Below are 57,671 nucleotides of genomic sequence, written 5' to 3'. Positions count from 1 at the left end.
ATCTTCTCCAACAAAGATAAACCGATTAAACCGATCGATATCGCCTTTTTTACGCGTCAAATGGCGACCATGATGCGTTCGGGCGTTCCACTATTGCAGGGCTTAGATATCGTCGGTCAGGGTGCTGAGAAGGCGAAACTGAAAAAACTGATTTACGATATTCGTGCGGATGTGAATGGTGGCTCGGATCTATCGACTGCGTTGTCACGCTTTCCACAATATTTTGATGATCTCTACGTCTCGTTGGTCGCTGCCGGTGAGCAGTCGGGTTCCCTAGAGGCGATGCTGGATCGCTTGGCACTCTACAAAGAGAAGAGTGAAGCGCTTAAAGCGAAAATTAAAAAAGCACTGACCTATCCAACAGCGGTTATTGTGGTCGGTCTTCTGGTTACCGCGATTCTGTTGGTAAAAGTGGTACCGGTATTCGAGGATGTCTTCGGCAGCTTCGGTGCCGACCTGCCCGCCTTTACTAAGTTCGTGGTTAATCTCTCAGAGATCGCGCAAAGCTATTGGCTCTATGTGCTGGGCCTGCTGTTTGTCGGTGGCTACTTCTTCCGGCGCGGCATGATCCATTCGAAGAAGTTTAGAGACTCCGTCGAACGAGCCAGTCTTAAAATCCCAGTGATTGGTGGCATCCTCTATAACGCAGCGGTTGCTCGATTTGCCCGGACACTGGCGACCACCTTTTCGGCCGGTGTCCCTTTGGTGCAGGCTCTGGAGTCCTGTGCGGGTGCCGCCGGTAACGTGGTGTTCCACGATGCCATCATGCAGATCCGCAACGGTATTGCGGCCGGCCAATCCCTGAAAAATGCGATCAATATGACCGGTGTATTCCCTGTGATGACCGTTCAGATGGTCGCCATCGGTGAAGAGGCCGGTTCACTCGACTCCATGCTTGATAAAGTCGCCGAGTTCTTCGAAGCGTCTGTCGACAACGCCGTCGATAACCTATCCAGCCTGTTAGAACCGCTGATCATGGTGGTGCTAGGTACCTTGGTCGGTGGTTTGGTTGTTGCCATGTACCTACCGATCTTCCAGCTTGGACAGGTTGTAGGAGGATAGTTTTCTATCCTCCAGTGACAGGCTTCAGCCTGTCATCTGCTGGTAGATTTTAACCGGCGATCTGGAAAACGTTGAAAGAGTGGATGTCAGGCTAAAGCCAGACACCGCTGCTGTTGGTTAGATCCCCATTAATTCCAATCGAGGTCTTGAAAAGGCCGCGATAGATTGGTGTTTATTTGAAGAGTGGTGTCAGACCAGAGGTCAGACACCGGTGTATTTAACTCGCTACGCAGCTGCGGGTCTGACCTCTGGTCTGACCCAACTTTCTCAGCGTTTTCCAGATTGTCTGAGAGTCTACCAGCGGATGGCAGTGTGCAGGCCAGTCACAGGCACGATTGCTGACCAAAAAGTACCAATGGCCAGCCTTTAGGCTGGGTATTCGTTTTTGACCTTTAAAACCACCCAAACAAAAATAGTTAGCTGGCTTAGATCAAACCCATTAAAATAACGGCCTATTATTTTTAACTCCGAGGAACTCTCCATGGCTGTCGGTCCTGACACTCTTCCTACGCTTCACCCTGTTGCAGGTTTCAAAATTGGTATTGCCAGTGCGGGCATTAAGAAGCCTGGGCGTCGCGATGTTGTGGTGATGGAGTTTCCTGAGAGTGCATCAGTAGCGGGTGTTTTTACTAAGAACGCTTTCTGTGCGGCGCCTGTTCATTTAGCGAAAGCCAATATGGCGACGGGTCAGGTGCGTTACTTGGTGACTAATACAGGTAATGCGAATGCCGGTACCGGTGAGCAAGGCATGGCAGATGCTAAAGCGGTCTGTGCTGAGCTTGCACAGCGCGCGGGTATTGCTGCAACTCAGGTGATGCCATACTCAACGGGCGTCATTGGTGAGCCTCTGCCTGTCGATAAGATCGTCGGTGCTTTAGATGCTGCATTGGCAGATCTTAAAGAGGACAACTGGTTGGATGCTGCTTGGGGCATTATGACGACCGATACTCGCGCCAAAGCAGCCTCTGAGCAGATCGACGTGGATGGTAAAACCATTACGATTACCGGCATCTCCAAAGGTGCAGGGATGATCATGCCAAACATGGCGACAATGCTAGGGTATGTGGCGACCGATGCCGAGATCGATCAGGTATTGTTGCAGTCGTGGATGAGCGCGGCGACGGAACGATCGTTTAACCGCATTACTGTCGATGGCGACACCTCGACAAATGATAGCTGTACTCTGGTTGCGACGGGTGCTTCTGGGGTTCGAATAGAGGCGGACAGCGCTGCAGCAACGGCCTTTGTTGAAGCCTTTAACCGTATTATGTTGCAACTCGCTCAGTTGATTGTGCGTGATGGCGAGGGCGCAACGAAGTTTGTTGAGATCCGTGTCGACTCGGCTGAAACGTCAAAAGAGGCGTTGGATGTTGCTTACACCATTGCTCATTCGCCACTGGTGAAAACCGCTCTATTCGCCAGTGACCCTAACTGGGGCCGTATCTTGGCCTGTGTGGGTCGTGCCGGCATTGAAAACCTTGATCTGGACGCGCTGCAAATCTACTTAGGCGATGTCTGCATTGTCGAGAAAGGTGGTCGAGCGGCCAGCTACACCGAAGAGCAGGGGCAGGCTGTGATGAATGAGGAGGATATTCTGATTCACGTGGTGCTCAACCGAGGTAGTGCGAGCGAGACGGTTTGGACGACTGACCTATCGAAAGAGTACGTGTCGATCAATGCTGACTACCGTTCATAAGAGACTGTTTAAAGATTCGCTATGAAACAGATACTGGTTGCTGCCGCTGCAATACTGAATCCACAAGGCCAACTGCTGATTGCCAAGCGCCCCGATGATAAACACCAGGGCGGGCTTTGGGAGTTTCCGGGCGGTAAGGTAGAGGCAGAAGAGTCGGTTGAGACAGCACTTAAGCGTGAACTGCTTGAGGAGATCGGTATTGAGGTTGTGCAGTGCGAGCCTCTGGTCCGTATTGAGCACGACTACAGTGATAAATCGGTTGTCTTGGATGTCTGGGTGGTCAGCTCATTCAGTGGCGAAGCGTCCGGTTTAGAAGGCCAACCTATTGAGTGGATCAACCCTGTTGAGATGGACTCCTACCAATTTCCAGAAGCGAATCTGCCGATTATCGCCGCACTGAAAACGAGATTGGGCCTCTAATGCCTCCGTTTATTTTGGGGCTAACTGGCGGCATAGCCAGCGGTAAAACGGCCGCCGCTGATCGTTTAGAGTCCCTCGGTGCAACACTGGTGGATACCGATCTCATTTCGCGCGAAGTGGTAGAGCCTGGTCAGCCGGCGCTGACTCAGATTGAACAGCATTTTGGGCCTGAAGTGATTCAAGATGATGGCCAGTTGAATCGTGCGGCACTGCGTGAGAGGGTCTTTAAAGATCCTAATGAGCGTCAGTGGTTAGAGGCTTTGTTGCACCCGCTAATTCGTCAAAGGACCCTCGAACGCGCTTTAAACGCAGATACCCCAATCGCGGTGGTGGTTGTACCGTTGCTGTTTGAGAGCGGGCACTACCAAGAGATTGATGCATCGCTAGTGATCGATGTGCCGGTCGAGGTACAACGACAGCGAACCTTGAGTCGTGACGGTGTAAGTGAAGCGCAGGTCGATTCGATTCTTGCCGCCCAGATGGATCGTCAGTCACGAATTGATCGGGCCGATTATGTGATCAGCAATACCGGCACCCTGGATGAGCTTTATTCTCAGGTGGATGCGCTCTATCATCAGCTGACCACTCAACAAACGACATAATCCGACAGGAGCCCTTGTGAAAGTTAAATGCCCCACCTGCGAAAAAAAGGTCGAGTACTCCACCGAAAACAAGTACCGCCCATTCTGTTCAGAGCGCTGTAAGTTGATTGACCTAGGCGAGTGGGCAAGCGAGGGGTACAAGGTCGCGACTCAGCCGGATATTGAGGATTTCAGTTCGGGTATGAGTCCGGAAGAGTTTGAACATACACCGACTCGGCATTGAGTTTGTTGGCAAACTTTACCCGACGATCTGGAAGATGCTGATAAAGTTGGGTCAGACCAGAGGTCAGCCCCGCGACTGCGTATCGAGTTTAATACACTAGTGACTGGCTTCAGCCTGTCATCTGCTTTATCGGTGTTTTCCAGATAGGTAATAAATTCTAACGGCGGATGACAGGCTGAAGCCAGTCACCGGCACTATCGCGACCTCTGCGAGATCGCTCCTACGATATTACTTATCTGAACTAGACCAACCGCATTGATAGATCAATCGCGCGGCAGTGCTTGGTGAGGGCACCAATCGAGATGTAATCAACGCCTGTTTCGGCGTAACTCACGAGAGTGTCGTCGGTGATGTTGCCGGACGCTTCCAGTTTGACTCTGCCATCGACCAGGGCAACCGCTTCGCGCATTTGATCCGGCGTGAAGTTATCGAGCATGATGATGTCTGCACCCGCTTCTAGGGCTTGGTTTAACTCGTCAAAGCTTTCGACTTCCACTTCCACCGGTTTGCCTGGGTGGTTGGACTTGGCTTGTGAAATGGCGGATTCAATGCCGCCGGCCGCTAGAATGTGATTCTCTTTGATTAGAAACGCATCAAACAGACCGATGCGGTGGTTGTAGCAACCGCCGCAGGTGACGGCGTACTTCTGTGCCAAACGCAGCCCCGGAAGTGTCTTGCGCGTATCTAAGAGTTTAACTGGGGTGTTGGCGACCTTGTCAGAGTACTGTTTGGCGAGGGTGGCAGTGCCTGATAACGTTTGAAGGAAGTTCAGTGCTGCGCGCTCTCCGGTCAATAGGCTTCTGGCCGAACCTTTTAGAGTGAAGAGCAGTGTGTTCGGTGCGACGGAGTCCCCATCTGCCACTTTCCAATCTACCTCTACGGTCGGATCGACCTGCTTAAAGACCTCATTGACCCAAGCACTGCCGGCAATCACCGCTTGATCGCGTGAGATGATCTCGGCATTAGCCTGCTGGCTCTCTGGGATCAATTCCGCCGTGATGTCACCTGTACTGACGTCCTCTTCAATTGCAAGACGGACATTCGCTTCAATGGTGGGCTTTAGGGTTTCTAGCGTTAGCATCGACAGGGACTCTTCGGGTAATATGATTTGAGCAGGTATTGTACGTGATCTTACCTGCATCGCCACTGTTAGCGGGGTTCAATTTGTCAGTTAGTTTCAGTATCGATCGACCTTCAGGCCGGCTCATAGGCGCCGACTGGATCGCCTCGCCCAATTGTAATGAGCGACCGAGTGATGAGATCTCACTGTTGGTGATTCATAACATCAGCCTGCCTCCAGGACAGTTTAATACTCAGGCGGTAGAGCGCTTCTTTTGTAATGAGTTGGACTGCAGCGAGCACCCCTACTACCAACAGATAGAGGGGTTAGAGGTCTCTGCCCATCTGCTTATAGAGCGGACGGGGCGTGTGGTTCAGTTTGTACCATTTAACAAGCGTGCATGGCATGCGGGGCAGTCCAGTTTTGATGGACGCGAACAGTGTAATGATTTCTCGATTGGCATTGAATTGGAAGGGAGCGATGATCAACCCTTTACCGATCAGCAGTACGACCAATTGGTTCAGATCACTGAGCAACTGCTGACCCACTACCCGCTGATTACCCCACACCGAATCACCGGCCATAGTGATATTGCGCCGGGACGTAAAACCGATCCGGGTCCCTGTTTCGATTGGGATCGTTATTTAAACGCCCTTGGATCTCTGCCAGCTAACTAATGGGAAACAGTCGCGACAGTAACACGGGCACAGCGGTCTCGACCCGTAAAATCCGCTCCCCAAGGTGAATAGCCTCTAGCCCCTGTTGCTGCATCAGATCGACTTCGTAAGGGATAAATCCGCCTTCAGGACCGACTGCTATCAATGTCTCTTTATCTGATGGTTCAGGGCAGAGTGAAGCGTTGTAGGGGTGGGCGATCAGTGCGCGTTTCCCATTAACCAGCGCTGGCAGTTCATCCTCAACAAAGGGTTTAAATCGTTTACGGATATGCACTTTGGGCAGTTGTGTGTCGCCAGCTTGCTCTAGACCCAGAATCAGATGTTCGCGGATCGAGTCTTCTGACAGGACAGGCGTTGACCAGTAGCTCTTATCGACGCGATAGGCGTTGATCAGGTAGATCTCTTTTACCCCCATGGCGGCTAGGGTTTGAAAGGTCCGTTTCAACATTTTTGGACGGGGTAGGGCCAGTAGTAGAGTCGCTGGCAGTGGTTTGGGGGGCTTTTTTTGAAGGTCAACCTTAAGGGATACCGACTCAGAATCGATCTGATCCACTCTGGCTGAGCCAATCAGTCCATTCAGTTCGCCAGCTCTTAGGGTGTCGCCGACCTCTAGTTTTTGTACTTCAAGCATGTGGCGGTGACGACGGTCACTGATGCGCACCTCAGTTGAGGAGGTGAAATCCTCTTTTTCTAGAATCAGTAAATTCACATTAAGCCCTGACAAATTTTGTAATAGTGTACTGCAAAGCTGGGTGTGCGTGGGAACCTAGGTTATAGTGCCCGCATGTCTAAAGCTGCAGATCTGACCAATGACCCGATAAGACCGACACTGGTGCGCATGACCGTACCCATGATGTTCGGCATGATCAGTCTGATGCTGTTTAACTTGGCGGATGCTTGGTTTGTCGGTCGCTTAGGCACCTGGCCACTGGCGGCACTGTCGTTTACCTTCCCAATTAGCTTCTCGCTGACCAGTCTGGCCATCGGTCTTGGTGTGGGGACGTCCGCAACCTTAGCGCGCCTGATCGGTCGCGGTGAGAAACAGCGGGTAGCACGTTTAGCGACTGATAACCTACTGATGGCAGTTTTGATTACTGCTGTGGTGGGCTTTATCGGGCAGTTTCTTTTGATTCCTATCGTAGAGTTGATGGGGGCTGCTGAGTATCTGATCCCTTATATAGACGCATACATGTCGGTCTGGTTCTTTGCGGCCATCTTTATGGTTCTGAATATGGTCTGTAACAGCACCTTCCGCTCGATGGGTGATACTCGCACCTCAGCCGCGCTGATGTTGGGCTCTTCAATTCTCAACTTTATCCTGGATCCCATCCTGATTTTTGGTTGGGGCGCTATTCCTGCGATGGGCATACAGGGTGCTGCCATTGCTAGCTTAATCGCTTGGGCGATCACCTCTGTGTTAGCGATTTGGGTGCTGTTCGTTCGTAAAAAGATGATCCTGCTAGGTGTGTTAGACCCAAGCGTGCTGTTTAAAAACTGGCGTGCAGTCTTAAAGATCAGTCTGCCCGCAGCTCTGTCAAATATGATGACACCCTTGGCTAACGGGATTCTGACAGCGATTGTTGCTCAGCACGGAGCAGCTGCGGTTGCTGCGTTTGGGGTAGGCAGTCGTATCGAATCTCTGGCCCTACTGGTCTGTTTGGCATTGTCGATGACGTTGCCACCTTTCATAAGTCAGAACTTAGGTGCGAAACAGATCTCGCGTGTTAAGTCTGCCTACAGTGATGCGGTGTTCTTTGCACTGAGTTGGCAGCTGTTGATCTACTTGCTGTTAGCCTTGGGGGCAGGGCTTTGGGTGCCACTGTTTACTAACGACTCTGAGGTTGGTCGCTGGTTGGTTCTCTGGATGTTGATTGTACCGCTGGGCTTTGGATTTCAGGCGACTACTTTCCTCAGCTCGTCCAGCTTTAATGCTCTGCATCTACCTTATCATGCGATGCGTGTCAGCATCGTTCGACTCTTTCTCTTCTACATTCCACTCGGCTGGCTAGGTAGCACCCTGTTCGACCTTAAAGGGCTCTTTATCGGCCTAGTGGTAGCGAATGCGCTGACGGCGCTGTTCGCTTGGTTCTGGATGATCCGGACCCTAAAAAGGGTCTAATCAGACGTCATACCACTGTCATCTCTCTGGTTTAAATTGATCCACTACTTTGGTTCATTGTCTGACATTAAAACTTGTCAGGTTCTAAAAAGTAGAGTAATTACTTATCTAACGTAGGGTTTTTAAAGCCTCCATGGTCTATGTTTTTCCATTTCTTGTTTGCAGAGAGTGGAACGCAGAACGCAAAAAGAGAGGCCAATTCCCTGCATATCAATCGCCTCATTGAGAGTCGATCACAACACAAGGGTGAATAATATGAGTCAAAAAGTCGCACTTGTTACTGGTGGTACCGGTGGCTTGGGTGTCAGCATCTGTCGCAAATTGGCTGATGCTGGTTTTAAAGTCGTTGCTGGCTACAACTCAGGTGGTAATCACGAGAAAGCCAAAGCTTGGCAAGAGGAGCAACGCAAAGATGGCTACGAGATCGAAGTCGCTTACGGTGATGTCACTAATGCTGAGTCTTGTGCTGAGTGTATTGCGACGGTTGAAAGGCTAACTGGTGGTTCAGTTGATGTCCTAGTCAACAATGCGGGTATTACTCGCGATGGTCAGTTCAAGAAGATGAGCTGGGAACAGTGGGACGAAGTACTTAGCGCCAACCTCGACAGTATGTTCCACATGACACGCCTAGTGATTAACCCAATGCTTGAGAAAGGCTTTGGTCGTATCATCAATATCTCCTCTGTGAATGCGCAGAAAGGTCAGTTCGGTCAGGCAAACTACTCTGCAGCTAAAGCGGGTATCCACGGCTTTACCAAGGCGCTGGCGCAAGAGGTGGCTGCTAAAGGGATTACCGTCAATACGGTGTCACCTGGTTATATCCTAACTCCAATGGTGGCTAAGATTGATCAGGCAATTCAGGATAAGATTACCTCAACGATTCCGGTTAAACGTTTCGGTACACCGGATGAGATCGGCCGTACGGTAGCGTTTATTGCGGACGAAGAGTCGGGTTACATGACCGGTGCGGACTTCTCAGTGAACGGTGGTCTACACATGTTCTAATCCCTCTCTAATGCCTATCTAATAGCTTTAGGGATTAATCGATGTCAGACGCTATTTTGCTTAACAGGCCCACTCAATGGCCAAGCAGGTGCGTCTGACTTCTCTTTCACTTAATTGACTTCTACTTCACCATCCACATAGATCCATTTGTCTGCGTCGCGGCGAAAATTGGATCGTTCGTGCAGCACCCCAGCTCGTCCATCGGCCGCTTTAAAGTGAGCATTGAACTCGACCTGCCCCTTTTGATGCAGAGGTCCACCCTCATGCGTATCCAGTATCTCCAGTTTCACCCACTGGGTTGAGCGAAGCTCTTGTGCCAGCATGTTCGCTTCACCTGGTGAGCGTCGCTCTGGCGCTAAAGTATCGATCAGATAGTCCACAGCACCGACAGAGAAAGCTGTGTAGCGTGAGCGCATCAGCTTTTCAGCAGTGGGTGCGACTGCGATGCCGGCTAGATAGGGTTGGCAGCACTCTGAAAAGGGGGCGCCACTGCCGCAGGGGCAGTTTGATTCAGTAGGATTGTTTAGCATTTTTAGAACTCTCTTAGCCAGAATGGAAAGGGCCTGTTACTCTTAACGCTATTATCAGCAATTTTCATCAAGGATGCGAAGATGAGTGCGCAAAACGAGACGTTTTTTTGGCACGACTACGAGACCAGCGGAACCGATCCACAACGAGATCGTCCCATGCAATTTGCTGGTATTCGGACCGATGCCGACCTCAATATCATTGAGGATCCTGTGATGATCTACGCTCGTCCTGCCGATGATATGTTGCCGCACCCGATGGCCTGTTTGATTACCGGGATTACGCCACAAATTGCCTTAGAGAAAGGGGTTAGTGAAGCCGAGTTTATCGCTAGGATTCATGCAGAGTTGGCTCGACCAGGTACCTGCGGTGTCGGTTACAACTCAATCCGCTTTGATGATGAGGTGACGCGAAATACCCTCTATCGCAATTTCTACGATCCCTATGCGCGTGAGTGGCAAAATGGCTGCTCTCGTTGGGATATCATCGACATGTTACGTCTCACTCGCGCACTTCGTCCCGATGGAATCGTTTGGCCTAGCTACGAAGATGGCACGCCGAGTTTGCGTCTGGAAGATCTGACCAAGGCTAACGGCATTGAGCATGGTAGTGCCCACGATGCGTTATCTGATGTCTATGCCACCATTGCGATGGCCAAGCTGGTTAAAGAGAGACAACCCAAGCTGTTTGATTATGTGATTCGTCATCGCTCCAAATTGGCGATTCAAAAACTGATCGATCCGCAAAGCATGAAGCCGGTGTTACACGTCTCATCACGTTACCCGGTAGAGCAAGGCAATATGGCGGTTGTTGCCCCGATTGCGGTGCACCCAACCAACAAGAATGCCAGCATTGTTTGGGATCTACGACACGACCCAGCCCCGCTTTTTGAACTGACTGCCGAGCAGATTAAACAGAATCTCTATCTCCCGCGCGATCAGCGTGATGAGAATACCCCTAAATTAGCTCTGAAGTTACTGCATGCCAATCGTTGCCCGATTGTGGCACCGGCCAACATGCTGCGTGGTGATGAACCGGCAAAGTTTGCCATTGATGGCGATCAATGTCGGGCGCATTTGGCGCTATTGCGCAATGAACCCAATCTCCGAGAGAAACTGATGGCGGTTTACCAAGAGGATCGCGATGCGATTGCTGACCCTGATCTGCAGATCTACTCTGGTGGCTTCTTCTCCAATGATGACAAAAAACTGATCGATCGCGTGCGTGAGGCGGATGAAGAGAGCTTGTACGAATTACAGCTGCCGTTTCAGGATCCCCGTCTAGAGGAGATGTTGCTGCGTTATAAAGCTCGAAATTTCCCAGAAACCCTAACCGATGAGGAACAGTTGAGTTGGGAGGAGTTTCGAGCGCAAAAGCTACTGAAAGGCACCGGTGGTTACCTCACCTTTGAAGCACTCTATGCAGAGCTGAATCGCATTGCTGAACTACCGGAGACTACGGCTGAGCAAAGGGCGATATTGGAAGATATCGCCCTCTATGCGGAGTCGATCTACCCCTTTGAACCTTAGAGAGTATGACTAAGATTGCTCAGGGTTAGCCTCTATCCAAAGTTTACGTTCAAGCAGCTGATCTGCGCGTTTGAGTATCTGCTCAGGCGTCAGATGGTCTAACGCGGTTAGAAGCTGCTCTCTGGTATCAAAGTTTAGGTTGTCACGATCAATCTCTCGCCAGAGTCTTTCAGTCTCATCCGCCAACCGCTTGGAGGGTGACGCAATCCGCGAGCGCAGACTTGCTCGGTATTGATCGATGTTTTGCTCTAGCTCTGCTACTAACCCTGCACGCCAACCCGATAAGAAATCACTATAAGCCTGTTTCAGCGCTTGCGAATCAGCCGTCGGAGATTGCACGGTCAAACCGACTCCGGGTGTTTCACCTATGGGTAGAAAGTTTGAAAAGACCACATAGCCCAGTTGCTGTTCTGTTCTCAGCTGAGTGTAAAACGGCGTCGACAGAAGCTCGTTGATCAGAGCGGTTTCCACGCGTGCTTGAGCGGTGTCACTGTCCGCCTGAAGGTAGAGCAGTAGTGCGGAGTCGGTATGTGCTACCGAGATCGATTTGGTTGTCTCTGCCTCAGCTAGGCTCTTCGCTTTTATTGGGCTGACTTTTACGGATTTCATTTCAGAGAGTACTGAGTGAACGGTTGAGCTTATCAACTCGGCTTGTTTTCGATTGATATTACCGTGGATAAAAAGTTTTAACTGACTCTCTGCGAGCAGTTGCTCTCTCTGCTTAGAAAGATCAGCCAGTGTAATCGAGTCAATGACAGACAGTTTCTCTTTACTGCTCCAACTGTTCAACAACTCTTGGTAAAGCAGGGCAAAGGTTCGGTTGTAAGGCTTCTCTTTAAGACTGTTGGCAAGATCCTCTTTAAGGTTCTGCTTCAATCGCGCAAATAACGCCTCATCCTGTAATGGCATACTCAGTGACCTGAGCAGTGTTTCTAACAGACGATCCAGACGCTGGTTGTAACCACTCACTTTAATGGATAGGCCTCGCAGGTGAGGGTAGAGCTCTGCATTCAGTCCAGCCAGTGCAGCATCGTAGAGCGCTTCGTTGAGCTGCTCATTGATCATGTCGGTCAACAGTGAATTGGCGACGGATGCGGCAGCATCAGGCTGAGCCTTATTTGACAGAATTGCCAGATTGATTGCCCCTCTGGGCTGCTTGTAGCTGACATCAACCTTGTGCAGGGCTGTGAGATTGCCCTTTTGAAAAATAGTCTCAGGTAACTCTGCTTGCGACTCTTCGAGAAGATCGAACTGATCGGCAATGTAGGGGTTCAAGGGTTTTATGCTAAGAGCAGGAATGGATTTAGGCCTCCTCCAACGCTCTAGAAGGGCGGAGTCGATTGTTTTAATGCTGTAGTCGATCTCATATCGAGGTTCTTGCTGATCCGTCTCAACCTCTTGTGAATAGAGGCCTAGCACTAGGTTGTCCGGCGTCATGTACGAGAGGTAGTCGTTAATCAACGCGGCATCAAACTGATCAAAGGCGTAGGAGGCCCTGATCAATTCAGCCTCAGGGTAGTCCACCATCATCTGAGAAAGACGCATCACGTTGTGGATCGGTTCTGAACTCTGCTGGAATCGGAACTCATTCATCGCAAGAAGAGCTTGTTCATCAAAGAGTGACTGTTGAACACCGGCCTGTTTAATAAGCTCAAATTTGCTAAACACTGCCTCAATCACACGCTCTTTCTGCTCCAGACCTTTTAGGGTGAGATCGATATGGATATCAAAGGTCGATTGTTCGGGTTGATCGATGCCAATCCAAGCCCCGACGCTATCGGCTAGACCTTCATCCTTAAGGTAAGAGAGGAGTGACCCTTTGCCCTCATAGCCGATTTGGTTTGCAATAAAGTAGAGCGGTTTTTTCTTCCAGTAACCTTCTCTGGGGGGAACAGGAAAAGTGAGCGTTAGTTGGCGGCTCTCTTTGAGGGTTTTGATGCGAATCTCACGACCTATCTCGTTCTCTGTGAACAGCGGCACCGCATCGCTGTAGGGCGTGGCGTTGCTGTTTTTAACCTTAGAGAAACGCTGAGTTACTAGCGTCTCTAGTTCGTCTAAAGAGAGCGGTGCGCTGACCACTAGTGTCATCAAATTGGCCGAGTAGTAACGGTTGTAAAAGTCGATCAAATCGGGGCGGATGGGGTTCTCTGGCGTGTTTTCCAGAGTATCGAGGTTGCCGACCGAAAACTGGGTCCAGTTGTGCTCTGGGTTCATCGCCTCTTTTTTAGCCACGTAGATGCGACGTCCATCATCCAGCCGTTTTGACTCGTACTCAGAGTGGACGGCATTTCGTTCACGATCCACGTAAGCCTCAGTGAAGAGTGGTGCTATGAAAAATTGAGCGAAACGATCGAGCGCTTCTGGGAACGCCTCTGCTCGGACATCAAAAAAGTAGTTCGTATCATCGTAGGCGGTGAAGGCGTTGTGGCTGCCGCCATTAGAGTTAATGAACGCTTGATAGGCGTCCGCCTCTGGGTATTTTTCGGTGCCTAAAAAGAGCATGTGCTCTAGGAAATGGGCCAGTCCTGCACGCTCCGGTGGGTTGGCGCTACTACCTACTTGTACATTCAAGGAGGCGGCTCCTTTGTCGCTCTGCATATCCGAGATCAGCAATGCTCTTAACTGATTGTCCAGTTCAAGAATTCGATACTCACGAGTGTCGTTGAGGCTTTTGATTATGTCGGCACCAACGATCGACGACAGTGATAAAAAAACGAGAAATAGAAGAGAAACGATCGATTTCTTGATCACGATGTGAAATACCCCCTAGATAAACAGTCACGATAAGTGTTAGCTTCAGTCATTAATATTAAGCCTAACTTAAACGTCGTTAAGATGTTGAACAGAAATACGTTTTAAGCTGACTAACTGGATTATTGGGAGCGCTTGTTGATGAACCGTGAAAAGGTTGTATTTGGATTCTTTATCATCTTAGCCCTGACGCTGAATGTCGGCTTTGTTCTTGGGGATATCGATAACCCTGCACATCATGAAGTGTTTGAGCTCTTTTTGGCCCTGGTGGTTAGTTTAATTTGTACGGTGTTGAAGTTTGGTGACCGCAGCCACCTTGGAGCACTGCTGCTGGCGACTAGCTTGGTTGCCGATTTGCAATTGATTGCCGCTGCTGTGGTCTGGGCCTATGCAGAGCAGATCTCGTCACTAGGAATGACGGATGGGACGATGGCCAGTATTGTGTCGCTTGCAGCTGGCGCACTGGTGGCGAATGTTGTGTCGGTGGTTCTGCTAGTGGTTGAGAGTGCGTCGATTCGTCGATGAATACGCTGCTCTATATCCTACTTAGGCGGCTAAGACTGCCCCTGAGCGTTCTAATCGGCGTTTACGCCGTCTCTGTGCTTGGGTTTGTTTTAATACCTGGGCTTGATGATCAGGGTCAGCCTTGGCGTATGGATTTCTTCCACGCCTTCTACTTTGTCTCGTTTATGGGTTCCACCATCGGTTTTGGTGAGATTCCTTACCCATTCACCAGTGCTCAGCGGATGTGGACCCTGGTCTGCATCTACGCAACCGTCATTGCTTGGCTCTATGCCATCGGTGCCATGTTGAGTGTGCTGCAAGATCAAGGATTCTCGCGTCTGTTGCGCACTCGCCGTTTTGCTCATCAAGTTCGATCGATTCGAGAGCCCTTCTATCTAATTTGTGGCTTTGGCACAACGGGCCGAGATGTGGTGGCTGGACTAGAGCAACAGGGTATCAAGTCAGTGGTCATCGATATCGATCAGAGCCGAATTGATGCTTTAGAACTTGAACAGTATTCACTGCCGGTGGTGGGTCTATGTGCCGATGCTTCACTGCCAGAAAATCTCGATCTGGCCGGTTTGCAGAACTCAAGTTGTCTGGGTGTGTTGGCCCTGACCAATGATGATAACGTCAATCTGTCGGTCTCGATTGCCAGCAAGCTGCTCTATCCGAAACGCATTGTGGTGAGCCGCAGCGAAAATGATACGACCACTGCCAACCTCTACTCCTTTGGCACCGATCTGGTAGTTGACCCCTTTAAGCAGTTTGCCGAGTACCTTGGCCTAGCGGCCCACAGCCCGCAAAAGCACCTGATCGTTGATTGGCTAATTTACTCTGAGCACCGCTCAATCGCATCAACCTATAAGCATCAATCGGGTCGATGGATTTTATGTGGCTATGGTCGCTTTGGTCGCGCGTTAGCTGGCTCAATGCGTGCTGAGGGGACAGAAATTACGTTAGTGGATCCTCATATGGATAGCTTCAGAGGTGATGAGCCCACATCGATTGTCGGTATAGGTACCGAGGCATCTACCCTGATTCAAGCGGGTGTTGAAGAAGCGGTGGGTATTATTGCTGGTACAGGTAATGATGCGGATAATCTGTCGATCATCATGACGGCTCGCGAATTAAATCCTAGGTTGCAGACGGTTGTTCGCCAAAACTTGGACTCTAATGAGTTAATTTTTGAACGGCTCAAAGCTGATTTTGTTATGAACCCCGGTCGCACCATTGCCAGTCGCATTCTGGCTCATCTGCGTACACCTTTGCTGGCTGAGTTTTTAGACCAATCGATGGCGCTTGATGAAGTGGATGCCAGAGAGCTCATTCAGCGCCTAAATCGCTTGGTAGGTGATGGCCAGGTTCGCATTCAGGCTTTTACACTGGGAGAAGAGACGCCTGCAGTAAAAGAGTGGATAGAATCTGGTCAGACATTGACGTTACGATCACTACTCAAATCCCCAGCAGATCGAGCAAAGGAGCTGAAATGTTTGGCTCTGCTGGTGAAGCGTGGTGATCAATTTATGATCGAGCCGGGTGAGCTGACTGAGCTGCAGTTGGGAGATCAGATCCTGTTTGCCGGGAGAGGGGCGGACCTGTCTCAACAGCGCTGGTTGTTTGAGAACGCTCGTACTCTCAATTACGTTGTGACAGGTGAAGAGCCGCATTACGGTCTGTTGAGTTATTTTGCTAAAGGAAATGCACGTTGATCGCCTATCTATTGTTGATCTTAACGCCACTATTTTGGGCGGGTAATCATGTCGCGGCTAAAGGAGTGGCTGATATTGCCGACCCACTATTGATGGCATTTTTACGCTGGGGACTCGCCTTTTTGATCCTATTGCCTTTCTGGCTGCCCAAAGCGATTCGGCAATGGCCAATTATAAAAGCGCATTTTCCACTGCTCTTTTGGTTATCACTCACCAGTGTCGGGTGTTTCAACACGTTCATCTATTTGGGGGTTGAGACGACCACCGCGACAAACACTACTTTGATGCATGCGATTATTCCCGTTCTAATTTTGTTGTTGAACCGGCTACTCTTCAAAGAGTCTGTGGGTGGGCTGCAGTGGTTAGGGATTGCGGCATCACTGATGGGAGTTCTGGTATTAATTACCCAAGGTGAGTTGCAGCGAATTGCCTCACTGCATCTTAACCCAGGGGATGTCTGGATATTGGCTGCGATTGTGACTTGGGCTCTCTACTCGATCACCTTAAAGTTCAAACCTAAAGAGCTCGAGCCGTTCACCTTTTTCGGGCTGTCGGTTCTGATTGGTTTGCTGGTGATCTTCCCATTTGCACTGTTTGAGCAGGGTGGCTTTGTCATGCCGACCCTCGAAACGCCAGTCTGGGCGGTTGTGGTCTATATTGCGATCTTTCCGTCGATACTCTCTTACTCTTTCTGGAATCGTGGTGTGGCGCAGTTGGGCGCGTCGACGGCGGGGCTGTTTATCTATCTGATTCCGGTATTCGGCACACTCTTGTCTATCTTGGTGTTGAATGAGACTATGCACAGCTTCCATCTAGTCGGAATTGCCCTCATTGTGCTCGGCATCTGGTTGGCCGTCGTAAGACGAGTGATAGCTGGTATTCGACAGAACCGAATTAAAACCGTTAATTGATCTGAGGTTTATACAATAATGAAACAACTCTTTACGCTCCTGTTTGCATTTTGTTTGGTGGCAGCTATCCCCCATCAAGCGGAGGCTAAACGTTTTGGTGGCGGTTTTAGCTTGGGCAAAAGCTACTCCATGCCTAAGAAGGCGGCTCCGGCTCCGACCAAACAGGTGGCTCCTGCTCAAACCGGATCAAAAACGGCACCGACCTCAACGGCAGGCGGTAAAGCGGGTATGGGTGGTTTAATGGGTGGACTATTGGCCGGCGGTATTCTGGGAGCTCTCTTTTTCGGTGGTGCCTTTGAGGGTATCCAGCTGATGGATATGCTGTTGATTGGTCTGGTCATCTTTATGCTGTTTAAACTGTTCGGGTCGCAAAGAAGGGCTGCTTATGCTGGCGCCTCTCAGGGAGGTTACGCCCCGAATGAAGTACCCATGGCTAGAAATGCTGAACAGGGATTGGGTGGTGCTTCAAACGCTTCAGGTATGAGCGCGACGTTCGCTAAGATTGATACGCCTGAGTGGTTTGATGAAGACGCTTTCCTGGCCGGCGCTAAGGATCACTTCAAAAATTTGCAGAGTGCATGGGATCGTCAAGATTGGCAGGAGATCTCTTCTTACACCTCACCAGAGCTATTGCAGTCGCTTAAAACCAATCGAATGGTGTTACCAGAAAACCAAGTAACTGAGGTTTTGTCAGTTGATGTTGAGTTGGCTAACTTCCAAACGCTGTTGGGTGAACACATTGTAAGCCTCTATTTTGAAGGTGAAATTCGTGAAAACGGTTCGGCCACCACTACACCGTTTGCAGAAGCATGGCACCTCAGTCGAGATGCGGATTTAGACTCTGGAAACTGGACTCTGGTCGGGATTGAGCAGGTTTCTTAAGTTTTTTTAGGTAGTCGCTTGAAATCCTTTAGCTCAGCCTATAGTTTAAGCACTATCCAATAGGACCAATAAAAATTTATTTTAGGAGATTGACGATGCGCGCAATCGCAATGACTCGAGTAGCAGCACTTGCAGCAGCCGTAGCGCTTGTTGCAGGTTGTAGTTCAACTAGCACAACAACGGATGGCGGTGCAGATGGTGCAGCTACCAATAATGCAGCAACCACTCAAGGCGCTGATGGCAGCAATGTGACTGCTGGCTCTTTTGCTGAAGTTGCTAAACTGCGCACCGTTTTCTACTTCGACTTCGATCAGGCTGTTGTTAAACAAGAAGGTTTCTCTGATCTTGAAGCGCATGCTAAGTATCTATCGAACAACCCAGGTGCAACTGTTCGTCTAGAAGGTCACGCTGATGAGCGTGGTACTCGTGAGTACAACATTGCACTGGGTGAACAGCGTGCTAACGCCGTTGCTCGTCTTCTGATGGTTAACGGTGCTGGTAGCAACCAGATCGAAACTATCTCTTACGGTGAAGAGAAGCCAGCTATGCTTGGCCACACTGAAGCTGAGTGGGCGCTAAACCGTCGTGTAGAACTGAGCTACACTAGCCGCTAATGAAATTGCGTCTACTGATTGCTCTACTGACTGCTGGCACTATTGCCAGCAGTTCTGTTTCTGCGGCACAACATTCCCAATCTGCCAACAGTGAACTGGTTCTTCTTTTGCAGCAGTTGCAGGCTGAGGTTCGTCAGTTGCGTGGTGAGATCGAGACACAGCAGTATCGTCTACAAAAGCTCGAAAAAGAGCAGTTGGATCGTTACCGTGATATGGATCGCCGCCTAAGCTCTTTAGTGCTTCAACAAGCTGACCCGCTTGCTGCGCCGGCTCCTGTTGTTGCTGACCAAGTTACGTCTAACCCTGTTGTTGCTGAGACAGCGTCTCCAAGTGTGGCTCTCGGTGAGAATCGGGCTGCTTCCGAAACAAATGCACCCGTATCAAGTAGCGCTGCTGCGACACAGCCAGTTGAGACGACCGTCGCTGGTTCTCCTGTTGAGGCGGAAGCACCTGTAGCCCCTGCTGAACCTACAGTCAGTGATCGAGTGGCTTACCAGCAGGCGTTTACACTGGTTCGTGAACGTAAGTTTGATGAGTCAGTTCAAGCCTTTGAACAGTTTATTCAGACCTATCCTAGCAGTGATAACCTAGCGAATGCCTACTACTGGATTGGCGAAGTGAAGCTTGCTCAACAGCAACTAGATTCAGCTAAAGCCGCATTTGAAACGGTGGTTTCTCAGTTTGTTGGCCATCGCAAGCGCCCAGATGCACTTTATAAACTGGGTGTTGTGCAGGATCGTTTGGGTGATTCTGCAGCGCAACAGAGCAGTTTTAAACAGCTGCTTGATGAGTATCCTAAAAGCTCTGCTGCTGGCCTAGCTCGTAACTACAAGCCTCGCTCATAACTATGAATCAAAAGATGAAACGTGCGGTCGTCCTGCTATCAGGCGGCCTTGACTCTGCTACGGTATTGGCGATTGCTGCTGATCAAGGTTATGAGTGTTACGCGCTAAGCTTTGACTATGGGCAGCGCGCTTTGACTGAACTGAATGCGGCCAAGGCGGTTTGCGCCTCTGTTGGTGCAAAAGAGCATCGTGTCTTCTCGCTTGATCTTGCTCAGTTCGGTGGCTCTGCCCTGACCGATAGTTCGATTGAGGTGCCTGAGGGTGAAACCGAAGGTGTGCCTATCACCTATGTGCCAGCTCGTAATACGATTTTTCTCTCCATGGCGTTGGCCTGGGCGGAAGTATTGCATGCCGATGCGATCTTTATAGGTGTTAATGCCGTGGACTATTCGGGCTACCCTGATTGTCGTCCAGAGTTCATTAAAGCCTACGAAGAGATGGCAAATCTAGCGACTAGAAACGGCATCACGGGTGAGCCATTCAAAATTGAGACCCCTTTGATCGATCTTACCAAAGCAGAGATCATTCAAGCCGGTCATCGCTTGGGTCTGGACTACGCTTTGACTGTCTCCTGCTATCAGTCAGACGATGATGGCAGGGCTTGCGGTCGCTGTGACAGTTGCCGCTTGCGAGCGAAAGGCTTTGATGATGCGGGTGTTCCCGATCCGACACGTTATATCTCAGTTTAACTCTTAACTAATTGACTCGTTACGACGTCGCTTGAAACGTCACTTTTTGAGGTTGCTATGCAAACAAAAGCAGATCTTGATCAACGCATTATGGTGCAAGAGCATTTTGCTCAAGAGCATCTGCCAAGTGATCTCACGCCTGCTCAAGTCGCTGATCTTGAAGAGCAGATAGCGGTTGAGCTGAAAGAGCGCGATGCATGCCTGGTTGCTCACTATTACACTGATCCTCTGGTTCAAGCACTGGCAGAGAAGACCGGTGGTTGTGTTGCTGATTCGCTTGAGATGGCGCGTTTTGGTGCTAATCACTCGGCATCTACTCTTGTGGTCGCTGGTGTAAAATTTATGGGTGAGACGTCTAAGATTCTTAGCCCAGATAAGCGCATCTTGATGCCTACTTTGGAAGCAACCTGTTCACTTGATATCGGTTGTCCTATCGAAGACTTTAGTGCGTTTTGTGATGCACATCCTGATCATGAAGTGGTTGTTTATGCCAATACCTCTGCCGAGGTGAAGGCCAGAGCGGACTGGGTGGTGACATCGAGTATCGCACTGCAAGTCGTTGAACATCTGGTTGATCAGGATAAAAAGATCATCTGGGGCCCTGATAAGCACCTGGGTAGTTACATCGAGAATCAAACGGGCGCAGAGATGCTGTTGTGGGATGGCTCTTGTATTGTCCATGAAGAGTTTAAAGCGAAAGGGTTGTTAGATCTTAAAGCGGTCTACCCAGACGCTGCGGTGCTTGTTCACCCAGAATCGCCCGCTTCTGTTGTCGAGCTTGCCGATGCAGTGGGCTCTACCAGTCAGTTAATCAAAGCGGCTCATGATCTACCAAACGATAGGTTCATTGTAGCAACCGATCGAGGCATCTTCTTTAAGATGCAGCAGGCTGCTCCAGGCAAAACCTTTATTGAAGCACCCACCGGAGGTTCTGGTGCAACCTGTCGAAGTTGCGCACACTGTCCCTGGATGGCAATGAACGGCCTTCAAAATATTTTGGATGGACTGCGTCATGGCCGTGAAGAGGTCTTTGTCGATCCAGAGCTTCGTCAACGTGCGCTTCGCCCACTTGAGAGAATGTTGAGCTTTCAAGCCCGCTAATCTCTAATTGAGTGAGTGACTCTCCCTGTTGCTCACATCAACCTTTATTTAAACAGTTCATCAAACCTCAGTTGGTCTGCTCGAATCTCTCTCTCCCTCTGTTCGAGCCAACCCAGTTGAACTCTATTGTTTCTAGCATCCCTGCGGGCAAACTCTACCTGTCTGAGCGCTAGATCAAACTCAGCTCGCTGAAAAAAGAACTCAATTCGGGTACGGTGAAGCTGCTCTATATCATTGATCAAGCCATAGAGCTCAGCGAGATGGTATAAAAACAGTGTATTGTTGGGGTGATCTCTAAGCAGTTTTCTGTAAAGGCTGATCGCTTGTGAGACGTTTCCCTGCTCTCTATAGGTCTTGGCCAGTGTCGCTTGCACGGCAAAGTCATTAGGGTATAGATCCATCAGCTCTTCGATTAACGGCTCAGTTGGTTGCCCACTGAGAGAGAGTTCAGTTAAACGACTGAGCTGTACCCAAGGGTGTTGTTGCCAGGTTTTGGGGAGTGCCTCCCAATGGTTTTGCGCTTTGTCGCTGTTATTCACAGATAACGCTTTTAAGTAGTGAGTGAAATGCTTGGCTGACTCATCTAATTCTGAGTTGTTTAGTAACTGATTTTCAGCGCCATATTTAATGGCGACTCTCGCTTTAGCAATCATAAAGTTTTGGTAGTCACGATGCTCTGCATTTGCGCTCGGTAAATTCATGGCACGGTTAGTGGAATCAGCGATTCGCGATTCAGTTACTGGGTGGGTTCGTAAAAACTCGGGTACAGCGCTGCCCGAAAAGCGATTGGCTTGGGCTAGCTGTGCAAACATCTGTGGCATCGCTTGAGGGTCATACCCTGCGGCAACCAGCGTGCGCATGCCTGCTTGGTCTGCATCGAGCTCATTTTGTCTACTGAAACTAAGTCGAGCATTTTCAGAAGCACCGATAGTGCCTTGAAGTGCGACCGCTCCTGCGTTGGGGTTGATGCTGGAGAGCAAAATGCTGCCGACGATGCCTGCTAATACCAGTGGTTGTCGCTGCTCGCTGGCCGCTTGTTGTTGTGCAAAGTGACGCTGACTTAAGTGGGCAAACTCGTGAGCGATGACCGACATTAATTGATCTTCTGTCTCTGTTGCTAACAGTAGACCCGCATTGATACCAATGATGCCACCCGGTGCGGCAAAGGCATTAACCTCCTGTTGGTCGATGACCAACAGATCTAACCGTTTATCTTGTAGCTCAGAAAAGGGTGATAGATACCAGAGTCGATCTTTGAGGTAGCTTTCGACGATGGGATCGTCCAGAAGCTGGGCTTGGGCTTTCATCATGCGCATCCAGGCTTGGCCAAGTGCTCTCTCCTGCTCAAGCTGATAGCTCGAGTTGGTGCTGCCTGCTAGGGAGGGCAGGTTCTCTGAGCCTTGCACGTTAAAGCAGATAAGGCTGGATAGTAGAATGATTAAAGGGGTTCGCATCAGAGGTAGCATAGCCTTTGTTCTGTATATCAGTTACATTGCGCCGATAGATTCGCTTTTTACACTGACTTTAGTATGACAGAGATTCACATTGATAAAAGAGTCGACGCGACCGGTTTAGCTTGTCCGCTGCCGTTATTGAAAGCCAAGCAGGCGCTGAACAGCCTTGAAGTGGGGCAGGTCCTTGAGTTGATTGCGACGGATGCGGGTTCTGTACGTGACTTTAAAGCTTATGCTGATCTGTCGAATCATGAGTTGATCTCTACGACAGAGAACAACCAAACCTATATTCACCTTCTTCGCAGAGGTTAATTGAGCGATGCAAAAGATTTTTAGTAAATGGGTACAACGTTACTTCTCAAATGAGGAGGCACTGTTGCTTTTTTTACTGCTGTTTGTCTCTGGTTTGGTGATTTGGCACTTAGGTGGTGCGCTGATTCCGGTCTTTGCAGGGCTCATTCTTGCTTTCATGATGCAGGGCGGTGTCAATCGATTGAAAAGCATTGGCTTGGGTCACAAAAGTGCCGTTGCAACGATGTTTATCGCCTTTACCGGTTTTGTTGTAGCAATGTTCCTGTTCATTCTCCCTGCTGTTTGGACGCAGTTGGTGAACCTGTTCAATGAGCTGCCCGGCATGGTGACCAAGCTGCAGCAGGTATTGATGCTGCTCCCTCAGAACTACCCTGAATTGGTCTCTGCTGAACAGATTCGCAACCTTATCGGCACCGCTGCCGCTGAGCTGAGTCAGTTAGGGCAGTGGCTACTTAGCTTCTCGTTAAGCTCTCTAACGGGTGTGTTAACCGCGCTGATCTACTTCGTTTTGGTGCCTATTCTGGTGCTCTTCTTCCTGTTGGACGGTGATCGTTTGATCGCTGGTTGGACTGCATTTCTGCCTAAGAAGCGGGAGATGATGGATCAGGTCTGGAACGAGATGGACTCTCAGTTGGCTAACTATATCCGCGGTAAGGCGATTGAAATTTTAATCGTTGGTGTCGCTACCTTTATCTCTTTTGCACTGCTGGGTATCAACTATGCTGCGCTACTTGGTTTGTTGGTTGGTCTGTCGGTGTTGATTCCTTATATCGGTGCTGCGGTGGTGACTGTCCCAGTGGCGCTGATTGCCTTCTTTCAATGGGGCTGGAGCGATCAGTTTCTCTACCTAATGCTTGCCTATACGATCATTCAGGCGATCGATGGTAACGTGATTGTACCCTTGCTCTTTTCCGAAGCGGTTAATTTGCACCCGGTCTCTATCATTGTCGCTGTATTGGTGTTTGGAACGCTATGGGGGTTCTGGGGTGTGTTCTTTGCTATCCCGTTGGCGACTCTGGTTAAGTCGATCGTTTCAGCTTGGCCTACAGCGGATGAACTGCCCCCATCTGATGCAGGGTAAGTTGGATCGTCAATTTTAAAAAGAAGGGGTGCTGAGGCACCCTTTATCGTATCGATCAGTCGCCCAATATCTGAGCGGTGTGCTCTTTGGTTTTGACTTTGGCAATTACATTAGAAACCTTGCCCTGCTCATCGATGATGAAGGTGGTTCTGACCGTACCCATGTACTCTTTGCCGTAATTCTTTTTCAGCTGCCAGGTTCCGTAGAGTTCATGAACGGCATTGTCAGTATCGGCAATAAGTGGAAAGGGAAGATCATACTTTTCGATGAAGTTACGATGCTTGGCCTCTGAATCTGTGCTCACACCGATCACTTGATAGCCATTGTCCGCCAATCGCTCAATATTATCTCGCAGGTCGCAAGCTTGAGCGGTACAGCCAGGCGTGTTGTCACGAGGGTAGAAGTAGAGAACAACCTTTTTACCCTTGTACTGACTTAGCGTGATTGTCTCTCCATTCTGGTCCTTTGCTTCAAAGTCCGGAGCTGTTTGACCGACTTCAACCATCTTTATCTCCTAGTAATGCAATAAAAAGTTACTGTGCCTCTACGAATGTTACCCGGAAATCGTTTAAAATGGTTGGCTAAATAGTATTCTTGCTGATCATTAAAAGGATAACTCCTTAGAGATCAGCAACCGAGCCATAATAAGGTGAAATATATGATTCTTGGCAGCCTCGTTGCGCTGGTAACACCGATGCACAATAACGGTGATATTGATTGGCAGGCTTTAGATCGCATTGTCGATATGCACATCGAACAGGGCACAGCCTCAATTGTTGCTGTAGGCACCTCTGGAGAGTCTGCGACACTGGATTATGATGAGCACCTAGAGGTGGTGGCTCGCGTTGTTGAACGTTGTAAAGGCAAAATGCCGGTCATTGCCGGTACAGGCGCTAACTCTACTCGTGAAGCGATTGAGATGACTCGCGGTGCCAAAGAGGCGGGTGCTGATGCCTGTCTTTTGGTGACCCCTTACTACAACAAACCGACTCAAGAAGGTCTCTACCAACACTACAAAGCGGTCGCTGAAGCCGTTGATATTCCTCAGATTCTCTACAATGTTCCCGGTCGTACGGCCTGTGATATGTTGCCAGAGACAACGCTTCGTCTGGCTGAGGTGAAAAATATCGTCGGAATCAAAGAGGCGACCGGTGATATCGAGCGTGCTCAATACCTGATCGATAACGCACCAGCCGACTTCGCAATCTACTCAGGCGATGATGCCACCGCGATCGAGCTCATTCTTGCTGGCGGTCACGGGAATATCTCTGTTACCGCTAACGCAGCGCCTAAGGCGATGGCCGAGTTATGCCAGCTCGGCTTGGATAAAAAGTTCGACGAAGCTCGAGCACTACAGCAGAAGCTGATGCCGCTGCATAAAGATCTATTTGTTGAATCCAACCCTATTCCAGTGAAATGGGCCATGTATGAGATGGGTTTGATTGGTCAGGGGATTCGTCTGCCTTTGACGCCGCTATCTGAAGAGAATCGCCCAACGGTTGTTGCTGCGCTGAAACAGACAGGTTTGATTTAAGGTCCCTACTATGAACGCTCGCTTTTGGATGCTGTGTGGAACGTTGGTTGTATCGGGTTGTACGATGCAGGATGCAATCAAGTCGAACCCGATATACGGCGAGAAGGGTGTTATCCGTGATCGCGGTCAAGAGTACGCTCTTGCACAGCCGGGTAAACGTCTTGTCATCCCTGAGGGTATCAATGCCAAGAGCACTGAAGATCTACTTCAGGTTCCTGAGATAAATGAATCAGAAGCCGTATCAAACGAACTGGTTCCAGAAGCGCCTCGCCCAGAGTTCTTTTTTGCCGTTGATGGCAATGATCGTGCATCGATTCGACCACTTGAAGGTGAGCGTGTCATTCTGGTCGATGAGCTGATTGACCAGGTGTGGGTTGAACTAAAGCCATTCTGGCAGGATGCCAACATCAACCTGGCCATTGCAGACCCAAAAACGGGCGTGATGGAATCTGAGTGGATAGAGGTTGCAGGCGAGGATCTTAACTACTTTCAGCGTCTATTGAATACCGTTAAGTTTAACTCTGAAGCAAATGAGCCCTCACTCAACAAACTGCGAGTGCGTTTGCGTCCTGACCCTGATAACACCGAGAGAACAGCCATCAGCATGGAGCATGCTCAGATTGCATTGAGTGCTGATAAGAGCGAACTTGATTGGAGCAGTGATGCGACTGAGTTGGCGTACTCTAATGAGATCATGTTTGCTATGTTGAACTACCTGGGTAAGGGGGATGTTGCTTCTACCGCGCCTACTCTATCTCAGTTCCAAACTGCCGACCGTTTAACGGCGACTATGGGGCGTGACTCACGTAACCGTCCCTTGTTGAATGTTAAAACCAGTGGTGATCAGGCTTGGGAACTTGTGAATAAAGCTCTTGATAGTGCCGGCGTCGACGTAGGTACTCGCGATCGAGAAGACGGAGTTATCTACCTAACGTTTAAACAGACTGTAGCGAAAGAAAAGCCACAGGGATTTTTTGAGTGGTTGCGAAATAGGGAAGTAGGTCCTATTACTATTAACACAGATTTGCTCATAGGTAGTGGCGATAAAAATCAACCCAAAGATGTTGCTTATAGTTCAGACCCCAATGCGATTGTCTCTGGTGCGCAAGCGACTCAGGAAGAGCTTCAAGCGATGGAAGGCTTTAAAGTTTGGATGGGCGGTCGAGTCGTTTATGTCTTTGGGCAAGATAACCAGAAGCGTCTTAACGATGCGACTGGCGAACTTGAACTGTTTAAACGTTTTCAGTTGAGCTTCAATCGTGCTCGTACTGGTGTTTTGTTGACGGTCAATGATGATAAAGGTAAGCCTGCTGATGCGGGTGGTGCTGAACAGCTTCTATGGTTGATTAAGGATAATCTACCTCTTTGATTATAGGTTGCACTTACATGCAACTGCTTTGGAGTTTTGAATGGAAAAGCGTGAAGAGCTATATGCCGGTAAAGCGAAATCGGTATTTACGACTGATAACCCAGATCTAATGATCATGGAGTTCAGAGACGATACCTCTGCGTTCGATGGCAAAAAGATGGAACAGCTTGATCGTAAAGGTATGGTCAATAATAAGTTCAACGCTTTTATTATGACGGCTCTTGCGAATGCGGGTATTCCAACTCATTTCGTTGAGCTGCAGTCTGATAACGAATCTGTGGTAAAACGACTCGACATGATGCCTGTTGAGTGTGTTGTTCGTAATATCTCAGCGGGTTCGCTTTGTCGCCGTATCGGCGTCGAAGAGGGGCTGGAGCTGAATCCGCCGACCTTTGAACTATTTCTTAAGAACGACGCGTTGGGTGACCCGATGGTCAATGAGTCTCTTGTTGAGACCTTTGGTTGGGCTGAGCCTGCTCATCTAGCCACAGCAAAAGAACTGACCTTCAAAGTTAACGATGTGTTGAAGAAGATGTTTGATGATGCTGGTATGTTACTGGTGGATTACAAACTTGAGTTTGGCGTCTTCAATGGTGAAGTGTTATTAGGTGATGAGTTCTCTCCAGATGGCTGTCGTCTGTGGGATAAAGAGACCCGTGAAAAGATGGATAAAGACCGCTTCCGTCAGGGGCTGGGTGGTGTCATCGAAGCCTATGAAGAGGTGGGTCGCCGTCTTGGAATTACTTTTTAATTCCAATCAAAACGCATCAAGAAGCCGGCTTAATATGCCGGCTTTTTTTGTCTTTAGAAGGGAGCGGGGGATGAAAAGCTCAGGCGTTCTCCAGAAATAGGGTGGTGAAGCTCAAGTAGGTCAGCGTGGAGCATCAGTCTATCTGAACAGGTCAACGCTTCCCCTTCAGCATATAGGTTGTCGCCTAATATTGGCTGACCCAGGTATTGGCAGTGGACTCTAAGCTGATGGGAACGCCCAGTAATCGGGTAGAGTGATAATCGAGTGGCTGTGTGCCCATTGATTAGCTCCAGGCCTCGGTTACGGTAGAAGGTGAGCGCATGCTTTCCCTGTTCGTGATCAATGATCTGAAGGGGACGGCGATCCCAGTCACAACGAAGGGGTTGTTCAACCCAGCCATCAGCTTGACTCATTTCGCCGCTGACTAGGGCGGCGTATCGTTTGAATGGAATACGATTTTGAAACTGTATGCTGAGCTCGCGATGAGTCATTTTTGAGCGAGCAAGCACCATCAGCCCTGACGTTGAACAGTCGAGACGATGCACGATCAACGCATCAGGCCACTGTTCAACGGCACGACTCCATAAGCAGTCTTGCTTATCCTCTCCTCGTCCGGGGACAGAGAGCATTTCAGCCGGTTTTTCTAAGATCAGCATATCCTGATCTTCATAGTGACACTGGATCATGGTGTCGGCTCAAACAGTGCAATTGATTCGACGTGATGAGTCTGCGGGAACATATCAGCGACTGTGAATCGCGTCATTGAAAAGCCAATATCAGACAGTGTTTTACTGTCGCGCACCAGCGACATTGGGTCACATGCGATGTAGAGGATGGCTCTTGCTCCAAGATTTTGCAGGTGAGGAATCAGGTCAGCCGCACCACTTCTTGGCGGATCAAGAAGAATAAGATCGTACGGGCTATTCAACCAAGCTGTCTCTGTATTGACGTTGCTAAGATCTGATTTGATGGATGTTAAGTTGTCGATCACATTGAGTGCTGCATTGGCTTGTGAGCGTTCGACCATAGCTGAAACGCCCTCAACTGCCACCACCTCTTTGGTCAGTTTTGCTAAAGGTAGGCTAAAGTTACCGAGCCCTGAGAAAAGATCGAGAAGACGATCCTCTTGCTTAGGCTTTAGCCACTCAATTGCGCACTCAATGAGAGCTTCGTTGACAGAAGCATTCACCTGTATAAAGTCATTGGTATCAAACTGATAACGGATATCACGCTGTCTATTGATGAACTCCGGCTCTTCAATGCTATTCAGAGTCAGGGTTTGATCATTAAAACTCACTCGTAAGTTGATGCCCTCATTGACGGCTAGTGAGGTTAGGGCACCCATAATCTCGTCTGATGGGCGCTTTTTAGCACGTATCTCAACCGCCAGTAAGTTGTCGCCATCGCTCAAAGAGAGATGCGTTAATGTCTTAAGTTTATCCAGTCCATCCAGGCTTTCGCGCAGTGCGCCTAAAAAACGGTTACACCGATCGGTCAGGACGGGACAGCTAGGTATATCAATAAGCTTATTAGATTCAGAACGTCTAAAACCGATGATTAAATCACCACTTTCACGTTGATTAATACCGACACGAGCGGAGCGGCGGTAGTTGAGTTTTTGTTCCGAGACGATAGGGGGCTCAGTGATCTGTGGCTCAAGATTGGATTGACGCTTAAGTGTGCTGAGTATCTGGTCACGCTTCAATTCTACTGCACGCTCAGGGTCTAAATGCTGAAGATCACAGCCACCGCACTCACCAGCATAATCACAGCTAGGTTGGATACGGGCATCTGAACCCGTTTGAATCTCCTTAACAACCGCCTCATCAAAGCGCTTACCTGCTTTAGTCAAAGTAGCACTGACCGTTTCACCTGGTAGTGCTCCCTGGATAAACAGTGCCTTGCCGTCGACTCTTGCGACTCCCCGACCTTCCAAAGAGAGAGATTCAATCTGAATACTCTCTGGCAGGGAGTGAGTGGCTTTTGCAGGGGCCTTTTTAGGGCCGCCATATCTAACGGTGCGTCTGCGCATGGGAACTTAATACTCTTAAATGTCGGCTTTTAGGCCAGTTAATCTTTTCTAAGCGAATCTTTAACCGCGATTGGTGAAGGGTAGTTAAAGATGACGATGTAGGTCGATAACAGAAAGCTTAAAATAGCGGTGGCCTGAATAACGTGGGATGCTTCAGTGCCAATTAAACCACCTGCAAAAGCGAGATAGGCAATCAGTAACGAAAACTCAGAGATTTGTCCCAAACGAAAGCCTATCTCCCAGCCTATTGAAGGTGATTCACTGATTCGACCTAAAAGCAGTCGGAAAATAACCGGTTTTAATAGCAGAACGGCGATGGTTAAGATCAGCGCAGGTACTATGATTAATCCAATTAGATTTAAATTGAAGCTGGCGCCGACTGAGAAGAAAAATAGAATTAGGAAAAAATCGCGCAACGGTTTTAGATTGGTTGCGATGTATTGCGAAATTGGGCTGGTTGCCAGAGCAATGCCCGCGATAAAGGCACCCATTTCGGCCGAAAGGCCACCCAGTTTTGCCGCCTCAGCCATGCCAAGACACCAGCCAATCGCCACTAAGAAAATGTATTCATGAAAACGGTCAAACTTCATCAGTAAGGGCAAAATGACATAGCGAACGCCTGCCCATGCAAAAATACCCAATGCCGGTAGTGCGATGGCCGATTTGACGAAACTGCTCATCGGATCGCTGTCACCTCCCGAGTTGAGTATCAACAGGACAATAATGGCGATCACGTCCTGCAACAGTAGAAGACCGACGACCAGTTCTCCGGTGTGTTTGTGGTGTAGGACGGTCGTGGGTAGCAGCTTAATCCCTATGATCGTGCTGGAGAACATCACTGCAGCACCGATGATAACTGACTCAGCCTGACTGAATCCAAACAGGCTACCCACGCTAAAACCTAAGCCTAAGAACAGTGCCGAACTGGCAATCGCCACCAGTGTTGCCTTCTTGAGCATATGGATCAGATGGGCAGGCTGCATATCCAAACCCAGTAAGAACAGCAGAAAGATGATGCCGATATGAGCGATATCGCTGAGTAGATTAGTATCGGAGACCAGTTCAAGACCGTAAGGTCCGAGCAGTGCCCCAAGCACAATATAAGCAACAAGCAAGGGCTGGCGTGTAAACAGTGCTACAGATGCTAGCACCGCTGCGCCGGTAAAAATAAGAAAGAAAGATGTAAACAGACTGTGCTCTAGCATGAGTGCTCTCCGGTGGATGAGCAAATTGTAACAAGTGAGAGAGAAAATCGTTACGTTTAAATAATTGAGTGTTTTACTCGGAATTAATAACTCGCTATCCTATAGCGCATTATCGGTACGACTACTGGAGAGTTTTGATGTTAAATATTGAAGTGACAGAAGGTGCACAAGGTTACCTTGCCGAGCTTCTAGAGAAGCAGAACGTTGAAGGCATTGCGGTCCGTCTGTTTGTGACACAACCGGGCACAACCTATGCGGAAACTTGTCTAGCTTACTGCCGTCCTGATGAGGTCAATGATGAGGACGAGGTGATGCAGCTTGAACAGGTTCGCTTCTACATTGAGAAGAACAGCATTCCCTACCTTGATGAAGCGTTTATTGACTATGCTACTGATCGTATGGGCGGTCAGTTAACGATTAAAGCGCCGAATGCCAAAGTGCCTAAGGTGTCTGCCGACAGCCCAATCGAAGAGCAGATTAACTACATTCTCTACTCAGAGGTTAATCCCGGTCTAGCTTCACACGGTGGCGAAGTTAAGCTCGAAGAGGTCTCTGAAGAGGAGGCTGGACTTGTCGCTATCCTTCGTTTCGGTGGTGGTTGTCAGGGTTGTAGTGCCGTTGATATGACCCTAAAAGACGGTGTTGAGGCGACTCTAATTGAAAAAGTACCTGGTCTGGTCGGGGTTCGAGATGTCACAGACCACAGTCAGCGTGAACAGGCTTACTATAAATAACTCGAGATTGTTTACTAGACACCTAAAGCGCCTCATTAGAGACGTTTTTCAATTTGTGGGCTGTTCTAGGGAGCCTACGAATAAGTCCATGACATCTTAGGCTCCCAAGCTTGCATTTTCGTAACGGATCCCCATAAATGACTTATAGTCAGTTTATAGATCGGTAAAAGATTCACTACAGAGGTATGCATCATGGAAAATAATCAGAGCAGTGTTCAAATTGAACTACCGGTTCTCCCGCTTCGAGACGTGGTTGTATACCCTCACATGGTCATCCCTCTGTTTGTTGGACGCGAAAAGTCGATCCAAGCTTTGGAAGAGGCGATGCAGCGTGACAAACAGATTCTGTTAGTTGCACAACGCAGTGCCTCTGAAGATGAGCCTAAGATGGATCATCTTTTTCATACAGGTACGGTCGCGACCATATTGCAAATGCTTAAGCTGCCAGACGGCACTGTAAAAGTGTTAGTTGAAGGTGAGTATCGAGCCTCTATTAGCGATTTCTTTGAAGAGGCTGAGCACTATGCGGCTCACCTTCAAGTGCTTGAAGAGGAGGAGGTTGCCCAGTCTGAGGCTGAGCTCTACAAGCGTTCGACGCTGGAACAGTTCGAGAAGTACATCCAAGTTAACAAAAAGATCCCCAATGAGGTCATGACCTCGTTGAATAACATCGATGAGCCAAGTCGTTTGGCCGATACGATCGCGGCTCATATGTCGCTTAAGCTTGATCAAAAACAGTCCATTCTCGAAATGCTGGATGCGAAAGCTCGCTTAGAGCATTTGATGTCACTGATGGAGTCTGAAATTGATCTAGTCGAGGTTGAAAAGCGCATTCGCGGTCGTGTGAAGAAACAGATGGAGAAGAGTCAGCGCGAGTACTATCTGAATGAGCAGATGAAAGCGATTCAGAAGGAGCTGGGTGATCTGGATGAGAATGGCGGTGGAGAGCTCGACGAGCTAGAAAAACGCATTGATGAAGCGGGTATGCCGCAAGAAGCGTTGGATAAAACTAAAGCTGAGTTCAATAAGCTAAAAATGATGTCACCAATGAGCGCTGAGGCGACCGTTGTTCGTGGCTACATCGATTGGATGCTACAGATTCCTTGGAGCAAACGCTCTAAAGTTCGTCTGGATATGAAGCGTGCTTCAGCAGTATTGGATAAAGATCACTTTGGCTTGGATGAGGTCAAAGAGCGTATTCTTGAGTACCTAGCGGTACAGAAGCGTGTACGTCAGCTGCGTGGTCCAATTCTCTGTTTAGTCGGACCTCCTGGCGTCGGTAAAACCTCTTTAGGGCGTTCTATCGCCCGAGCGACCAATCGTGAATACATCCGTATGGCGCTGGGTGGTGTGCGAGATGAAGCCGAGATTCGTGGTCACCGTCGAACCTACATTGGCTCTATGCCAGGTAAGCTAGTTCAGAAGATGGCCAAAGTCGGTGTTAAAAACCCGCTATTCCTTCTTGATGAGATCGATAAGATGGGTATGGATCAGCGTGGCGACCCTGCATCTGCTCTACTAGAAGTGCTGGACCCTGAGCAGAACAGCACCTTCAATGATCACTACCTAGAGGTGGATTATGATCTCTCTGAAGTGTTGTTTGTCTGTACCTCTAACTCGATGAACATTCCGGGTCCATTGTTGGATCGTATGGAGATTATTCGCATCCCGGGTTACACAGAGGATGAAAAGCTGAACATCGCACGTCGCTATTTGATCCCTAAACAGATCAAACAGAATGGCCTTAAGGTGAAAGAGTTGGAGATTGATGATTCAGCGATCATCGATATGATTCGATACTACACCCGTGAAGCGGGTGTGCGTGGCCTTGAACGAGAAGTGGCTAAAGTCGCTCGTAAAGTCGTTAAAGAGATTGCGCTCGGTGAATCAACCGCTAAATCCGTTCTTGTGAACAGTGATAACCTTGAGCACTACCTTGGGGTTCAGAAGTTTAACTTTGGCCGTGCAGAAGATGAGCATCAGGTGGGTCAAGTAACAGGGTTGGCTTGGACGCAAGTCGGTGGTGATATTCTGACCATTGAGAGTGCAGTAGTTCCAGGTAAAGGCCGTCAGGTTTTGACAGGCTCATTAGGCGATGTCATGAAAGAGTCGATCCAAGCCGCTTTGACGGTCGTTCGGAATCGCGCTCAGTCTCTAGGCATCGCACCCAACTTCCATGAAAAACAGGATATTCATATCCACGTTCCTGAAGGCGCAACACCAAAAGATGGTCCCAGTGCTGGTATCGGTATGTGTACGACTCTTGTTTCAGCGTTGACAGGGATTCCTGTTCGCTCAGATGTGGCCATGACGGGTGAGATTACTCTGCGAGGTCAGGTTCTTCCTATCGGTGGTCTCAAAGAGAAGCTACTTGCTGCGCACCGCGGTGGTATTAAAACGGTGCTTATTCCAGAAGAGAACCGCCGAGATCTGAAAGAGATTCCAGATAACATTAAGGCAGATTTAGAGATTAAGCCGGTTAAATGGATTGATCAGGTGTTGGAAGTTGCATTAGTAGAGCAGCCTGTTCCATTGGATGATGCCGAAGTTGAAGAGCTAACCAGTGAGACTAAAGGTGAAAAATTAACTACTGGGTCAAGAACGGCACACTAGACTTAAGTGTCAATTTTATGAAACTCGCTGAAAACACCGTATTTTCTGGGTTTTTAATGTTGACACTGGTTTTAAACAGTTGGTATAAAGTGTTTACGGTTATTTCATAACACAAAACAAACAAAACATACTCTCTTTTAAGGGGCACAACGTGAACAAATCAGAACTTATCGATTCTATTGCTGCATCTGCAGATCTTCCAAAAGCAGCTGCTGGCCGCGCTCTAGACGCAGCTCTAGAAGCAATCACTGGCGCACTAGCTAAAGGCGACTCTGTTGCACTAGTTGGTTTTGGTACTTTTGGTGTTAAAGAGCGTGCAGCACGCACTGGTCGTAACCCACAGACTGGTCAGCCAATCCAGATCTCTGCAGCGACTCTACCATCTTTCAAGCCAGGTAAGGCTCTGAAAGATGCCGTGAATAAATAAGAAACTGTTTCAATAGCTGTTGATAGATTTCCAAAGGCTCCTGTTCATAGGAGCCTTTTTTGTTTCTTGCCTTTCTTGTTCTAAATTGAAGTGTTTCATTCTTCAATCGAAGTAAAAATATTCGTTCATAAACCGATCGTTTCAAATAATTTCTTAATTTTATACTAAGCTGTCTTAATCGAATCGTTTAATAAACAGGGTGTTTCATTAGATGGCAGAGATCAAAATTGAGGATGTTAGATTTGAAAAACTAGGTGGTATCACCTTACCAATTGTGATGGTAGGCGGTCTTGTTGATCCGCTAGCGGCTTCTTATACTTTGCAGAGGTTCCAATCAGGAAAGCGGGTTAATACTGTTAGAACGGATCAGCGAGCGATTCAACACCTCTATCGCTTCTATGATGAGCGTTCATTGAATTTTAAAGAGGAACTTAGGAAGCTTAAGCCGTTAACGGCAGGAGAAATTGAAGAATATTCTTCATCATGCAGTGTAAATTCGGTTATGATACGGAAGATCCTCTTCATCGAAAACAGATTGAGGCAGAACGAGATAAAGCCGTAGTAGAGCTGGAACGGCTCTTCGAACGCCTCAATGATCCAAACATCCCTGTGGAAGCCGTTGAACAGCATATAGAACATCATATGTCGATATACCGCAATGCAACTTCAATACTAGAGCAGGCTGAAATCATATTGACAGAAGAACAGGCCAAAAAGATTAAAGAGATCATGCCTTTTCGTTTAGATGGGTCCAACCCTAAAGATTGTTTATTCCAGTGCGGCGGAAATAGTGAAGAGGAGTAGCCAATATGACGGTTATCTGATTTACCAATGCAACGCGTTCTTCAACGAGCAATTTGCGAGCGCGGTGCATCGTTAATACAGCCTGCTGCTCCTCGCTCTTAATCGGCACAAATCGCATATTGGGTCTGCTAGCCGCTTCACAGATCGCCTCAGCATCATTGCGATCGTTCTTATCACTTTTACGATACGGCGCTACAAACTGGGGTGCCATCATGCGAACTTCATGTCCGAGCTTCTGAAGCTCTCTGGCCCAGTAGTGTGCCCCTCCGCAACTTTCCATGCCCACAATACAGGGCTCCTGTTGAGCGAAAAACTCTAATACCTTGGCGCGCTTGATCGTTTTCCGTACAACAGGCTTTTCTTGGTGATCGACAGCAAAAACTTCAAAGACGTTTTTGGCCAAATCGAAACCGATACGTATACTTTTCATGGTGGACTCCTGCTATTCGATTGATTATCTCACCTTCAATGTGGCACAAGATGCCGGGATTGGGGGAGTCCATCCCATTTCCCTAAGCTAGTGGAGCTTTTTCATTTTGCTTCCAGCTTTGTTGGTGTGGTTTCTATGCTGTTATCGGTTGTTTTTGGTTCCCTGATCGAGCAGTTATATAACCAGACGCTTCTGCCGTTGGTTGTTTTTTTTTTGCTCTTATCGATTTGCTCCTATGCCGTCACTTGTTGGGCAGTTTGTCATAGGACTGGCGAATAGCTCCTCCCGGGTAAAAACATCTTCTGATTGAAATTGTCATTTTCTTTGGCTGTTTATGTAAGTAAACAGCCCCTCAATCCCTCGTAATTCTTGGCTTTAATGGTTTCTGAAATCTTTTGTCAGTAAAACTGGTGGGTTTTGTCATTGGCGGATCATGCCCTTTGAACCAAGCTTAATAAAACCAATAAAGCTTAGTTGGACCAGCAAAAAGGTTCAGCGGAACTATCAGTATTACCCTCCAAAAACTGGTAGTCATAACAAGAATGATGAGGATGATGTAATGCCAGAATATAAAGCGCCACTTCGTGACATGGATTTTGTACTGAACGAAGTATTGAATGCAGAGCAGCACTATCAGAGCCTGCCTGGGTGCGAAAATGCTACTCCGGATATGGTGTCTGCGATCATGGAAGAGGGTGCTAAATTTGCGGAGCGAGTTCTTTCACCATTGAATCAGATTGGCGACCAGCAGGGCTGCCAGTGGAGTGATGGTGCCGTAACAACTCCGGAAGGATTTAAAGAAGCCTATCAGCAGTTTGTTGAAGGTGGTTGGCCATCGCTGGCTCATGAAGAGGAGTGGGGTGGTCAGGGCTTACCTGAATCCATCGGTATCATCATCAATGAAATGGTGGGTACAGCCAACTGGTCCTGGAGTATGTATCCGGGTCTGAGTCATGGTGCGATGAATACGCTGGATGCTCACGGCACCGATGAGCAGAAAGAAACTTATCTGACCAAACTGGTGTCTGGTGAGTGGACCGGCACGATGTGCCTGACTGAGCCTCACTGTGGTACCGATCTGGGTATGCTACGAACTAAAGCAGAGCCTCAGGAAGATGGCAGCTACAAACTAAGCGGCACCAAAATCTTCATCTCGGCCGGTGATCACGATATGGCAGACAACATTGTGCATATCGTACTGGCACGTCTTCCGGATGCACCTGAAGGCACTAAAGGTATATCCCTGTTTATTGTGCCTAAACATCTTCCACAGTCTCTGGGTGAGAACAACGGTGTGTCCTGCGGTTCGCTTGAACACAAGATGGGCATTCACGGTAACGCAACCTGTGTCATGAACTTTGATGATGCAACAGGTTATCTGATTGGTCCGCCAAACAAAGGTCTGAACTGTATGTTCACCTTTATGAATACTGCACGTCTGGGTACCGCATTGCAGGGCCTGGCTCATGCCGAATGGGGTTTCCAGAACTCTCTGGTCTACGCAAAAGACCGTTTGCAGATGCGTTCATTGAATGGTCCTGCAAGCCCGGATAAACCTGCCGATCCAATCATTGTTCACCCTGAAGTGCGTAAGATGTTGCTGACCCAGAAAGCCTTTGCAGAGGGTGGTCGGGCATTAATCTATTACTGTGCACAGCTCGTAGACCAGGTGAAGCTGACAGAAGGTGAGGAAAAAGAGAAAGCAGATGCGCTGCTCGCATTCCTGACACCAATTGCCAAAGCCTTCCTGACTGAAGTGGGTTTCGAATCCGCTAACCACGGTTTGCAGGTCTTTGGTGGTCACGGCTTTATCTCCGAATGGGGTATGGAGCAAAACGTACGTGATAGCCGCATATCAATGTTGTATGAGGGCACCACACAGATTCAGGCGCTGGACCTGTTGGGTCGCAAAGTGCTGATGTCTCAGGGTGAGTCTCTGAAAGGCTTTACCAAAATCGTACACAAGTTCTGTCAGGCTGAATCAGATAACACTGAACTGCAGGCGTTCATCAAACCTCTGGTTGAACTGAACAAAGAGTGGGGTGAACTCACTATGCAGATCGGTATGAAAGCAATGCAGAACCGAGATGAAGTGGGAGCTGCTTCGGTGGATTACCTTATGTACTCCGGCTATGTGGTACTGGGTTATTTCTGGGCTCGAATGGTAAAAGTGGCTCAGGAAAAACTGGCTGCAGGCGAGGGTGATCAGGCGTTCTACGAAGCCAAACTGGCAACCGCTAAATTCTACTTCGAACGCATCCTGCCGCGCACACGTTCTCTGGTGGTAACTATGCAGTCAGGCTCAGATAACCTGATGGCACTGGATCAAGAGAAGTTTGCGTTTTAGGGCGGCAGTATGAAAAGAGTTCTGAACAACCCAGTAGGCCGCACAATGTTGCGCGGCCTGCTCAAACTGAACGCCAAACGTTATCAACTTAAAAATAAAAACAGTTCCGGGAGTACACAAATGGCTGATATGAATTCAATCTTTACCGAAATGAAAAGTCGCTTTAATGCAGATGCTGCAGCGGGCACAGATGCAGTGTTCCAGTATGAAATCAGTGACGGTGGTGAATGGTTTGTAACTGTACAGGACGGCAGTTGCGAAGTGACAGAAGGTAGTAATGATGATGCGACCGTTACCCTGCGAATGGACACTGAAACACTTGAAGAGGTGATGTCAGGAGAAACTGACGGCATGCAGGCGTTTATGAGTGGCCGTATCCAGGCAGATGGCGATATTATGCTGGCAACTAAACTGGCTGCGATTTTCCCTGTAGCCTAAAATTTATTACAACAAATAAATTTGAACCTTCAGGTTCTCTATAAGAATAACTATTGAGGAGCCCACGATGGTGCAGCAGCTACCTGCGGCGGATACTATTCCGGCTGATATAAATTCATATGGCTTTCAGACCGTACCCGATGTCCTGCGGTACAGTGTCGAAAAATATGCAGCGCGCCCTGCATTCACCAGCTTTGGACGTACCATCGATTACCAGGAGCTGGATGAGTTATCGGATGCGTTTGCAGTCTATCTACAAAAAGAAACCAGTCTTCAGCCCGGTGACCGCGTCGCTATCCAGCTACCCAACCTGATTCAATACCCTATTGTGCTGTTTGGCATTCTCAAAGCGGGGCTGGTGGTTGTGAATACCAACCCGCTTTATACCTCCAATGAGATGGAACATCAGTTTTGTGATTCCGGTGCCAAGGCGCTGATCATTCACAAAAGCATGGCGCACAAAGCAGAAAAAATATTGCAGAACACCGCCATTGAACATCTGATCGTGACGCAGGTGGGAGACCTGCATGATTTCATTAAGCGTAATCTGCTTAATGCAGCCGTTAAATATCTCAAGAAAATGGAGCCGGATTACAACCTTCCTCAGGCCGTGCCACTGCGTAAGGCTTTAATGCAGTATGTGGGTGAATCACCCGAAGCAGTTGAGGTAAAAACGGCGGATGTTGCCGTGTTGCAGTACACCGGGGGTACAACTGGCGTGTCCAAGGGTGCGGTACTCACTCATGCAAACCTGATTTCCAATATGCTGCAAGCTGAAGAGCGTTTGGTCCTGCCGGGTGTGAACTGGGCTGAAACCGTTATTTCACCGCTGCCTCTTTATCATATCTATGCCTTTACGGTTGCCCAGGTGGTCTCCCTGTTGGGTGGTCACAGCGTACTTATTCCAAATCCGCGTGATATTCCGGGTTTTGTTAAGGAGATGGGCAAGTGGAATATGAGTACCTTTGTGGGCTTGAACACTTTGTTTGTTGCACTCTGCAATAACGAGGATTTTCCAAATCTGGATTTCAGCAGCCTTAAATTCACCGCATCCGGTGGCATGGCCCTGAATCCATCAACCGCAGCTTTGTGGAAAGAAAAAACCGGCTGCGAAATCATTGAAGGATACGGTCTGACCGAAACTTCTCCAGCCGTATGCTTCAACGATCCAAACCAGACTCATTTGGGCACTATTGGTAAACCAATGGTACATACCGATCTGCGTCTGATTGGCACAGATGGCGAGGATGTGCCAAATGGTGAAGCGGGTGAACTTTGCGTCAAAGGGCCGCAGGTAATGCGTGGTTACTGGCAACGTGAACGCGAAACCAGCTCCGCATTCACAGATGATGGTTACTTCATTACTGGTGATATCGCGACCCGGGATGATGAAGGCTATATCCGCATTGTGGATCGTGCCAAAGATATGATTCTGGTATCCGGCTTCAATGTTTATCCAAACGAAGTTGAAGATACTCTGACCCTGCACCCGGATATCGTTGAGTGTGCCGCCATTGGTGTACCTGATGATATATCGGGAGAAGTAGTGAAAGTCTTTGTTGTATCCAGTAATCCATCTCTTACCGCAGAAGAAGTGCGCGGATGGTGTAAGGATAAGCTGACCCGCTACAAGGTCCCTAAACAGGTTAAGTTTGCACAGGAACTGCCCAAATCCAATGTAGGCAAAGTTCTGCGTCGAATGCTGAGAACACCTGAAACTAAATCTGATGCTGCCTGAATAGCGAGAACATTGCTTATGCCGCTCTCAAAACCCGTTCGTCGTAAAAAGCATCATAATCGTAATGTGATGTGTAATGGCTTCGAACGTGATGATCAGCTATGGGATATTGAAGCAAGAATGACCGATATCAAAGCCTATGATATCGATAACCTTGAGCGGGACGGTTATGTCTCTGCAGGTGAAAACTACCATGATATGAGCATCCGGGTAACTATGGATCGCCGGTTCTTAATTTATGAAGTGGAAGCCTGTATCGACAGCAGCCCCTTTCGCATGTGCCCCAGAATTGCGGATGCCTTTCGTAAGTTAGAAGGTACCCGTATTGGTCCTGGGTGGCTAAGGCAGGTAAAAGAGAAGTTGGGTGGCGTTTTAGGCTGTACCCATATGAATGAGCTGTTGCCAGTGGTAGCGACCACCGCCGTACAGACTCTATGGCCTGTGAGCAAAGAGGATGTTCTGGAAACCGGAGCTAAGCTCATGCTCAATAGTTGCCATACCTGGGGGCAGAGCAGTGAGATGGTAAAGACCTACGCGCCGCAATTTTACCAACCGGAAAGTGAAGTGAACGGATGACGGACCTGGTTCTATACACGGTGGACGATGGTGTCGCTGAGATTGCGCTGAATCGACCGGATAAAAAAAACGCGATTACCCTGAATATGTACGAACAGGCCGTATCCTATCTGGAGCAGGCCGCTACGGATGAAAATGTCAGAGTGGTCCTGTTGCGGGGAGAGGGACAAAGCTTCTGTGCCGGAAATGATATTCAGGATTTCGTTTCAGGTATGGGTTCCCGCGAAAATCTGAAAGGCGTGGTCAGTTTTCTGCATCATATAGTCACCTATAATAAACCTCTCATGGCGGCTGTTCAGGGCAATGCGGTTGGTATTGGAACCACCATGATGATGCACTGTGATCTGGTGATCGCCTCTGAGGATCTCAAATGCCAGATGCCTTTTGTACATCTGGGTTTGGTTCCTGAAGCCGGAGCGACTTTGATCATCCCTTCGATGTTAGGCCAGAGGCAGGCTTTTGAACTCCTGGTTGAAGGCCGCCCGTTTGGTGCACAAAAAGCACAACAGAGCGGTTTAGTAAATGTGATAGCCGAAGTTGAAACCTATCTCGAGGTTGCCAGAGAAAGAGCACAAGCGCTGGCTCGTTTACCCAAAGAGGCGGTTCTGGAATCCAAGCGTCTGATGAAAAAGCAGTATCAGGAAAACCTGCTTGCTGTGATTGATGAAGAGCTTGAGGTATTTTACGAGAGACTGTTTTCGGACGAAGCGCGTCAGGCGTTTATGGCTTTTTTACAGAAATCATAAAGGGGCAACAGCCCCTTTTCTGTTCCCCTAACTTATTTATTTTTCAGTGAATATTTCCGTTTATAAGGCGCTTTATGTCGCTAAGGATAACGGCCGAAACCGCTACGCTATTGCCAGCTATAGCGATAAAGATAGCAACCAACAGCCCTCGTTTTTCTGACTTTTCATACTTTATCTGCCAGCAGCAGATGTTGCTGTGCAGACCTTTCTGCCTTTTTTGGTGTTTTTTGATTGTTTTTGTTTGTTTGTAAACGCCTCTGTAAGCCACTATTTACGAGGCTTTGTTGCTTAATGCCATTTTTTGTCAGTTATGTAGCTGCTTTTTGTCATTGTTGAATTTTGGTCCGCAACTAGTATTTAAACATAACTAAAAACAACAGCCGGATAAGAAATAGAAGAGGCAGTTATGAAAGTACTGGTCGCTGTAAAGCGTGTCATAGATTACAACGTCAAAGTGCGCGTTAAAGCAGATAGCAGTGATGTTGATCTGGCCAATGTAAAAATGGCCCTGAACCCTTTCTGTGAAATCGCAGTGGAAGAAGCAGTACGTCTTAAAGAGGCGGGCACTGCGGATGAAGTTGTTGTGGTTTCTATTGGTAGCAAAAGCTGTGAAGAGCAGATTCGAACTGCACTGGCACTGGGTGCTGACCGCGGTATTCGTATCGAGACTGAAGATGCACCGGATTCACTTTCCGTTGCCAAGCTCTTGGAAAAAGTCGTTGAGAAAGAAGCACCAGGTCTGGTGATTCTGGGCAAACAGGCGATCGATTCAGACAATAACCAGACCGGTCAGATGTTGGCTGCGCTTCTGGATCGTCCACAAGGTACGTTCGCCTCTGAAGTTAACGTATCGGGTGACAGTGTTCAGGTAACCCGTGAAGTCGATGGCGGCCTGCAAACAGTTGAATTGGCCATGCCAGCCATTGTGACTACAGACCTGCGTCTTAACGAGCCACGTTATGCAGCCTTGCCAAATATCATGAAAGCAAAACGTAAACCTCTGGAAGTACTGAGCCCGGATGATCTGGGTGTCAGTGTCGGCAGTAATCTCACTCTACTTCGCGTAGAGCCACCTGCAGAACGTCAGGCAGGTATTAAGGTCGGCTCGGTGGATGAGCTGGTAGAGAAACTGCGCAACGAAGCCAAAGTGATTTAAGGAGGTTGAGTGATGACTACGTTGGTAATAGCTGAACACGATAACAAAGAACTTAAACCGGTTACCTTAAACACACTGGCGGCTGCTCAGGCGATTGGTGGGGATGTTCACCTGCTGGTGGCGGGTAGCGGTTGCGGTAGTGTGGCTGAGGCTGCGGCGCAGATCCCAGCAGTAAGTAAAGTACTCACTGCGGATAGCCCGGCATATGAACATCAGCTGGCAGAAAATGTCAGCAAACTGGTTCTGAGCATTGCTGCGGATTACAGCCACATTCTCGCGTCTGCGACCACAACCGGTAAGAACTTCCTGCCACGGGTTGCTGCGCTGCTGGATGTAAACCAGATCTCAGACATCATCTCTGTAGAGGCGGATGATACGTTCAAACGTCCAATCTATGCAGGTAACGCAATTGCCACTGTGCAGTCGGCTGATGCTGTCAAAGTCATTACCGTGCGCGGTACCGCTTTTGATGCGATTGAAAACAGCGGCGGCTCAGCTGAAATCTCCACTGTAGGCGAATCCTGTGATGCGGGTATTTCCAGCTTTGTCGGTGAAGAACTGGCGGAAAGTGACCGTCCGGAACTGACTGCAGCATCCGTAGTGGTATCCGGTGGTCGCGGTATGGGCAACGGCGAGAACTTTGACCTGCTTTACAAAGTGGCAGACAAACTCGGCGCTGCAGTGGGTGCATCCCGAGCCGCAGTTGATGCAGGTTTTGTCCCTAACGATATGCAGGTAGGCCAGACCGGCAAGATGGTTGCACCGGATCTGTACATCGCGGTGGGTATATCCGGTGCCATTCAGCATCTGGCAGGCATGAAGGACTCCAAAATCATTGTTGCGATCAACAATGATGAAGAAGCCCCAATCTTCCAGGTGGCAGATTATGGTCTGGTGGCAGACCTCTTTGAGGCAGTACCCGAGTTAGAGGGCAAGTTGTAAGCCCTCAATGAATTCCAAAGTGCCTCGTGAAAACGGGGGCAAAAATAAAAATTAGACGGAGCAACTTAGATGCTTTTCGAAGGAAAATCGATTCAGGTTCAGCCGGTCGAAAACGGAATCTACGAAGTGGTTTTTGACCGCAAAGATGATGCCGTTAACAAACTTGACCGTACCACCACTGCAGAACTGCATGAAGCCGTGGCTGTATTGCAGGCGATTGATGACCTGCAGGGCGTTATTTTTACCAGCGCCAAAGAGAGTTTTATTGTCGGTGCCGATATCACCGAGTTCATGGGCTTCTTCACACAGGAAGACGATGTACTGATTGCCGGTTTAATGGAGACCCACGGTCTGTTAAATCAGATCGAAGACCTAAAAGCCCCCACCGTTACAGCAATTAACGGACTTTGCCTCGGTGGTGGGTTTGAGGTCGCCCTGGCGACAGATTACAGAGTACTGGGTGATCAGGCCAAAGTGGGCCTGCCTGAAGTAAAACTGGGTATCTTCCCCGGTTGGGGCGGCACCATTCGTCTGCCTCGTCTGATCGGTGTTGATAACGCGAATGAGTGGATCTGCGCAGGTGTCGAAAAACGTGCCGATGCAGCGCTTAAAGATGGCGCGGTTGATGCGGTAGTGACCACAGCACAGGTACGTGAAGCCGCGCTGGATCTGTTGAAAGGCTGTATTTCCGGCAAGTTTGATTATCAGGCCCGTCGTGATGAGAAGAAGAGCCCGATCAAACTGAATCAGGTTGAGCAGATGATGGCGTTTGAATCCGCTAAAGGTGTCATCGGTGGTAAGGCGGGTCCTCACTATCCAGCACCTATGGCAGCTCTGAAAACGGTTCAGAAGCATGCCAACCTGCCACGTGAAAAAGCCAACGAAGTGGAAGCGAAAAATTTCGTCAAAGTGGCTAAAACAGATGTCTGCGCATCACTGGTGGGCCTGTTCCTTAAAGATCAGTATGTGAAAAAAGTCAGCAAAAGCTTTGAGAAACAAGCAGAACCTGTTGCCAAGGCTGCCGTACTGGGTGCCGGTATTATGGGCGGCGGTGTTGCGTATCAATCCGCGGTTAAAGGCACGCCAATCCTGATGAAGGATATTAACGAGGGTGCCCTGCAACTGGGTCTGGATGAAGCCACTAAACTGCTGAACAAACGTGTATCCCGCGGTCGTATGGATGCCATGAAAATGGCAGGCGTACTGAACAAGATCACCCCAACACTGAACTACGGTGATTTCGGTAACGTTGATCTGGTGGTTGAAGCGGTAGTTGAACATCCTAAGGTTAAAAAAGCGGTTCTCGCAGAAGTTGAAGAACAGCTACAGGAAGGCGCGATCCTGACCTCCAACACATCAACGATCTCGATTACAGAGCTGGCTACGGCTCTGAAAAAACCTGAAAACTTCTGCGGTATGCACTTCTTTAACCCCGTGCATCAGATGCCGCTGGTTGAGGTTATCCGCGGTGAGAAATCTTCGGAAGCAGCCGTTGCGCGTACCGTCGCTTATGCAAAAGCGATGGGTAAAACCCCAATTGTTGTGAATGACTGCCCAGGCTTCCTGGTTAACCGAATTCTGTTCCCGTATTTCGGTGGCTTTACGGCCCTGATGGAAGATGGCGCAGACTTCAGGCAGATCGACAAAGTGATGGAAGGGTACGGCTGGCCAATGGGCCCAGCGTATTTGCTCGACGTTGTTGGCATCGATACCGCACACCACGCCGATGCGGTGATGGCGGTAGGTTATCCAGATCGCATGAGCCATGAAGGCGAAAACGTGATCGACCGTATGTTCAAACTGGAGCGTTTCGGCCAGAAGAACAACAAAGGTTTCTACCAGTACGAGCTGGATCGTAAAGGTAAGCCTAAGAAGATCGTTGATGAAGAAGTGCCTGCACTGCTGGAAGGTATTGCTGCAGATACACGCGAATTCAGCGATGAAGAGATTATCGAACGCATGATGATTCCACTGTGTATCGAAACGGTTCGTTGTCTTGAAGATGGTATCGTTGCCAGCCCCGCTGAAGCCGATATGGGTCTGATCTACGGTATCGGCTTCCCTCCATTCCGTGGTGGTGCTCTGCACTATCTGGATCAGATCGGTCTGGATAACTTCGTTGCAATGGCTGCTAAATATGAATCTCTGGGTCCGCTGTACCAGCCAACAGAGAAAATGAAGCAGATGGCAGCTGCTGGCGAAAAATACTTTTCTGAAAGTGCACAGGATTAAGGGGTAAAGACAGATGAACTTGAAACCAAATGACGTAGTAATCGTTGACGGTGTTCGTACCCCAATGGGTAAATCGAAAAACGGTTCGTTCCGAAATGTTCGTGCCGAAGCACTGTCAGCCGCAGTAATGAAAGGTCTGCTGGATCGTAATCCAGCAGTTAAAGGCGGTGATATCGAAGATATCATGTGGGGTTGTGTAAACCAGACTAAAGAACAGGGCTTCAACATTGGCCGTAACGCTGCTGTTCTGGCAGGCATTCCTCACACGGTAGCAGCGCAGACCATCAACCGATTGTGTGGTTCTTCCATGGCAGCGTTGCATGCAGCAGCACAGGCGATCATGACTGGCAACGGTGATATCTTCATCGCTGGTGGTGTTGAACACATGGGCCATGTTTCCATCATGCACGGTGTGGATATCAATCCGGAAATGTCTAAGCAGGTAGCGAAAGCTGCAATGATGATGGGGGTAACTGCGGAAATGCTGGGCAAGATGAACGGCATCAGCCGTCAGATGCAGGATGAGTTTGGTGCTCGTTCTCACCGCCTGGCTCACGAAGCGCACCTAAAAGGTCTGTGGGATAGCGAGATCATCCCTGTAGAAGGTCATGATGAAAACGGTTTTAAATCTCTTCTGGAAGCAGATGAAGTCATCCGTCCTGAGACTACCGTTGAAACCCTGGGTGCTCTGAAGCCAGTGTTCGTACCTAAAGTAGGTACAGTAACTGCGGGTACGTCTTCTGCATTCTCTGATGGCGCATCGGCGCTGCTGGTGATGTCGGCGGCTAAAGCTGAAGAGTTGGGCCTGACACCACGTGCGCGCATTGTGAGTATGGCAGTTGCTGGTTGTGACCCATCCATTATGGGTTACGGCCCGGTACCGGCCACTCAGAAAGCACTGAAACGTGCGGGTCTCTCCATCGAAGATATCGACTATGTCGAGCTCAACGAAGCGTTTGCAGCACAAGGCCTCTCTGTCCTAAAAGGTCTGAAATTGCTCGATAAGATGGAAGACAAAGTAAACCTCAAAGGTGGTGCAATTGCACTGGGTCACCCTCTGGGCTGCTCCGGTTCCCGTATCACCAACACGCTGATGAACGTACTGGAACAGAACGATGGCACATTAGGTCTGGCGACCATGTGTATTGGTATGGGCCAGGGTATTTCCACCATCATAGAGCGTGTTTAACCCAGCCCTAACTCTTTCTTGCAACACTCGCTTTTCGCTATTTGCCCCGCATTTGCGGGGCTTTTCATTTAATATTGCCTAAAATCAGGCGATAGAATCAGAAAGCAATTTTAACCAACTCACACTCATGTAAGGATTACCCACAGTATCCAAGAGGAAGGCTAATGGCGCTCTACATTATCCCAGTTCATCGCCACTAGTTTGCTAGACACCTCTCAGCCATAGAAAATGGCTTTTAAAGAGGTGCTTATGAGCAACAAACGTTATCCCGAAGAGTTCAAAATCGAAGCGGTTAAACAGGTCACTGACCGAGGCTACAGCATTGCAGATGTGGCTAATCGGCTCGATGTTACAACCCACAGCCTTTATGCCTGGGTCAAGAAGTACGGCCCCGATTCAGCCGAGTATAAAGCGAAGTCAGATGAGCAGTTAGAGATACGCCGCCTCAAGAAAGAACTGAAGCGAGTCACTGAAGAGCGAGATATATTAAAAAAAGCGGTGTACTTCGCCAACCAGTCCGATTGAGGTAAACCTTTATCCGTGATCATCATAAGGATTGGCCCGTACGCCAGCTCTATTCATTACTGGATGTGCATCCTAGTGGGTATTACGCATGGCGTAAGCAGCCTTCTTCCAGGCGCTATGCAGCAGATCAACGGCTCACTGGATTGATCAAGCAGTACTGGCTGGAGTCAGGTGGTTTGTATGGCTATCGGAAGATCCATAGTGATCTGCGCGAGTATGGTGAAACCTGTGGCCCCAATAGAGTTTATCGGCTCATGCGGTTAGCTGGGTTGAAGGTTCATATTGTTACTCCGAACCGACTACAGCAGCAATTCAGTGTCGCTGCCCCTAATAAAGCTTGGGTAACAGATATCACCTATATCAAAACCCATGAGAGGTGGCTGTATTTGGGTGTTGTCGTTGACCTGCTCTCAAGAAGGGTGATTGGATGGTCAATGCAATCCTGTATCACAAAGCAACTGGTGCTAGATGCGTTGCTCATGGCTGTATGGCGACGTAATCCTCAGTCAGAGGTAGTCGTTCATTCTGGTCAGGGAAGTCAGTACACAAGCTATGATTGGCAATCCTTTTTAGAGATACATGGCCTAAAAGGCAGTATGAGCCGACGAGATAACTGCCACGACAATGCCGTTGCTGAGAGCTTTTTCCAACTACTGAATCAGAAAGAATCCGCGGCAAGGTTTATGCAACCAGAGAAGATCCACGCAGTGATATCTTTGAATACATAGAGCTGTTTTACAACAGCAAACGATGTCATGGTTTTAATGATCAGCTATCACCGAAAGAGTATGAAAACCGATATGAAAAACGGCTGCTGAGTGTCTAAAGAACTAGTGGCGATTCAAATTTATATAAAGGGGAGAGCAAAATCATTTGGAGTTTGGTTTTCTATCCAAACTCTATCGTGTTTGATTTTGCTCTTTTCACCAGCCTGCACACCTTTAAACTCTAAATATTCTAGGGCTCTACTTTGTTGCTCGTCTTACCGTAAGGATTAAGCAGGCAGGCAATCGCCGGTAACAGAATCAGCGCACCCAGCATGTTCCAAATAAACATAAAGGTCAGCAGGATACCCATATCCGCTTGGAATTTGATGGGTGATAGTACCCATAGGACCACACCAATACCTAACGTTAGGCCGGTGAAGGCAACTGATTTACCGGTGCTCTGCAGGGTTTCCAGATAAGCTGCAGCGAGGCTATGGCCTTGTTCCAGATAGGTTTTCATCTTCGAATAGATATAGATACCGTAGTCGACCCCAATACCTACACCCAGAGCAATTACAGGCAGGGTAGCGACTTTAACGCCAATACCCAGTTGGGCCATCAATGCCTGACAAAGAACGGATGTCAGTGCCAGCGGCGCGATGATGCAGATCACTGTGCTGATGGATCGGAAGGTCAGCAGGCAGAGAATACTGACGACGGAATATACCCAGATCAGCATTTCGTACTGGGCGTCTTCAATCACTTCATTAGTTGCGGCTTCGAAACCCGCTTTACCCGCGGCCATCAGGAACTCGATACCTTCAACCTGATGGTTGTTGGTAAAGTCTTCTACGGCAGCGGTGATGGTTTTCAGGGTCTCGGCTTTGTGATCATCCAGGAAAACGATGACTGGCAGTAGAGAGCAGCTACTGTTCATCAGACCTGCCGGAACGTAAGCCAGAGAGGCGTTGATTACGAACTGGTTGCGGCTGACAGAGCGCCATTTCAGGTTCCATTCGTTAAGGCCCGCAGTTACCCGCTCAGAGACATCAGTTAAGGATATGCTGGATTGCACCCCTTCAATGCCTTGCAGGTAGAACTGGAAGCGGTCAACCAGTGACAGGGTCTGGAAACTGCTGCACTGTTCCTCTTCAGTTGCGACCATCACCACAAAGACATCGCTGGAAGTGGAGTAGTTGTCGGTGATAAAGGCGTTATCCAGATTGTAACGGGAGTCCAGCCGTAGTTCTGGTGCGCCTTTATCCAGATCACCGATCTTCAGATCTTGACTGAAGTATAAACCGCCAACCAGCATAAACAGGGCAACGGTAATCGCCATGGTGGCACCTTTAGGTGTGGCGAATACAGAGAACATGCGCCAGTGAGAGTTCTCTTTTGCAATATTGCATTTTGCCCGGGCGATCGCATTTTTACCCACACCTACATAGCTCATCAGCAGTGGCAGTAGCATCAGATTGGTCAGTACGATTACTGCAACACCAACCGATGCTGCGACTGCCAGATCCTGAATCACCTGAATCTGAATCACCATCAGTGTAATAAACCCAATACCGTCTGAGATCAGGGCTGTGAGTCCGGGAATATAGATGGTTTTAAATGCATGGCGCGATGCCTGAATCTTATCGGCGCCATTGGTTGCGGATTCCAGAGTGATTGTATTTACAATCTGCACACCGTGGCTGACTGCAATGGCAAAGACCAGAAACGGCACAAGCATGGAGTAGGGGTCGATGCCATAGCCGAGCATTTTGAGCAGCCCCAGCTGCCAGATAACCGCAGCAAGGGAACAGATTAGTGGCACAATCGTACCCATAACACTGCCGGAGTAGAGATAGAGCAGGGCCAGGGTAATCAGAATAGCCACGGCAAAGAACAGAGCCACTTCAGTCGCACCATCAATCAGATCACCGACGATTTTGGCAAACCCGGTGATGTGAATATCGACGGCGTCTGAGCTGTATTTATCACGAATCAGCTCTTCAACCTGTTCCGAAAAGCTCTGGTAGTTAAGGCGTTCACCGGTATCCGGGTGCTTATCAAACAGCGGCACCTGAACCATCGCAGAGCGGAAATCGTTAGCAACCAGAATACCTACCTGACCGGAACGCAGAATGTTAGTCCGTACCTGTTCCAGACTTTGCTCGGAACCGTCGTATTTGGCGGGAATAACCGGGCCGCCGACAAAACCTTCTTCGGTAACCTCGGTCCAGCGGACGTTAGGGGTCCAGATAGATTTCAGGGCGGAGCGGTCGACACCGGGAATGAAAAACAGATCATCGGTAACGTTTTTCAACGTTTCCTGAAATTCTGCTGTGAAGATATCCCCATCTTTTGCAGCCACCACCACACGGATACTGTTGCCTAATCCGGCAAGGTCATCGCGGTAGTTGATATAGTTCTCAACATAGGGATGCGAGGATGGGATCATCTTGATAAAGCTGGCATCCGGGCGGATCTGGCTTGCTTGCCAGCCCAGAATCACAGTAGCAATCAGGAACAGGCCCAGTACCAGTTTGCGATGTGTATAGAGAAAGTATTCGGCCAGGCGTTCACTGGTCTGGATAGGCCACAAAAGCAGAGCGGATAGCTTGTTCATTGTGCAGCCTCCTTACCAATAAGCGATAGGTGCACAATGCCGGTTTCACCGGTAATCACCAGTGAATCAGCCACCTGTGTCAGGGACGTAAATGTTCGCAGCTGACGTTTACCCAGAGGCTCAAATCCAGTGCCTTTCTGGCGCAACAGCGTGCCGCCCTGACCGACCATAATAATCTGGTCATCCACCACAATGGCATCGTTGATGGTGGCTGCGACCGGCAGCTCAACACTTTGCCAGTTCTGGTTTTGATCATCAAAACGGAAAGTGTTCCCACGTAAACCCATGATGTACAAAGAATCCGATTCTGCTGCTGAGAAGAAGGAACCATCGTAAGGAGAATCAAGGTTGAGCCAACTTTCACCATTATCATCACTGGCGAGCAGAAGTCCGGCTTCACCGAGAATGAGCAGACGGCCTGATTTAAGCTGATAGATGCGGTTAAGGTGGAAACCTTCCGGGTTTGGTAGCTCATGCCCTATAAACTGCCAGTTTTGTCCCGCATCTCTGGTTTCGAGCATCGTACCGTAGGCACCGATCAGGAAACCGTGGCTGGAATTCAGAAACAGCATATCCAGCAGGGGTGAAGTTGGTCCTTCTTCCTGTGCGATGACAGCATCATCCAAGGCATATTCGGTATCTTCAATCTGTTCGGGTGTGAAGTCATCGGTTGTCATGGAACCGAGCAGATTTTCAAGAGCCGTGATTCGTAACTGGTTAATGTCGTTACCGCTAAGAACGGATTTCCAACTGGAGCCACTATCGGTGGTTTTAAGCACTAGACCATCGTGACCAATCGCCCAGCCAGTCTGAGTATCCGTGAATTTAATACTGGTCAGCAGTGCGCTGGCAGGTACTGATGCCTGATGCCACTTCTTGCCCTGATCATCCGAGTAAACGATGACGCCTTGCTCTCCGGCAGCAACCAGTCTTTTACCTGTATTAGCGACGGATAACAGCAGTGACTTTTCAGCACCTTCGCGGGTGAGGGCTGAAGTAGACAGACGGTCTGACGTCAGTTGTTCTGAGGCCGAAGATGGAGATAGAGGTGTAAATAGTGAGCAGAGTATCAGTAACGAACTGCCAGTAATTCTTTTGAGCATCTGATAACCAGTAATTATTTTTATATTTGGTGGCCCTTCCTGATGATTCTGAAAGGTTACCTGCATCATGCTTTATTAGGTATAGAATCGCCAATAACAAAAGTCACCAGTTTTTATGACATTATTTTTCAAACCCTGCTTAGGTGCTTGAATTACTGTGAAAATTGATAGGGAAAAAGGTGGCGTTTACGGTCATAAAAAAGGGCAGGGTTGTTCAAAACCGCTGCCCTTTATAGGTGGAGTGGGTGTTTAAATTGTTGCAGCCAACTGCGTGCCCTGATGAATCGCGCGTTTGGCATCCAGCTCCGCAGCCACATCAGCACCGCCGATCAGATGGACCGGCACATCTTTAATCTGGTCAGCCAGATCACGTTTAGGCTCCTGCCCAGCACAGATAATGACATTATCAACTTCCAGTAATTGCGGTTCGCCATCGACCAGCAGGTGTAAGCCCTGATCATCGATCTTCTGGTACTCACATTTGTTGAGCATTTTCACACCTTTCTTGGCGAGATCGGTACGATGTATCCAGCCGGTTGTTTTACCCAGACCGCTGCCGACCTTGCTTTTCTTACGTTGCAGCAGGAACACCTCTCGAGCAGCCGGTTCAAAGACAGGTTTCATGTTCTCTACACCGCCTCGGGCGTTCATGCTCATATCCACTCCCCATTCTTGCATAAAGGCGGAGATGTTCTGGCTGGTGGATTCACCCTGATGCACCAGTACTTCGGAGATATCAAAACCAATACCGCCTGCGCCGATAACCGCGACTTTCTGACCAACCTCAGCACCCTTCATAACATCCAGATAGCTGAGCACTTTCTGGTGGTTAACACCCTCAATATCCGGGGTGCGGGGGCTAATGCCAGTGGCAAGTACAACCTGATCGAATCCGCCTACCTGAAGTGTTTCTGCAGTTACTTTAGTGTTTAGCTGAAGGTTTACTCCCGTAAGCTCAATCTGCTTACCGAAATAACGCAAGGTTTCATAGAACTCTTCTTTACCCGGTATGCGCTTGGCAATATTGAACTGGCCACCGATCTCGGATGCTGCATCAAACAGAGTGACATTGTGGCCGCGTTGAGCGGCGGTGGTGGAAAAGGCTAAACCGGCTGGCCCTGCACCGACTACTGCAATGTTCTTAATATCGGTGGCTGGGGTAATCACCAGTTCTGTTTCATGACAGGCACGCGGGTTAACCAGGCAGCTAGTCAGTTTGCCAACGAAAACGTGATCCAGACAAGCCTGATTGCAACCGATGCAGGTGTTGATCTCATCGGCTCTGTTTTCGGTCGCTTTTTTCACGAATTCCGGGTCTGCCAGAAAAGGACGGGCCATAGAGACCATATCCGCATCACCACGGGCCAGGACCTCTTCAGCCACATCGGGCATATTGATTCGGTTTGAGGTGATGACCGGAACATTAAGTGCCTTACGCACCTTGGCTGTCACCCAAGTGAATGCAGCACGAGGTACCTTTGTGGCAATAGTGGGAATGCGGGCTTCATGCCAGCCGATGCCGGTATTGATGATGGTGGCACCGGCTTGTTCAATCGCCAGTCCAAGTTGAACGATCTCTTCGTAGCTGCTACCGCCTTCAACCAGATCCAGCATGGAAAGGCGGTAGATAATGATAAAGTCAGTACCGACGGCTTCACGCACCCTTCGAACGGTTTCCAGAGCAAAGCGGATACGCTGGTCATATTCACCCCCCCAGCCATCATCGCGCTGGTTGGTGCGTGCGGCAATAAACTGGTTAATCAGATAGCCCTCTGACCCCATAATTTCGACACCGTCATATCCAGCTTCCTTAGCCAGCGAGGCACAGTTCACAAAATCTCTGATCTGTTGCTCAATATCGTCTTCCGAAAGCTCTTTGGGTGGGAATGGGTTGATCGGTGCCTGAATCGCAGAGGGCGCAATTGGCTGAGGGTTGTAGGCATAGCGGCCCGTATGCAGGATCTGCATACAGATCTTGCCACCTTCCTGATGTACCCGATCCGTCACGATGCGGTGGTTTTTTACATCTTCTGATGAAGCCATTTGCGCAGCATGACCATGCACAGCACCTTCCTTGTTTGGACCTATGCCTCCGGTTACGATCAGGGCGACGCCACCACGGGCACGTTCTGCGTAGAACTCAGCCATACGTTCAAATCCATTGGGTGCTTCTTCAAGGCCCAGATGCATAGAACCCATCAGGACACGGTTTTTCAGAGTGGTGAAACCCAGATCCAGGGGCTGTAAAAGATTAGGGTAGGCTGTTGTCGTCATTCTTAGTATCTCTTTATCGTTATTGTTTTAGTCGGCAGCTTGAAGTGGCTGGGTTATTTTGCGTAATGGTTCAAATACAGCGGCTTTTCCAGAAACCTTCGCGCTGAAGCTTTGCATCATGTCATTAGGTTGAAACATGCCGGACTGCCAGGTAGCCATGTAACTGAGGCTGTCATGCAGGCTGTGATCCCGAGCATAGTTGATCATCTGCTTGGTGCCAGTGATTGCCAGAGGGGAGTGGGCAGCAATCTGTTGGGCAATGCCCATTACTGCATCCAGCATCGATGCCTGATCCGGGAAGGTCTGATTTACCAGTCCGGATGTTTGAGCTTCCTGAGCATGCATTTTACGTGCGGTATACGCGAGTTCTCGGGCGAGCCCAGACGGTATAAGGCCTGGTAAACGTTGCAGGGTCCCCAGGTCTGCAGTCATGCCCAGCGCCGTCTCTTTTACGGTGAAATAGGCATCCTCAGTGCAGTAACGCATATCAGTGGCACACACCAGATCCAGAGCGCCGCCTATGCAGCCACCCTGAATCGCGGAGATAACCGGAAAGCGTGCGGTTTCCAACACCATAAAACATTCTTGCAGTTGCATAACCAGACGGCGCACAGATTCTGCTCTGCGACCGGCTTCACCATTGAGCAGGCTTTGGTCCGGCTGAGTAAAAACCTCCAGATCCATTCCGGAACAGAAATGTTTGCCCTGAGAACTGATGACCAGTACCCGGGTGTCTCCCTCAATATCCAGCGCTCTGATGGCTTCCGGAAACTCTATCCAGAAGTCCCTGTTCATGGAGTTGCAGGCTTCGGGGCGTTTAAATTCTAGCCGGGCAATGTGGTTCTCAACGGTGAGGTCAAAACAGCTATAGCTCATCTGAAAACAATCCTGTTTAGGTTTTTGTTATTAAACTAGACGGTGTCAAGATAGTGATCTATTTTGACACTGTCAAGATTGGTTGATAGATTGCGTTCATGAACAGTAGAAAAAAACCATATCACCACGGTGATCTCCGGATTACCTTGTTGCAGGCAGCCACGGATCTGATTGCTGAAGGGGGCGTTGAAAGCCTCTCTATCCGCAAACTTGCGGACAAGGCAGGCGTGTCTCGCACTGCGCCTTATCATCACTTCAAAGACAAAAATGAACTGCTTTGCGCAATAGCAGAACAGGGCTTCCATCTTCAGGATCAATTGATTGAAGCCTTGAACGAAAACGCTAAAGAGCTGAATCCTGTAGAGCAGTTTGAGCGCTATGTGATTACCTACATCCGCTTTGCTGATGAGCAACGCGAAACTTATGACCTGATGTATGGCCGCGATATCTGGAAAACCGGAGAACCTACGCAGACATTGCAGGAAGTGTCCCGAAACAGTTTTCGCGTTTTGCTGAACTGGGTTGAAGAGCTGCAAGCCGAGGGCGTTTTTGAACCTTCTTTACCTGCATTGAGGATCGCTCAGTCTGCCTGGGCTTCTATTCATGGTTTGTGTAGGTTGTTTAATGACGGTATCTATGTAAATCGTGAAGATCTGCAGGATATTGCCCGTACATCGGTGCAGTTACTGATTAATCAGAATTACCCGGCAGAGGCAGAAAAGTGATTCAGTTCAGCCATGCTAACGGATTCCCCGGCAGTTGCTATGGCCACTTGTTCAGCTTATTACCTGAGCATGAAGTCAGCTGCGTTGAAAAGATGGGGCACGGGGATTACCCACTGAATGGCAGTCTGCGTAATTACGCGGAGGAACTGATTGCTGAGATCGAACAGCAGCATAATAAGCCCGTAATTGGGGTTGGTCATTCAGCCGGAGCTGTTGTCACCCTGATAGCCGCTGCGTTAAAACCTGAACTTTTTAGACAGGTTATCCTGCTCGATCCGGTGGTATTCAGTAAACGCAAACGTTATGCCTTGAAACTGTGTAAGGCCCTGGGCCTTATGGATCGGATTACTCCTGCCGGAAGAGCCGCTAAAAGGCGGGCTCAGTTTGCCAGTCGTGAAGAAGCGGAAGCTTATTTTGCAGGTAAAAGCCTGTTCAAAGATTTTCATCCTGCATGTTTTGCTGACTATATCAAACACGGTTTAACCGAAAACGAGCAGGGTGTTGAGCTGAGCATCTCAGCAGATATCGAAGCGGATGTTTTTCGCAATGTCTTACTGGATGTACCCCGGTGCCTTAAGCGTGTACGCGGTACTGTCATCTACGGTCGTAAGAGTCATTTGTTTAACCGTCATGATAAACGCTGGTGGCAACGCAACTTTCCTGAAATGAATCTGGTTGCTGTTGATGGCGGCCACCTTTTCCCTCTTGAATCCCCGGAAATCACAGCTGAACTTATTAATTCAGCGCTTTCAAAATAAGCCTGCCCTCGATTCTCCAGTCACCTGTTTATCAGTCATCAGCTATCAGCCATTTGGACTTTGGTAGAGAGTGGTTCTAATTAGGAAAAACTCCTAAAGAAATTTCTGACACAGCGTCTACTATTATTAGATCACGTCAGTAGGAGTGGGTTGATGAAAGCGAGTGTGGATATCCCGGTTGAATGTAACCAGTGTTTAGAGGAAGTCATGCAAGATGCGATGGCAAAAAAAGAACTCGACTGGGAACGTTATGGTCGTGATATGCCTCAATGCAAGGAATGTATACAAGCCCTGAAAGAGGATATGGTAAAAACCACTGGAACAGGATTGAGTTTTAACCCAAGTGAGCAAAGAAGTCAGCAAAGACTGCTGTTACAGCTAATACACTTCAGAATTCAAATGGAAAGCCCTCCATATGAGAGGGCTTTTTGTTGTTACCTTGCTGGAGATAACTTGTTATTTACCCTGTCGACGGATCGCTTGTGGAGTAAAATCTTTATGTTCGAAGCGTTGGGTAAAGTCGAAACCTTCTCCCTCTTCGTTGGTCAAACTACCTACCAGATAACGACCAGACTGCAGGTCATATAAAGCTTCGGCGGTTAACCAAGGTACGTTGGCATCACGATACTGGAACTGATGCGCTTCACCTACACGCCACAGCTCGCCACGGCCATCGTAATGGTCCACTACGGCGATCTGCCAGCTGTCTTCATCGATATAGAAGGTGCGTTTTGCGTAGATGTGGCGTTCGCCTTCTTTCAATGTCGCCTCGACTTTCCAGACACGGTGTAATTCATAACGTGTGAGTTCTGGATTCAGGTGTCCTGGTTTGAGAATGTCTTCGTACTTAAGACCTCGGTCTGCAAGCTTGAAGCTGTTGTATGGGATATACAGCTCCTGTTTGCCAACCAGATTCCAGTTGTAACGGTCAGGTGCGCCGTTAAACAGGTCCAGATTGTCTGTCGTACGCTGACCATCGCTCGCTGTACCCGGAGCATCATAGGCGATCTGAGGAGCCCGACGCACTCTGCGCTGACCTGCATTGT

Annotated in this window: 51 protein-coding genes and 2 pseudogenes (2 of these 53 cut by a window edge); 38 read left to right on the top strand and 15 right to left on the bottom strand. The window is 48.9% G+C overall.

What is annotated here, in order from left to right; translation table 11 throughout:
* The 5 genes from XMD579_RS01750 to yacG form a co-directional block, all read left to right on the top strand.
* Nucleotides 1–1,062 carry the 3' portion of a type II secretion system F family protein gene (locus XMD579_RS01750; protein WP_173505716.1) on the top strand. 186 nt of this gene lie to the left of the window's left edge, so only the last 1,062 of its 1,248 coding nucleotides appear in the window; its start codon lies off the left edge, out of view; the stop codon is at nucleotides 1,060–1,062.
* 481 nt (nucleotides 1,063–1,543) lie between these two features.
* On the top strand, nucleotides 1,544–2,758 hold the full coding sequence (argJ, locus tag XMD579_RS01745; protein WP_173505715.1) for a bifunctional glutamate N-acetyltransferase/amino-acid acetyltransferase ArgJ: 1,215 nt from the start codon (nucleotides 1,544–1,546) through the stop codon (nucleotides 2,756–2,758).
* A gap of 21 nt (nucleotides 2,759–2,779) precedes the next feature.
* Complete coding sequence (gene mutT, locus XMD579_RS01740; protein ID WP_173505714.1) at nucleotides 2,780–3,178, top strand: 8-oxo-dGTP diphosphatase MutT; 399 nt, start codon at nucleotides 2,780–2,782, stop codon at nucleotides 3,176–3,178.
* Complete coding sequence (gene coaE, locus XMD579_RS01735; RefSeq protein WP_173505713.1) at nucleotides 3,178–3,780, top strand: dephospho-CoA kinase; 603 nt, start codon at nucleotides 3,178–3,180, stop codon at nucleotides 3,778–3,780. The genes mutT and coaE overlap by 1 nt, the downstream gene beginning before the upstream one ends.
* 16 nt (nucleotides 3,781–3,796) lie before the next feature.
* Nucleotides 3,797–4,003: a DNA gyrase inhibitor YacG gene (yacG, locus tag XMD579_RS01730; protein ID WP_173480423.1), complete on the top strand. Its 207-nt coding sequence runs from the start codon at nucleotides 3,797–3,799 to the stop codon at nucleotides 4,001–4,003.
* Nucleotides 4,004–4,244: 241 nt separating this feature from the next.
* On the opposite strand, the gene nadC is transcribed toward yacG, so the two are convergent.
* The gene (gene nadC / locus XMD579_RS01725; RefSeq protein WP_173505712.1) at nucleotides 4,245–5,084 is read right to left on the bottom strand and encodes a carboxylating nicotinate-nucleotide diphosphorylase; all 840 of its coding nucleotides are present in this window, start codon (nucleotides 5,082–5,084) and stop codon (nucleotides 4,245–4,247) included.
* 101 nt (nucleotides 5,085–5,185) lie between these two features.
* Between nadC and ampD the strand changes: the two genes are divergently transcribed.
* Nucleotides 5,186–5,740 (top strand): 1,6-anhydro-N-acetylmuramyl-L-alanine amidase AmpD, encoded by a 555-nt coding sequence (ampD, locus tag XMD579_RS01720; protein ID WP_173494792.1) that lies wholly within the window; start codon nucleotides 5,186–5,188, stop codon nucleotides 5,738–5,740.
* On the opposite strand, the gene XMD579_RS01715 is transcribed toward ampD, so the two are convergent.
* The gene (locus XMD579_RS01715; protein WP_173505711.1) at nucleotides 5,733–6,449 is read right to left on the bottom strand and encodes a 16S rRNA (uracil(1498)-N(3))-methyltransferase; all 717 of its coding nucleotides are present in this window, start codon (nucleotides 6,447–6,449) and stop codon (nucleotides 5,733–5,735) included. The genes ampD and XMD579_RS01715 overlap by 8 nt on opposite strands.
* A gap of 75 nt (nucleotides 6,450–6,524) precedes the next feature.
* Here XMD579_RS01715 and XMD579_RS01710 point away from each other — a divergent pair, with 75 nt between their 5' ends.
* Complete coding sequence (locus tag XMD579_RS01710; protein ID WP_254443728.1) at nucleotides 6,525–7,859, top strand: MATE family efflux transporter; 1,335 nt, start codon at nucleotides 6,525–6,527, stop codon at nucleotides 7,857–7,859.
* A 255-nt stretch (nucleotides 7,860–8,114) separates the two neighbouring features.
* Entirely contained in the window at nucleotides 8,115–8,864 is a 750-nt protein-coding gene (phbB, locus tag XMD579_RS01705) for an acetoacetyl-CoA reductase (protein WP_173480427.1), read from the top strand.
* 110 nt (nucleotides 8,865–8,974) lie between these two features.
* On the opposite strand, the gene XMD579_RS01700 is transcribed toward phbB, so the two are convergent.
* The gene (locus XMD579_RS01700; RefSeq protein ID WP_173505710.1) at nucleotides 8,975–9,394 is read right to left on the bottom strand and encodes a YchJ family protein; all 420 of its coding nucleotides are present in this window, start codon (nucleotides 9,392–9,394) and stop codon (nucleotides 8,975–8,977) included.
* A gap of 81 nt (nucleotides 9,395–9,475) precedes the next feature.
* Here XMD579_RS01700 and sbcB point away from each other — a divergent pair, with 81 nt between their 5' ends.
* A complete protein-coding gene (gene sbcB / locus XMD579_RS01695; protein WP_173505709.1) occupies nucleotides 9,476–10,921 on the top strand; it encodes an exodeoxyribonuclease I in 1,446 nt (481 codons plus the stop codon).
* A 9-nt stretch (nucleotides 10,922–10,930) separates the two neighbouring features.
* On the opposite strand, the gene XMD579_RS01690 is transcribed toward sbcB, so the two are convergent.
* The gene (locus XMD579_RS01690; protein ID WP_173505708.1) at nucleotides 10,931–13,672 is read right to left on the bottom strand and encodes an insulinase family protein; all 2,742 of its coding nucleotides are present in this window, start codon (nucleotides 13,670–13,672) and stop codon (nucleotides 10,931–10,933) included.
* A gap of 141 nt (nucleotides 13,673–13,813) precedes the next feature.
* On the opposite strand from XMD579_RS01690, the gene XMD579_RS01685 reads away from it, so the two are divergent.
* From XMD579_RS01685 to nadA, 8 genes are all read left to right on the top strand, one after another.
* A complete protein-coding gene (locus XMD579_RS01685) occupies nucleotides 13,814–14,197 on the top strand; it encodes a DUF6394 family protein (protein ID WP_173480431.1) in 384 nt (127 codons plus the stop codon).
* Nucleotides 14,194–15,888 (top strand): TrkA family potassium uptake protein, encoded by a 1,695-nt coding sequence (locus XMD579_RS01680; protein ID WP_173505707.1) that lies wholly within the window; start codon nucleotides 14,194–14,196, stop codon nucleotides 15,886–15,888. The genes XMD579_RS01685 and XMD579_RS01680 overlap by 4 nt, the downstream gene beginning before the upstream one ends.
* Nucleotides 15,885–16,799, top strand: coding sequence for a DMT family transporter (locus XMD579_RS01675; protein ID WP_217364067.1), 915 nt, complete (start codon nucleotides 15,885–15,887; stop codon nucleotides 16,797–16,799). The genes XMD579_RS01680 and XMD579_RS01675 overlap by 4 nt, the downstream gene beginning before the upstream one ends.
* An 18-nt stretch (nucleotides 16,800–16,817) precedes the next feature.
* A complete protein-coding gene (locus tag XMD579_RS01670; RefSeq protein WP_173505706.1) occupies nucleotides 16,818–17,681 on the top strand; it encodes a Tim44 domain-containing protein in 864 nt (287 codons plus the stop codon).
* A 95-nt stretch (nucleotides 17,682–17,776) separates the two neighbouring features.
* Nucleotides 17,777–18,295 (top strand): peptidoglycan-associated lipoprotein Pal, encoded by a 519-nt coding sequence (pal, locus tag XMD579_RS01665; RefSeq protein ID WP_173480434.1) that lies wholly within the window; start codon nucleotides 17,777–17,779, stop codon nucleotides 18,293–18,295.
* Nucleotides 18,295–19,140 carry a tol-pal system protein YbgF gene (gene ybgF, locus XMD579_RS01660; RefSeq protein WP_173480435.1) on the top strand — a complete coding sequence of 282 codons (846 nt, stop codon included), beginning with the start codon at nucleotides 18,295–18,297 and terminating at the stop codon, nucleotides 19,138–19,140. The genes pal and ybgF overlap by 1 nt, the downstream gene beginning before the upstream one ends.
* A 14-nt stretch (nucleotides 19,141–19,154) precedes the next feature.
* The gene (gene queC, locus XMD579_RS01655) at nucleotides 19,155–19,829 is read left to right on the top strand and encodes a 7-cyano-7-deazaguanine synthase QueC (RefSeq protein WP_217363676.1); all 675 of its coding nucleotides are present in this window, start codon (nucleotides 19,155–19,157) and stop codon (nucleotides 19,827–19,829) included.
* 57 nt (nucleotides 19,830–19,886) lie between these two features.
* A complete protein-coding gene (gene nadA, locus XMD579_RS01650; protein WP_173505705.1) occupies nucleotides 19,887–20,930 on the top strand; it encodes a quinolinate synthase NadA in 1,044 nt (347 codons plus the stop codon).
* A gap of 44 nt (nucleotides 20,931–20,974) precedes the next feature.
* Here the strand turns inward: nadA and XMD579_RS01645 are convergent, their stop codons facing one another.
* Nucleotides 20,975–22,396: a M48 family metalloprotease gene (locus XMD579_RS01645; RefSeq protein WP_173505704.1), complete on the bottom strand. Its 1,422-nt coding sequence runs from the start codon at nucleotides 22,394–22,396 to the stop codon at nucleotides 20,975–20,977.
* A 63-nt stretch (nucleotides 22,397–22,459) separates the two neighbouring features.
* On the opposite strand from XMD579_RS01645, the gene XMD579_RS01640 reads away from it, so the two are divergent.
* Nucleotides 22,460–22,696: a sulfurtransferase TusA family protein gene (locus XMD579_RS01640; protein WP_173505703.1), complete on the top strand. Its 237-nt coding sequence runs from the start codon at nucleotides 22,460–22,462 to the stop codon at nucleotides 22,694–22,696.
* A 7-nt stretch (nucleotides 22,697–22,703) separates the two neighbouring features.
* The gene (locus XMD579_RS01635) at nucleotides 22,704–23,777 is read left to right on the top strand and encodes an AI-2E family transporter (protein WP_173480440.1); all 1,074 of its coding nucleotides are present in this window, start codon (nucleotides 22,704–22,706) and stop codon (nucleotides 23,775–23,777) included.
* A 55-nt stretch (nucleotides 23,778–23,832) separates the two neighbouring features.
* Here XMD579_RS01635 and bcp read toward each other — a convergent pair whose 3' ends face one another.
* Nucleotides 23,833–24,282: a thioredoxin-dependent thiol peroxidase gene (gene bcp / locus XMD579_RS01630; RefSeq protein ID WP_173505702.1), complete on the bottom strand. Its 450-nt coding sequence runs from the start codon at nucleotides 24,280–24,282 to the stop codon at nucleotides 23,833–23,835.
* A gap of 153 nt (nucleotides 24,283–24,435) precedes the next feature.
* On the opposite strand from bcp, the gene dapA reads away from it, so the two are divergent.
* The 3 genes from dapA to purC are packed head-to-tail and all read left to right on the top strand — an operon-like array spanning nucleotide 24,436 to nucleotide 27,431.
* Complete coding sequence (gene dapA / locus XMD579_RS01625; protein ID WP_173483358.1) at nucleotides 24,436–25,311, top strand: 4-hydroxy-tetrahydrodipicolinate synthase; 876 nt, start codon at nucleotides 24,436–24,438, stop codon at nucleotides 25,309–25,311.
* 10 nt (nucleotides 25,312–25,321) lie between these two features.
* The gene (bamC, locus tag XMD579_RS01620; RefSeq protein ID WP_173505701.1) at nucleotides 25,322–26,680 is read left to right on the top strand and encodes an outer membrane protein assembly factor BamC; all 1,359 of its coding nucleotides are present in this window, start codon (nucleotides 25,322–25,324) and stop codon (nucleotides 26,678–26,680) included.
* Nucleotides 26,681–26,720: 40 nt separating this feature from the next.
* Complete coding sequence (gene purC / locus XMD579_RS01615) at nucleotides 26,721–27,431, top strand: phosphoribosylaminoimidazolesuccinocarboxamide synthase (protein ID WP_173480444.1); 711 nt, start codon at nucleotides 26,721–26,723, stop codon at nucleotides 27,429–27,431.
* A gap of 53 nt (nucleotides 27,432–27,484) precedes the next feature.
* Here the strand turns inward: purC and XMD579_RS01610 are convergent, their stop codons facing one another.
* From XMD579_RS01610 to XMD579_RS01600, 3 genes are read right to left on the bottom strand one after another with little or no spacing between them, the layout of a single operon-like run.
* Nucleotides 27,485–28,117 (bottom strand): RluA family pseudouridine synthase, encoded by a 633-nt coding sequence (locus XMD579_RS01610; protein ID WP_173480445.1) that lies wholly within the window; start codon nucleotides 28,115–28,117, stop codon nucleotides 27,485–27,487.
* Nucleotides 28,114–29,463 (bottom strand): 23S rRNA (uracil(1939)-C(5))-methyltransferase RlmD, encoded by a 1,350-nt coding sequence (gene rlmD, locus XMD579_RS01605; protein ID WP_173505700.1) that lies wholly within the window; start codon nucleotides 29,461–29,463, stop codon nucleotides 28,114–28,116. The genes XMD579_RS01610 and rlmD overlap by 4 nt, the downstream gene beginning before the upstream one ends.
* A 38-nt stretch (nucleotides 29,464–29,501) precedes the next feature.
* Nucleotides 29,502–30,668 (bottom strand): cation:proton antiporter, encoded by a 1,167-nt coding sequence (locus XMD579_RS01600; protein WP_173488540.1) that lies wholly within the window; start codon nucleotides 30,666–30,668, stop codon nucleotides 29,502–29,504.
* Nucleotides 30,669–30,805: 137 nt separating this feature from the next.
* Here XMD579_RS01600 and nfuA point away from each other — a divergent pair, with 137 nt between their 5' ends.
* From nfuA to XMD579_RS01580, 4 genes are all read left to right on the top strand, one after another.
* Nucleotides 30,806–31,402 carry a Fe-S biogenesis protein NfuA gene (gene nfuA, locus XMD579_RS01595; RefSeq protein WP_173480448.1) on the top strand — a complete coding sequence of 199 codons (597 nt, stop codon included), beginning with the start codon at nucleotides 30,806–30,808 and terminating at the stop codon, nucleotides 31,400–31,402.
* 192 nt (nucleotides 31,403–31,594) lie between these two features.
* Nucleotides 31,595–34,015, top strand: coding sequence for an endopeptidase La (gene lon, locus XMD579_RS01590; protein WP_173483354.1), 2,421 nt, complete (start codon nucleotides 31,595–31,597; stop codon nucleotides 34,013–34,015).
* Nucleotides 34,016–34,166: 151 nt separating this feature from the next.
* A complete protein-coding gene (locus XMD579_RS01585) occupies nucleotides 34,167–34,442 on the top strand; it encodes an HU family DNA-binding protein (RefSeq protein ID WP_173480450.1) in 276 nt (91 codons plus the stop codon).
* A gap of 211 nt (nucleotides 34,443–34,653) precedes the next feature.
* A complete protein-coding gene (locus XMD579_RS01580; RefSeq protein ID WP_173505699.1) occupies nucleotides 34,654–35,004 on the top strand; it encodes a hypothetical protein in 351 nt (116 codons plus the stop codon).
* Between the two features lie 243 nt (nucleotides 35,005–35,247).
* Here XMD579_RS01580 and XMD579_RS01575 read toward each other — a convergent pair.
* Nucleotides 35,248–35,676: pseudogene (locus XMD579_RS01575) on the bottom strand (IS110 family transposase); the annotation flags it as partial.
* A 559-nt stretch (nucleotides 35,677–36,235) separates the two neighbouring features.
* On the opposite strand from XMD579_RS01575, the gene XMD579_RS01570 reads away from it, so the two are divergent.
* The 10 genes and pseudogenes from XMD579_RS01570 (at nucleotide 36,236) to XMD579_RS01525 (ending at nucleotide 48,391) form a co-directional block, all read left to right on the top strand.
* On the top strand, nucleotides 36,236–38,023 hold the full coding sequence (locus XMD579_RS01570; RefSeq protein ID WP_173488544.1) for an acyl-CoA dehydrogenase C-terminal domain-containing protein: 1,788 nt from the start codon (nucleotides 36,236–36,238) through the stop codon (nucleotides 38,021–38,023).
* Nucleotides 38,024–38,143: 120 nt separating this feature from the next.
* Nucleotides 38,144–38,461 carry an SCP2 sterol-binding domain-containing protein gene (locus XMD579_RS01565; RefSeq protein WP_173480453.1) on the top strand — a complete coding sequence of 106 codons (318 nt, stop codon included), beginning with the start codon at nucleotides 38,144–38,146 and terminating at the stop codon, nucleotides 38,459–38,461.
* Nucleotides 38,462–38,528: 67 nt separating this feature from the next.
* On the top strand, nucleotides 38,529–40,199 hold the full coding sequence (locus tag XMD579_RS01560; RefSeq protein ID WP_173488545.1) for an AMP-binding protein: 1,671 nt from the start codon (nucleotides 38,529–38,531) through the stop codon (nucleotides 40,197–40,199).
* 18 nt (nucleotides 40,200–40,217) lie between these two features.
* On the top strand, nucleotides 40,218–40,775 hold the full coding sequence (locus XMD579_RS01555) for a DUF2889 domain-containing protein (RefSeq protein ID WP_173480455.1): 558 nt from the start codon (nucleotides 40,218–40,220) through the stop codon (nucleotides 40,773–40,775).
* Nucleotides 40,776–40,795: 20 nt separating this feature from the next.
* Complete coding sequence (locus tag XMD579_RS01550) at nucleotides 40,796–41,521, top strand: enoyl-CoA hydratase-related protein (protein ID WP_371815165.1); 726 nt, start codon at nucleotides 40,796–40,798, stop codon at nucleotides 41,519–41,521.
* A 406-nt stretch (nucleotides 41,522–41,927) separates the two neighbouring features.
* The gene (locus tag XMD579_RS01545) at nucleotides 41,928–42,677 is read left to right on the top strand and encodes an electron transfer flavoprotein subunit beta/FixA family protein (protein ID WP_173483352.1); all 750 of its coding nucleotides are present in this window, start codon (nucleotides 41,928–41,930) and stop codon (nucleotides 42,675–42,677) included.
* Nucleotides 42,678–42,689: 12 nt separating this feature from the next.
* Entirely contained in the window at nucleotides 42,690–43,619 is a 930-nt protein-coding gene (locus XMD579_RS01540) for an electron transfer flavoprotein subunit alpha/FixB family protein (protein ID WP_173488547.1), read from the top strand.
* A gap of 69 nt (nucleotides 43,620–43,688) precedes the next feature.
* Nucleotides 43,689–45,851: a fatty acid oxidation complex subunit alpha FadB gene (fadB, locus tag XMD579_RS01535; RefSeq protein WP_173488548.1), complete on the top strand. Its 2,163-nt coding sequence runs from the start codon at nucleotides 43,689–43,691 to the stop codon at nucleotides 45,849–45,851.
* Between the two features lie 13 nt (nucleotides 45,852–45,864).
* Nucleotides 45,865–47,040 carry an acetyl-CoA C-acyltransferase FadA gene (gene fadA / locus XMD579_RS01530; RefSeq protein WP_173488549.1) on the top strand — a complete coding sequence of 392 codons (1,176 nt, stop codon included), beginning with the start codon at nucleotides 45,865–45,867 and terminating at the stop codon, nucleotides 47,038–47,040.
* A gap of 249 nt (nucleotides 47,041–47,289) precedes the next feature.
* Nucleotides 47,290–48,391, top strand: a pseudogene (locus tag XMD579_RS01525) (IS3 family transposase).
* A 131-nt stretch (nucleotides 48,392–48,522) separates the two neighbouring features.
* On the opposite strand, the gene XMD579_RS01520 reads toward XMD579_RS01525, so the two are convergent.
* The 4 genes from XMD579_RS01520 to XMD579_RS01505 form a co-directional block, all read right to left on the bottom strand.
* Nucleotides 48,523–50,889, bottom strand: coding sequence for an RND family transporter (locus tag XMD579_RS01520; protein ID WP_173488550.1), 2,367 nt, complete (start codon nucleotides 50,887–50,889; stop codon nucleotides 48,523–48,525).
* Entirely contained in the window at nucleotides 50,886–51,992 is a 1,107-nt protein-coding gene (locus XMD579_RS01515; protein WP_173505697.1) for a YCF48-related protein, read from the bottom strand. Before XMD579_RS01515 ends, XMD579_RS01520 begins: the two co-directional genes overlap by 4 nt.
* Nucleotides 51,993–52,241: 249 nt before the next feature.
* Nucleotides 52,242–54,266 carry an FAD-dependent oxidoreductase gene (locus XMD579_RS01510; protein WP_173505696.1) on the bottom strand — a complete coding sequence of 675 codons (2,025 nt, stop codon included), beginning with the start codon at nucleotides 54,264–54,266 and terminating at the stop codon, nucleotides 52,242–52,244.
* Between the two features lie 27 nt (nucleotides 54,267–54,293).
* Complete coding sequence (locus tag XMD579_RS01505) at nucleotides 54,294–55,142, bottom strand: crotonase/enoyl-CoA hydratase family protein (protein ID WP_173505695.1); 849 nt, start codon at nucleotides 55,140–55,142, stop codon at nucleotides 54,294–54,296.
* A gap of 98 nt (nucleotides 55,143–55,240) precedes the next feature.
* On the opposite strand from XMD579_RS01505, the gene XMD579_RS01500 reads away from it, so the two are divergent.
* Both XMD579_RS01500 and XMD579_RS01495 read left to right on the top strand, forming a co-directional pair.
* Complete coding sequence (locus tag XMD579_RS01500; RefSeq protein ID WP_173483346.1) at nucleotides 55,241–55,867, top strand: TetR/AcrR family transcriptional regulator; 627 nt, start codon at nucleotides 55,241–55,243, stop codon at nucleotides 55,865–55,867.
* On the top strand, nucleotides 55,864–56,625 hold the full coding sequence (locus XMD579_RS01495) for an alpha/beta fold hydrolase (RefSeq protein WP_173480466.1): 762 nt from the start codon (nucleotides 55,864–55,866) through the stop codon (nucleotides 56,623–56,625). The genes XMD579_RS01500 and XMD579_RS01495 overlap by 4 nt, the downstream gene beginning before the upstream one ends.
* Nucleotides 56,626–57,081: 456 nt before the next feature.
* On the opposite strand, the gene XMD579_RS01490 is transcribed toward XMD579_RS01495, so the two are convergent.
* Nucleotides 57,082–57,671, bottom strand: the 3' portion of a protein-coding gene (locus tag XMD579_RS01490; protein ID WP_173505694.1) for a DUF1329 domain-containing protein. It continues 751 nt past the right edge of the window; the window shows 590 of its 1,341 coding nt (coding positions 752–1,341); its start codon lies off the right edge, out of view; its stop codon occupies nucleotides 57,082–57,084.

The organism is Marinobacterium sp. xm-d-579 (assembly GCF_013282935.1).
Lineage (GTDB): Bacteria > Pseudomonadota > Gammaproteobacteria > Pseudomonadales > Balneatricaceae > Marinobacterium_E.
This window is presented reverse-complemented; position numbering and strand designations above follow the sequence as displayed.

Bases quoted from the DNA above. Each gene is read 5' to 3' on its own strand.
- argJ (WP_173505715.1), top strand. From the start codon at position 1,544: ATGGCTGTCGGTCCTGACACTCTTCCTACGCTTCACCCTGTTGCAGGT.
- mutT (WP_173505714.1), top strand. From the start codon at position 2,780: ATGAAACAGATACTGGTTGCTGCCGCTGCAATACTGAATCCACAAGGC.
- coaE (WP_173505713.1), top strand. From the start codon at position 3,178: ATGCCTCCGTTTATTTTGGGGCTAACTGGCGGCATAGCCAGCGGTAAA.
- nadC (WP_173505712.1), bottom strand. From the start codon at position 5,084: ATGCTAACGCTAGAAACCCTAAAGCCCACCATTGAAGCGAATGTCCGT.
- XMD579_RS01710 (WP_254443728.1), top strand. From the start codon at position 6,525: ATGTCTAAAGCTGCAGATCTGACCAATGACCCGATAAGACCGACACTG.
- phbB (WP_173480427.1), top strand. From the start codon at position 8,115: ATGAGTCAAAAAGTCGCACTTGTTACTGGTGGTACCGGTGGCTTGGGT.
- XMD579_RS01700 (WP_173505710.1), bottom strand. From the start codon at position 9,394: ATGCTAAACAATCCTACTGAATCAAACTGCCCCTGCGGCAGTGGCGCC.
- sbcB (WP_173505709.1), top strand. From the start codon at position 9,476: ATGAGTGCGCAAAACGAGACGTTTTTTTGGCACGACTACGAGACCAGC.
- XMD579_RS01685 (WP_173480431.1), top strand. From the start codon at position 13,814: ATGAACCGTGAAAAGGTTGTATTTGGATTCTTTATCATCTTAGCCCTG.
- XMD579_RS01680 (WP_173505707.1), top strand. From the start codon at position 14,194: ATGAATACGCTGCTCTATATCCTACTTAGGCGGCTAAGACTGCCCCTG.
- XMD579_RS01670 (WP_173505706.1), top strand. From the start codon at position 16,818: ATGAAACAACTCTTTACGCTCCTGTTTGCATTTTGTTTGGTGGCAGCT.
- pal (WP_173480434.1), top strand. From the start codon at position 17,777: ATGCGCGCAATCGCAATGACTCGAGTAGCAGCACTTGCAGCAGCCGTA.
- ybgF (WP_173480435.1), top strand. From the start codon at position 18,295: ATGAAATTGCGTCTACTGATTGCTCTACTGACTGCTGGCACTATTGCC.
- queC (WP_217363676.1), top strand. From the start codon at position 19,155: ATGAAACGTGCGGTCGTCCTGCTATCAGGCGGCCTTGACTCTGCTACG.
- nadA (WP_173505705.1), top strand. From the start codon at position 19,887: ATGCAAACAAAAGCAGATCTTGATCAACGCATTATGGTGCAAGAGCAT.
- XMD579_RS01645 (WP_173505704.1), bottom strand. From the start codon at position 22,396: ATGCTACCTCTGATGCGAACCCCTTTAATCATTCTACTATCCAGCCTT.
- XMD579_RS01640 (WP_173505703.1), top strand. From the start codon at position 22,460: ATGACAGAGATTCACATTGATAAAAGAGTCGACGCGACCGGTTTAGCT.
- XMD579_RS01635 (WP_173480440.1), top strand. From the start codon at position 22,704: ATGCAAAAGATTTTTAGTAAATGGGTACAACGTTACTTCTCAAATGAG.
- bcp (WP_173505702.1), bottom strand. From the start codon at position 24,282: ATGGTTGAAGTCGGTCAAACAGCTCCGGACTTTGAAGCAAAGGACCAG.
- dapA (WP_173483358.1), top strand. From the start codon at position 24,436: ATGATTCTTGGCAGCCTCGTTGCGCTGGTAACACCGATGCACAATAAC.
- bamC (WP_173505701.1), top strand. From the start codon at position 25,322: ATGAACGCTCGCTTTTGGATGCTGTGTGGAACGTTGGTTGTATCGGGT.
- purC (WP_173480444.1), top strand. From the start codon at position 26,721: ATGGAAAAGCGTGAAGAGCTATATGCCGGTAAAGCGAAATCGGTATTT.
- XMD579_RS01610 (WP_173480445.1), bottom strand. From the start codon at position 28,117: ATGATCCAGTGTCACTATGAAGATCAGGATATGCTGATCTTAGAAAAA.
- rlmD (WP_173505700.1), bottom strand. From the start codon at position 29,463: ATGCGCAGACGCACCGTTAGATATGGCGGCCCTAAAAAGGCCCCTGCA.
- XMD579_RS01600 (WP_173488540.1), bottom strand. From the start codon at position 30,668: ATGCTAGAGCACAGTCTGTTTACATCTTTCTTTCTTATTTTTACCGGC.
- nfuA (WP_173480448.1), top strand. From the start codon at position 30,806: ATGTTAAATATTGAAGTGACAGAAGGTGCACAAGGTTACCTTGCCGAG.
- lon (WP_173483354.1), top strand. From the start codon at position 31,595: ATGGAAAATAATCAGAGCAGTGTTCAAATTGAACTACCGGTTCTCCCG.
- XMD579_RS01580 (WP_173505699.1), top strand. From the start codon at position 34,654: ATGGCAGAGATCAAAATTGAGGATGTTAGATTTGAAAAACTAGGTGGT.
- XMD579_RS01570 (WP_173488544.1), top strand. From the start codon at position 36,236: ATGCCAGAATATAAAGCGCCACTTCGTGACATGGATTTTGTACTGAAC.
- XMD579_RS01565 (WP_173480453.1), top strand. From the start codon at position 38,144: ATGGCTGATATGAATTCAATCTTTACCGAAATGAAAAGTCGCTTTAAT.
- XMD579_RS01560 (WP_173488545.1), top strand. From the start codon at position 38,529: ATGGTGCAGCAGCTACCTGCGGCGGATACTATTCCGGCTGATATAAAT.
- XMD579_RS01555 (WP_173480455.1), top strand. From the start codon at position 40,218: ATGCCGCTCTCAAAACCCGTTCGTCGTAAAAAGCATCATAATCGTAAT.
- XMD579_RS01545 (WP_173483352.1), top strand. From the start codon at position 41,928: ATGAAAGTACTGGTCGCTGTAAAGCGTGTCATAGATTACAACGTCAAA.
- XMD579_RS01540 (WP_173488547.1), top strand. From the start codon at position 42,690: ATGACTACGTTGGTAATAGCTGAACACGATAACAAAGAACTTAAACCG.
- fadB (WP_173488548.1), top strand. From the start codon at position 43,689: ATGCTTTTCGAAGGAAAATCGATTCAGGTTCAGCCGGTCGAAAACGGA.
- fadA (WP_173488549.1), top strand. From the start codon at position 45,865: ATGAACTTGAAACCAAATGACGTAGTAATCGTTGACGGTGTTCGTACC.
- XMD579_RS01520 (WP_173488550.1), bottom strand. From the start codon at position 50,889: ATGAACAAGCTATCCGCTCTGCTTTTGTGGCCTATCCAGACCAGTGAA.
- XMD579_RS01515 (WP_173505697.1), bottom strand. From the start codon at position 51,992: ATGCTCAAAAGAATTACTGGCAGTTCGTTACTGATACTCTGCTCACTA.
- XMD579_RS01510 (WP_173505696.1), bottom strand. From the start codon at position 54,266: ATGACGACAACAGCCTACCCTAATCTTTTACAGCCCCTGGATCTGGGT.
- XMD579_RS01505 (WP_173505695.1), bottom strand. From the start codon at position 55,142: ATGAGCTATAGCTGTTTTGACCTCACCGTTGAGAACCACATTGCCCGG.
- XMD579_RS01500 (WP_173483346.1), top strand. From the start codon at position 55,241: ATGAACAGTAGAAAAAAACCATATCACCACGGTGATCTCCGGATTACC.